54 protein-coding genes and 2 tRNA genes (2 of these 56 only partly in view) are annotated in these 57,671 nt (G+C 45.6%); 42 read left to right on the plus strand and 14 right to left on the minus strand.

The window, feature by feature from the left end; genetic code table 11:
- The 3 genes from H0266_RS07550 to H0266_RS07560 form a co-directional block, all read right to left on the minus strand.
- Positions 1 to 167, minus strand: the 5' portion of a protein-coding gene (locus H0266_RS07550; protein WP_181471808.1) for an SDR family oxidoreductase. It extends 700 nt beyond the left edge of the window; 167 of the gene's 867 nt are visible here — the first part of the coding sequence; the start codon lies at positions 165 to 167; its stop codon lies beyond the left edge, outside the window.
- Between the two features lie 147 nt (positions 168 to 314).
- Complete coding sequence (gene splB / locus H0266_RS07555; RefSeq protein WP_181471809.1) at positions 315 to 1,343, minus strand: spore photoproduct lyase; 1,029 nt, start codon at positions 1,341 to 1,343, stop codon at positions 315 to 317.
- Positions 1,337 to 1,600, minus strand: coding sequence for a transcriptional regulator SplA domain-containing protein (locus H0266_RS07560; protein ID WP_181471810.1), 264 nt, complete (start codon positions 1,598 to 1,600; stop codon positions 1,337 to 1,339). Before H0266_RS07560 ends, splB begins: the two co-directional genes overlap by 7 nt.
- 141 nt (positions 1,601 to 1,741) lie before the next feature.
- On the opposite strand from H0266_RS07560, the gene H0266_RS07565 reads away from it, so the two are divergent.
- Positions 1,742 to 2,032, plus strand: coding sequence for a GNAT family N-acetyltransferase (locus tag H0266_RS07565; protein WP_181471811.1), 291 nt, complete (start codon positions 1,742 to 1,744; stop codon positions 2,030 to 2,032).
- A gap of 114 nt (positions 2,033 to 2,146) precedes the next feature.
- On the plus strand, positions 2,147 to 2,488 hold the full coding sequence (locus H0266_RS07570; RefSeq protein ID WP_181471812.1) for an alpha-helical endospore appendage domain-containing protein: 342 nt from the start codon (positions 2,147 to 2,149) through the stop codon (positions 2,486 to 2,488).
- A 44-nt stretch (positions 2,489 to 2,532) separates the two neighbouring features.
- Here H0266_RS07570 and H0266_RS07575 read toward each other — a convergent pair whose 3' ends face one another.
- The gene (locus H0266_RS07575; protein WP_181471813.1) at positions 2,533 to 3,723 is read right to left on the minus strand and encodes an MFS transporter; all 1,191 of its coding nucleotides are present in this window, start codon (positions 3,721 to 3,723) and stop codon (positions 2,533 to 2,535) included.
- Positions 3,724 to 4,207: 484 nt separating this feature from the next.
- Here H0266_RS07575 and noc point away from each other — a divergent pair, with 484 nt between their 5' ends.
- The 4 genes from noc to H0266_RS07595 all read left to right on the plus strand — a co-directional run bounded on the left by noc (position 4,208) and on the right by H0266_RS07595 (position 7,546).
- Positions 4,208 to 5,080 (plus strand): nucleoid occlusion protein, encoded by an 873-nt coding sequence (gene noc, locus H0266_RS07580; protein ID WP_181471814.1) that lies wholly within the window; start codon positions 4,208 to 4,210, stop codon positions 5,078 to 5,080.
- A 102-nt stretch (positions 5,081 to 5,182) separates the two neighbouring features.
- On the plus strand, positions 5,183 to 5,956 hold the full coding sequence (locus tag H0266_RS07585) for a ParA family protein (RefSeq protein WP_181471815.1): 774 nt from the start codon (positions 5,183 to 5,185) through the stop codon (positions 5,954 to 5,956).
- Positions 5,937 to 6,773, plus strand: a complete 837-nt coding sequence (locus H0266_RS07590) for a ParB/RepB/Spo0J family partition protein (RefSeq protein ID WP_181471816.1) — start codon at positions 5,937 to 5,939, stop codon at positions 6,771 to 6,773. The genes H0266_RS07585 and H0266_RS07590 overlap by 20 nt, the downstream gene beginning before the upstream one ends.
- Positions 6,774 to 6,841: 68 nt before the next feature.
- The gene (locus H0266_RS07595; protein ID WP_181471817.1) at positions 6,842 to 7,546 is read left to right on the plus strand and encodes a DUF554 domain-containing protein; all 705 of its coding nucleotides are present in this window, start codon (positions 6,842 to 6,844) and stop codon (positions 7,544 to 7,546) included.
- A 465-nt stretch (positions 7,547 to 8,011) separates the two neighbouring features.
- Here H0266_RS07595 and yyaC read toward each other — a convergent pair whose 3' ends face one another.
- Positions 8,012 to 8,665: a spore protease YyaC gene (yyaC, locus tag H0266_RS07600; protein WP_181471818.1), complete on the minus strand. Its 654-nt coding sequence runs from the start codon at positions 8,663 to 8,665 to the stop codon at positions 8,012 to 8,014.
- A gap of 94 nt (positions 8,666 to 8,759) precedes the next feature.
- On the opposite strand from yyaC, the gene H0266_RS07605 reads away from it, so the two are divergent.
- The 7 genes from H0266_RS07605 (at position 8,760) to rpsR (ending at position 13,671) form a co-directional block, all read left to right on the plus strand.
- A complete protein-coding gene (locus H0266_RS07605) occupies positions 8,760 to 9,779 on the plus strand; it encodes a YkvI family membrane protein (RefSeq protein ID WP_181471819.1) in 1,020 nt (339 codons plus the stop codon).
- Positions 9,780 to 9,827: 48 nt separating this feature from the next.
- Positions 9,828 to 10,703, plus strand: coding sequence for a mechanosensitive ion channel domain-containing protein (locus H0266_RS07610; protein ID WP_181471820.1), 876 nt, complete (start codon positions 9,828 to 9,830; stop codon positions 10,701 to 10,703).
- Positions 10,704 to 10,718: 15 nt separating this feature from the next.
- Positions 10,719 to 10,919, plus strand: coding sequence for a DUF951 domain-containing protein (locus H0266_RS07615; protein WP_181471821.1), 201 nt, complete (start codon positions 10,719 to 10,721; stop codon positions 10,917 to 10,919).
- Positions 10,920 to 11,383: 464 nt separating this feature from the next.
- Positions 11,384 to 12,481 carry a redox-regulated ATPase YchF gene (gene ychF / locus H0266_RS07620; RefSeq protein ID WP_181471822.1) on the plus strand — a complete coding sequence of 366 codons (1,098 nt, stop codon included), beginning with the start codon at positions 11,384 to 11,386 and terminating at the stop codon, positions 12,479 to 12,481.
- 143 nt (positions 12,482 to 12,624) lie between these two features.
- Positions 12,625 to 12,918, plus strand: a complete 294-nt coding sequence (gene rpsF, locus H0266_RS07625) for a 30S ribosomal protein S6 (RefSeq protein WP_181471823.1) — start codon at positions 12,625 to 12,627, stop codon at positions 12,916 to 12,918.
- A gap of 12 nt (positions 12,919 to 12,930) precedes the next feature.
- Positions 12,931 to 13,422 (plus strand): single-stranded DNA-binding protein, encoded by a 492-nt coding sequence (gene ssb / locus H0266_RS07630; protein ID WP_181471824.1) that lies wholly within the window; start codon positions 12,931 to 12,933, stop codon positions 13,420 to 13,422.
- Positions 13,423 to 13,443: 21 nt separating this feature from the next.
- Positions 13,444 to 13,671 (plus strand): 30S ribosomal protein S18, encoded by a 228-nt coding sequence (gene rpsR / locus H0266_RS07635; RefSeq protein ID WP_181471825.1) that lies wholly within the window; start codon positions 13,444 to 13,446, stop codon positions 13,669 to 13,671.
- 346 nt (positions 13,672 to 14,017) lie between these two features.
- Here the strand turns inward: rpsR and H0266_RS07640 are convergent, their stop codons facing one another.
- Positions 14,018 to 14,659 (minus strand): YczE/YyaS/YitT family protein, encoded by a 642-nt coding sequence (locus tag H0266_RS07640; protein WP_181471826.1) that lies wholly within the window; start codon positions 14,657 to 14,659, stop codon positions 14,018 to 14,020.
- Positions 14,660 to 14,782: 123 nt separating this feature from the next.
- Positions 14,783 to 16,462 carry a peptide ABC transporter substrate-binding protein gene (locus tag H0266_RS07645; protein WP_181472795.1) on the minus strand — a complete coding sequence of 560 codons (1,680 nt, stop codon included), beginning with the start codon at positions 16,460 to 16,462 and terminating at the stop codon, positions 14,783 to 14,785.
- Between the two features lie 268 nt (positions 16,463 to 16,730).
- Here H0266_RS07645 and H0266_RS07650 point away from each other — a divergent pair, with 268 nt between their 5' ends.
- From H0266_RS07650 to H0266_RS07675, 6 genes are all read left to right on the plus strand, one after another.
- Complete coding sequence (locus H0266_RS07650; RefSeq protein WP_181471827.1) at positions 16,731 to 17,894, plus strand: aminotransferase class V-fold PLP-dependent enzyme; 1,164 nt, start codon at positions 16,731 to 16,733, stop codon at positions 17,892 to 17,894.
- Positions 17,891 to 19,477: a phosphoglycerate dehydrogenase gene (gene serA / locus H0266_RS07655; RefSeq protein ID WP_181471828.1), complete on the plus strand. Its 1,587-nt coding sequence runs from the start codon at positions 17,891 to 17,893 to the stop codon at positions 19,475 to 19,477. Before H0266_RS07650 ends, serA begins: the two co-directional genes overlap by 4 nt.
- A gap of 178 nt (positions 19,478 to 19,655) precedes the next feature.
- Positions 19,656 to 21,173, plus strand: coding sequence for an AbgT family transporter (locus H0266_RS07660; RefSeq protein WP_181471829.1), 1,518 nt, complete (start codon positions 19,656 to 19,658; stop codon positions 21,171 to 21,173).
- A gap of 576 nt (positions 21,174 to 21,749) precedes the next feature.
- Complete coding sequence (locus tag H0266_RS07665; protein ID WP_220127208.1) at positions 21,750 to 22,358, plus strand: histidine phosphatase family protein; 609 nt, start codon at positions 21,750 to 21,752, stop codon at positions 22,356 to 22,358.
- Positions 22,355 to 22,585 carry a hypothetical protein gene (locus H0266_RS07670; protein WP_181471831.1) on the plus strand — a complete coding sequence of 77 codons (231 nt, stop codon included), beginning with the start codon at positions 22,355 to 22,357 and terminating at the stop codon, positions 22,583 to 22,585. Before H0266_RS07665 ends, H0266_RS07670 begins: the two co-directional genes overlap by 4 nt.
- Before the next feature lie 12 nt (positions 22,586 to 22,597).
- Entirely contained in the window at positions 22,598 to 23,011 is a 414-nt protein-coding gene (locus tag H0266_RS07675; protein WP_181471832.1) for a DUF4181 domain-containing protein, read from the plus strand.
- A 75-nt stretch (positions 23,012 to 23,086) separates the two neighbouring features.
- On the opposite strand, the gene H0266_RS07680 is transcribed toward H0266_RS07675, so the two are convergent.
- Complete coding sequence (locus tag H0266_RS07680; protein WP_181471833.1) at positions 23,087 to 23,902, minus strand: histidinol-phosphatase HisJ family protein; 816 nt, start codon at positions 23,900 to 23,902, stop codon at positions 23,087 to 23,089.
- Between the two features lie 149 nt (positions 23,903 to 24,051).
- Here H0266_RS07680 and H0266_RS07685 point away from each other — a divergent pair, with 149 nt between their 5' ends.
- The 4 genes from H0266_RS07685 (at position 24,052) to dnaB (ending at position 29,089) form a co-directional block, all read left to right on the plus strand.
- Positions 24,052 to 24,999, plus strand: coding sequence for a YybS family protein (locus H0266_RS07685; RefSeq protein WP_181471834.1), 948 nt, complete (start codon positions 24,052 to 24,054; stop codon positions 24,997 to 24,999).
- A 32-nt stretch (positions 25,000 to 25,031) separates the two neighbouring features.
- Complete coding sequence (locus tag H0266_RS07690; RefSeq protein ID WP_181471835.1) at positions 25,032 to 27,005, plus strand: DHH family phosphoesterase; 1,974 nt, start codon at positions 25,032 to 25,034, stop codon at positions 27,003 to 27,005.
- Positions 27,002 to 27,448: a 50S ribosomal protein L9 gene (gene rplI / locus H0266_RS07695; protein ID WP_181471836.1), complete on the plus strand. Its 447-nt coding sequence runs from the start codon at positions 27,002 to 27,004 to the stop codon at positions 27,446 to 27,448. The genes H0266_RS07690 and rplI overlap by 4 nt, the downstream gene beginning before the upstream one ends.
- 279 nt (positions 27,449 to 27,727) lie before the next feature.
- On the plus strand, positions 27,728 to 29,089 hold the full coding sequence (gene dnaB / locus H0266_RS07700; protein ID WP_181471837.1) for a replicative DNA helicase: 1,362 nt from the start codon (positions 27,728 to 27,730) through the stop codon (positions 29,087 to 29,089).
- A 700-nt stretch (positions 29,090 to 29,789) separates the two neighbouring features.
- Here dnaB and H0266_RS07705 read toward each other — a convergent pair.
- A complete protein-coding gene (locus H0266_RS07705) occupies positions 29,790 to 30,689 on the minus strand; it encodes a DUF4097 family beta strand repeat-containing protein (protein WP_181471838.1) in 900 nt (299 codons plus the stop codon).
- Positions 30,690 to 30,957: 268 nt separating this feature from the next.
- Positions 30,958 to 31,740 carry a DeoR/GlpR family DNA-binding transcription regulator gene (locus H0266_RS07710; RefSeq protein WP_181471839.1) on the minus strand — a complete coding sequence of 261 codons (783 nt, stop codon included), beginning with the start codon at positions 31,738 to 31,740 and terminating at the stop codon, positions 30,958 to 30,960.
- A 235-nt stretch (positions 31,741 to 31,975) separates the two neighbouring features.
- On the opposite strand from H0266_RS07710, the gene H0266_RS07715 reads away from it, so the two are divergent.
- On the plus strand, positions 31,976 to 33,265 hold the full coding sequence (locus H0266_RS07715; protein WP_181471840.1) for an adenylosuccinate synthase: 1,290 nt from the start codon (positions 31,976 to 31,978) through the stop codon (positions 33,263 to 33,265).
- Positions 33,266 to 33,386: 121 nt separating this feature from the next.
- On the plus strand, positions 33,387 to 33,938 hold the full coding sequence (locus tag H0266_RS07720) for a TIGR00730 family Rossman fold protein (RefSeq protein ID WP_181471841.1): 552 nt from the start codon (positions 33,387 to 33,389) through the stop codon (positions 33,936 to 33,938).
- Between the two features lie 18 nt (positions 33,939 to 33,956).
- On the opposite strand, the gene H0266_RS07725 is transcribed toward H0266_RS07720, so the two are convergent.
- Positions 33,957 to 34,424: a hypothetical protein gene (locus tag H0266_RS07725; protein ID WP_181471842.1), complete on the minus strand. Its 468-nt coding sequence runs from the start codon at positions 34,422 to 34,424 to the stop codon at positions 33,957 to 33,959.
- Positions 34,425 to 34,587: 163 nt separating this feature from the next.
- Between H0266_RS07725 and H0266_RS07730 the strand changes: the two genes are divergently transcribed.
- From H0266_RS07730 to H0266_RS07780, 11 genes are all read left to right on the plus strand, one after another.
- Positions 34,588 to 34,664 (plus strand) — tRNA-Asp (locus H0266_RS07730).
- A gap of 58 nt (positions 34,665 to 34,722) precedes the next feature.
- A tRNA-Phe gene (locus H0266_RS07735) sits at positions 34,723 to 34,795 on the plus strand.
- Between the two features lie 292 nt (positions 34,796 to 35,087).
- Positions 35,088 to 36,428, plus strand: a complete 1,341-nt coding sequence (locus tag H0266_RS07740) for a peptidoglycan DD-metalloendopeptidase family protein (protein WP_181471843.1) — start codon at positions 35,088 to 35,090, stop codon at positions 36,426 to 36,428.
- 140 nt (positions 36,429 to 36,568) lie between these two features.
- Entirely contained in the window at positions 36,569 to 37,273 is a 705-nt protein-coding gene (gene yycF / locus H0266_RS07745; protein ID WP_181471844.1) for a response regulator YycF, read from the plus strand.
- 6 nt (positions 37,274 to 37,279) lie between these two features.
- Positions 37,280 to 39,100, plus strand: coding sequence for a cell wall metabolism sensor histidine kinase WalK (gene walK, locus H0266_RS07750; protein WP_181471845.1), 1,821 nt, complete (start codon positions 37,280 to 37,282; stop codon positions 39,098 to 39,100).
- The gene (locus H0266_RS07755) at positions 39,097 to 40,437 is read left to right on the plus strand and encodes a YycH family regulatory protein (protein WP_181471846.1); all 1,341 of its coding nucleotides are present in this window, start codon (positions 39,097 to 39,099) and stop codon (positions 40,435 to 40,437) included. The genes walK and H0266_RS07755 overlap by 4 nt, the downstream gene beginning before the upstream one ends.
- A gap of 14 nt (positions 40,438 to 40,451) precedes the next feature.
- Positions 40,452 to 41,366, plus strand: coding sequence for a two-component system regulatory protein YycI (gene yycI, locus H0266_RS07760; protein ID WP_181471847.1), 915 nt, complete (start codon positions 40,452 to 40,454; stop codon positions 41,364 to 41,366).
- A 25-nt stretch (positions 41,367 to 41,391) separates the two neighbouring features.
- Positions 41,392 to 42,186, plus strand: coding sequence for an MBL fold metallo-hydrolase (locus tag H0266_RS07765; RefSeq protein ID WP_181471848.1), 795 nt, complete (start codon positions 41,392 to 41,394; stop codon positions 42,184 to 42,186).
- Positions 42,187 to 42,265: 79 nt separating this feature from the next.
- Complete coding sequence (locus H0266_RS07770) at positions 42,266 to 43,492, plus strand: S1C family serine protease (RefSeq protein ID WP_181471849.1); 1,227 nt, start codon at positions 42,266 to 42,268, stop codon at positions 43,490 to 43,492.
- Between the two features lie 961 nt (positions 43,493 to 44,453).
- Positions 44,454 to 45,476, plus strand: a complete 1,023-nt coding sequence (ltaE, locus tag H0266_RS07775) for a low-specificity L-threonine aldolase (RefSeq protein WP_181471850.1) — start codon at positions 44,454 to 44,456, stop codon at positions 45,474 to 45,476.
- Positions 45,477 to 45,593: 117 nt separating this feature from the next.
- The gene (locus tag H0266_RS07780; protein WP_181471851.1) at positions 45,594 to 45,767 is read left to right on the plus strand and encodes a hypothetical protein; all 174 of its coding nucleotides are present in this window, start codon (positions 45,594 to 45,596) and stop codon (positions 45,765 to 45,767) included.
- Between the two features lie 49 nt (positions 45,768 to 45,816).
- On the opposite strand, the gene H0266_RS07785 is transcribed toward H0266_RS07780, so the two are convergent.
- The gene (locus tag H0266_RS07785) at positions 45,817 to 47,148 is read right to left on the minus strand and encodes an FAD-dependent oxidoreductase (protein WP_181471852.1); all 1,332 of its coding nucleotides are present in this window, start codon (positions 47,146 to 47,148) and stop codon (positions 45,817 to 45,819) included.
- Between the two features lie 492 nt (positions 47,149 to 47,640).
- On the opposite strand from H0266_RS07785, the gene H0266_RS07790 reads away from it, so the two are divergent.
- The 4 genes from H0266_RS07790 (at position 47,641) to H0266_RS07805 (ending at position 53,281) form a co-directional block, all read left to right on the plus strand.
- A complete protein-coding gene (locus tag H0266_RS07790; protein ID WP_181471853.1) occupies positions 47,641 to 48,099 on the plus strand; it encodes an NUDIX hydrolase in 459 nt (152 codons plus the stop codon).
- A 12-nt stretch (positions 48,100 to 48,111) separates the two neighbouring features.
- Positions 48,112 to 48,636 carry a GNAT family N-acetyltransferase gene (locus H0266_RS07795; RefSeq protein WP_181471854.1) on the plus strand — a complete coding sequence of 175 codons (525 nt, stop codon included), beginning with the start codon at positions 48,112 to 48,114 and terminating at the stop codon, positions 48,634 to 48,636.
- Positions 48,637 to 48,931: 295 nt separating this feature from the next.
- A complete protein-coding gene (locus H0266_RS07800; RefSeq protein ID WP_181471855.1) occupies positions 48,932 to 51,904 on the plus strand; it encodes a carbohydrate binding domain-containing protein in 2,973 nt (990 codons plus the stop codon).
- Positions 51,905 to 52,009: 105 nt separating this feature from the next.
- The gene (locus tag H0266_RS07805; protein ID WP_181472796.1) at positions 52,010 to 53,281 is read left to right on the plus strand and encodes a M48 family metallopeptidase; all 1,272 of its coding nucleotides are present in this window, start codon (positions 52,010 to 52,012) and stop codon (positions 53,279 to 53,281) included.
- Positions 53,282 to 53,412: 131 nt separating this feature from the next.
- Here the strand turns inward: H0266_RS07805 and H0266_RS07810 are convergent, their stop codons facing one another.
- Positions 53,413 to 54,864 carry a DASH family cryptochrome gene (locus tag H0266_RS07810; RefSeq protein WP_181471856.1) on the minus strand — a complete coding sequence of 484 codons (1,452 nt, stop codon included), beginning with the start codon at positions 54,862 to 54,864 and terminating at the stop codon, positions 53,413 to 53,415.
- Between the two features lie 220 nt (positions 54,865 to 55,084).
- Between H0266_RS07810 and H0266_RS07815 the strand changes: the two genes are divergently transcribed.
- Positions 55,085 to 55,792, plus strand: a complete 708-nt coding sequence (locus H0266_RS07815) for a MerR family transcriptional regulator (RefSeq protein WP_181471857.1) — start codon at positions 55,085 to 55,087, stop codon at positions 55,790 to 55,792.
- A gap of 249 nt (positions 55,793 to 56,041) precedes the next feature.
- Positions 56,042 to 57,214: an MFS transporter gene (locus tag H0266_RS07820; protein WP_181471858.1), complete on the plus strand. Its 1,173-nt coding sequence runs from the start codon at positions 56,042 to 56,044 to the stop codon at positions 57,212 to 57,214.
- Between the two features lie 219 nt (positions 57,215 to 57,433).
- Here H0266_RS07820 and ahpF read toward each other — a convergent pair whose 3' ends face one another.
- Positions 57,434 to 57,671 carry the 3' end of an alkyl hydroperoxide reductase subunit F gene (gene ahpF, locus H0266_RS07825; protein ID WP_181471859.1) on the minus strand. Its footprint extends 1,292 nt past the window's final position, so the window shows 238 of its 1,530 coding nt (coding positions 1,293-1,530); the start codon falls outside the window, past its right edge; it ends in the stop codon at positions 57,434 to 57,436.

Consider the following 57,671-nt stretch of genomic DNA (forward strand, 5'->3'; position numbering starts at 1 on the left):
ATACCACTATCACCGCCCGTAATGAGCGCTACTTTCCCCTCTAACTTTTGTCCGCTCTGGTAATCCGTGTCTGCATGAACGGGTTGTGGGTTCATATCCGCTTCGACACCGGGCTGACGTGGCTGCTCTTGGGGTGGTTGTCCGCCTACTTGTGGCTTTTTATTCATATATGACTCTCTCCTTTTATATGTTTTTATCCAAAGTATTCCACTAAAATGACAGACTTACACCGGTCTTTTCTCAACTTGGAAGAACCGAGAGAAGCTTTCTCAACAAACTGAAAAGATGACGAGCTTGTGCTCGCCACCTTTTTCCTACGTGAAATATTCCAAAGAAGCTTCTGGAAAGTATTGCTCGATATAACCGCCGAGCGTATCTTTCATTTCTTGCTGCTCGTCTTTTTGGTAGACGTATTTTCCGATTCCATAGCGTCCCCATTTGTATTTCCTTTTCTCTTCATCCATCTCTAGCTTGCTCATCGGGTAATTCTTCTGAATGACGCGCTTGGCCGGTTTCGTGAACCGATGTTGAATGAGTTCGAATGTTAAATCTTTTGTAGCGTAGTCCGGCAATTTGTCCTGCAGTTTTTCAAAAAGAATCCGGTACCCTTCTTTCCAATCGTCATACAAATAAATCGGGGCAATGATGAACCCTAGCGGATAGCCCGCTTTCGCTACTTTTGCGGCCGCTTCGATCCGGTCATCGAGCCTTGATGTTCCAGGTTCTAAATACTTGATGACGTAATCTGCGTTCATGCTGAAGCGGAAGCGCGTACGACCGTTGTGCTTGGCATCTAGCAAATGGTCGACATGCGCGAATTTGGTCACAAAGCGAAGGCGGCCATGTTCGGATTCACCGAAGTATTCGATGGCACGCTTCAGAGTATGGGTGAGGTGGTCGACCCCGACGATATCAGAGGTACATGATGCTTCAAAGCGAGTTTCCTCAGGGGCGCGCTCTTTCATATACTGTTCGGCTGCATCAAATATTTCTTCTACATTGACATACGTACGGATGTAAGGCTTGCTGCCCATTGTCGTCTGCAAGTAGCAGTAGTGGCAGTGACCCATGCACCCTGTCGCAAATGGAATCGCATATTCAGCTGACGGCTTCGATGTGTCAAACTTCAATGTCTTTCGTACTCCGACAACGAGCGTCGATTTCGCCATCCGGTACTTTTGGAAATCATTTTCTCCTGGAAGATTGCGTACTTGGTTATGGGAGGTTGTTTCTCTTATTTCAATCCCCATACCCTCAAACTTCTCTTTCAGTTCTCGGCCGAGTGGGTACTCGAGTGCGCGTGGTTCGATATACACGAGTTCTGGTACAAAGGGTTTTACCACAGCTCTCCCTCCGACTCTACTCCTCCCCCGAATGCGTCATGATATGCACGTTCCGCTTCTCCTTGAGAAGCATAGACAGCCATATCAGAGTCTAGTGGGAAATAGGTTTCATACAAAAATAAAGCGAGTTCTCCCGGTTCTTCAGGATTGTTCACAACCGCCGCTTCTTGAACATTGGCAACGTCGTATGTGTGGGGGTTGCGATAAATCACATAAACGACGTCTCCGGCGCGGTATTGGTTTTGTTCTAATTCCATCCTTCCACCTGCTTTCCTATTTGATTATGTCATCGTGTGCTCATTTTTCCACAAAACGAAAGAATTATTACGACGATGGAAGGAGTTTTGTTTTTAGGAAACGTAGGAATGAAAGAAGGTTATTAGAAAGGGGAATACACGATGACGCTCAGGGTTGATGCCAAACATCATAAAGGAGAGCTTGCCTATTGGGTCGGGAAGCCGTATTGGGGTCAAGGCTATGCCACAGAAGCGGCGAAATGTGCTGTAGACTATGGGTTTGATAAATTGGGGCTTCATAAAATTTATGGGGCTGCGATTACGACCAACCCGGCTTCCTCAAAGGTGATGCAAAAAGTAGGAATGAAGTATGAAGGAACGTTGAAAGAGGACATCTTCCATTGGGGAGAGTATAAAGATATAGATATGTATGGGGTGATTAACTCGAAATAATGGATTTGTTTCATGTGAAACATCAAATTCAGCCATTGCCGGGCGTCACTTGTCCATTCATTCTCTACTATCTTACATAGGATAAGACTATCAAGAGAAAAAGGAGGGAATAGAATGGCTGAGAGAAAAGAAGTGATGGCGATGGTTGATGAAGCTAGCCAAGCGGTGGATAGTATCGGTACTGAAGGCTTAGGTGGATTGTTGATTTTGGCTGCGCTTTTGACAGAGTTCAAACTGGCTGAGGTCATTGGTGCAGAGGCGAAGAAAATCAAAGCGGCAACACATTACACGACAAGTTGTCATGGCGAAAGTGCGATGAATGATCTAGAAAAAATCAACAAATCTGTAGCGGATGTACTACACGAGGTTTGTTGTATCGAACGTCAAGTCAACCGTAAGATTTGGCATGGACGTAGAATGATGAACAATGTAGACCCTTCTGAAACAGAAGAATAATGCATGAAAAAACCCAAACCGGACTTTCCGGCTTGGGTTTTTCTTTATGTTGTGACTTGCTTTGGAGTAATCGGAATCAATACCCCGACGAAAGCAATGATGGCACACCCGATAAACATCGGCGTGAAACCATTTACTGCAATCAGACCGATCGATGTAAAAACAAGCAAGTCGAAACAGGAATCGAGAATCGACAACAATGAAATGGTCGTCGCTCGTACATTCGATGGTATGATGTCATTCGACAACTGAGAATACACGGGATAACGAATCGCTGAGACAAGTTTTAATAAGAAGATAACGCTGAGAATGACCCAGAGGTACCCTTGAAATAAAGCAGCACTCACTAAACCTAAAACGGCGATTATTCCCGTTACGAATAATAGGGTGACACGATTGACCTTAGTCGTCATCCATCCAATCGAACGGGAAGCGATAAACCCGATCATCGCAGCGATCGCATAGACGATTCCGATCCAGAAGACGGGCAGTCCGGCATTGACGAGCAGTTTTTGGTCGAACTTTTCAAAAATCGCGCCGACGGGAATGAATACGAGTGTAACGTTGATAAACATCCATAGAACTTGAGGCGTTTCACGAATCGCTTGAAGCCCTGCGCGAATTTGCTCGGTCATCGGTTTTGTATAGCCACCTTGTGACGGTGGGTTTTTGACGAACAGTAACAATACGAATTGAATGCTCATGAACATTAGACTGAGGCTGATCAATAAGCGGAATTGCGGTTCTGTTAAATCCTTTGCCAGCACCGCACCTATGATCACGGCGACAATCGCGACAACGAATGTAGCGGACCCGATCTGCCCCATCGCACGGTCCATCAAATGCTCCTCATTCGATTGCTTTAAAGACTCGTAAACGAGCGCCTCATCTGCTCCGCTGAAAAAGGTTGCTGCAAACCCTGTCAGGAAACTGCTCAGGAAAAACACCCAAGGGTCAAAAGCGAAATAGAGCAAGCTGTAACCGACGATAGCCAATATAGATCCGACTAAAAAGGACTGTTTCGCTCCGAATCGATCGGCAAAAACGCCTGTCGGGATTTCACCGACGAGTACCCCTAAGCTGAAGAAGGTGAGCACGACTAAAATGAGCGGCTCATCCAGCCCGCGTGCGAAATAGAACAACGTGAGTATCGGCTGCAAAAAGCGGACACTTCCAAAAAGCTCCGCCCAAAATAATAAACGAATGTTATGTGATGCTAAAGTATTCTTTTTCAATGATAGATCCTCCTGCTATGGTGTGATTCTTAATGGTTCGAATCAGCAGGAGTGCACGGTTTAGACTGCGTTCACCCCCGCTGCTGGTGTAGAGAAGATCATTAGATTTTTTTGCATATGTAAACATCCTCCTTTGAGATATCGAAGCCAAGGCATTTTTCTGGCTCTGATGATAATTATTCTGTGCGGGAGTATATATTCCTTCAAATTTTTTGAAAAGGTGAAAAGTTATCGACGAAATATGCGGTCTTTCGTCACGTAAAAGGGTGGTCTTCTTCTGCATTTATAAGACGACGGGACAGGATTTCGACACGTGTTGCATCGATTTATTGGCTGTTCAAGATACTTTTAATCTATGAAATATGATAAAATAGAAAAAGAGTAAAAACGGCATACGTATGCGCAGCAGCCCATAAGCCTGCGGCGCTTTTTTCTATTTTGTAACAAGCGTATGCTTGATCGTATAAAGGTGGTGTGTCTGATCGTGTTACATCCTTTTGGTCGATTGTTCGGGCTTGGGGACAAACCAGAATCAGAGAATGACAACAAGGAAGAAACCCATGATGAAGGTTATAACCCAGATGAGGTCTTGCAGGTTCCTGTAGATCAAGTGCAGCCGAATCGTTATCAGCCTCGAGCGATTTTTAACAGCGAGAAGATCAGTGAGCTTGCCCAGACGATACATACGCATGGGATGATTCAACCGATCGTTCTCCGTAAACTGAACGAAACAGAGTACGAATTGATTGCTGGTGAACGAAGATGGCGTGCGGTGCAATCGCTTGGTTGGGAAACCGTCCCTGCGATTATCCGGGAGATGAATGATTCTCAGACCGCGTCTGTTGCTCTCATTGAGAACTTGCAGCGTGAAGAATTGACGGTCATCGAGGAAGCGGTCGCCTATGCGAAGTTGCTTCAAATTCATGAGCTCACGCAAGAAGCCCTTGCCCAACGATTAGGGAAAAGCCAATCGACGATTGCCAACAAATTGCGTTTGCTTAAGCTTCCGGAGTCTGTCCAACAAGCGGTGATGGATAAGAAGATCACAGAGCGTCATGCTCGTGCTTTGATTGCCGTGAAAGACCCGGAAATGCAAGAGAAGATTCTGGCTGAAATCATCGAGAAACAATGGAACGTGAAGCAAACCGAAGAGCGTATCGCTAAATTGAGTGAACCGAAAGAAAAGAAAAAGAAACCGACGCTCAAAGGCGTAAATAAAGATATGCGAATCGCCATGAACACGATTCGTCAATCCTTGGATATGGTCAGAGATACGGGTACGGATTTAGAGACGAACGAAGAAGACCATGATGATTATTATCAAATTACAATCAAGATTCCTAAGAAAAAAGGATAACCTCTCACGACCCATCTTGTTATGCAGATGGGTTTTTTCTTAAACGATTTGTCCGTTTCACTTTGTTTTTCAAAATAAAGGTAAAATGAGGAAGGTGTCAGGATGGGAAAAGTGATTTCAGTTGCCAACCAAAAAGGTGGCGTCGGCAAAACGACTACTGCCGTGAACCTTAGTGCATGTCTTGCTTACTTGAACCATAAAGTCCTTCTTGTCGATATCGATCCTCAAGGCAACGCCACAAGCGGGATTGGTGTAGAAAAAGCGGAAATGGACCAGTGTGTGTACGATATCCTCGTCGATGGTGTCGGTGCCGCACAGGTTCGCACGCAAACCTTAGTTGAAAACCTAGATGCGATTCCGGCAACGATTCAGTTGGCCGGTGCGGAAATCGAACTCGTTCCAACGATTTCTAGAGAAGTGCGGCTTAAAACGGCGATTGATCAAGTGAAGCACGAGTATGATTATGTCATCATTGATTGTCCACCGTCTTTAGGGTTATTGACGTTGAATGCTTTAACCGCTTCTGATACCGTGTTGATCCCTGTCCAATGCGAGTATTATGCGTTGGAGGGTCTGAGTCAGTTGTTGAATACGGTCCGTCTTGTGCAGAAGCATTTCAATAAACAGCTCATGGTAGAAGGGGTGCTTTTGACGATGCTTGATGCCAGGACGAACCTCGGCATTCAAGTGATCGAGGAAGTGAAGAAATATTTCCAAGATAAAGTGTATCAGTCGATCATTCCACGGAATGTGCGGTTGAGTGAAGCGCCCAGTCACGGTAAGCCCGTGATTTTGTATGATGCCAAATCCCGAGGGGCTGAAGTATATTTAGATTTAGCAAAGGAAGTGATTGTGAATGGCGAGAGGGTTAGGTAAAGGCTTTGAAGCTATTTTTCCTGAAGAGAAAGTGAGAGACGAAGACCAAGTTCATGACATCCCTGTCAATCAATGTCGCCCGAATCCTTATCAACCGCGAGTTGACTTCGATGATGACGCCATTCAAGAGTTGAAGGTATCCATCCAGGAACACGGAGTTCTTCAGCCGATCATTGTAAGAAAAAGCATCAAAGGGTATGAAATCGTCGTCGGTGAGCGACGATTCCGCGCTTCGAAACTAGCAGGTCACAAGACGGTCCCCGCACTTGTGCGTGAGTGGACGGATGAACAAATGATGGAGCTTGCGTTACTTGAGAATTTACAGCGCGAGGACTTGACGCCGATCGAAGAAGCGAAGGCCTATCAAAGTTTGCAGAATGAGTTAGGCGTAACCCAGGATAAACTTTCCAAGCGTCTAGGAAAAAGCCGGTCTCATATCGCGAATTTGATCCGTCTATTGTCACTTCCAAGCGAAGTCATCCAACAAATCAATACAGGTAAACTATCGATGGGCCACGGGCGTGCTCTTCTCGGCTTAAAGAAACCGGAGGCCGTTTTGGAGATGGCGAACCGGATCGAACGGGAACAGTTGAATGTCCGTCAGGTGGAACGTCTCATACAAGAAATGAACCAAAAGAAGGCTAAAAAGAAAGACAACCCGAGAGACTTATTTCTCGAAGAACGGGAAAATTCTTTGAAAGAACAACTAGGCACGAGCGTGAAGATTCATAAAGGAAAGCGTAAAGGAAAAATTGAAATAGAATTTATGAATGACGAAGACTTAGAGCGCATTTTAGACCTTTTTGATAAGGAATAAACGGACCTGGTGCCCTAAAAGCGCCGGGTTCTTTTTTCTTGGAATTCTACATATAGGAGCGAAAGAACATGGTATTATTGGGGACACTCGTAAATGGCTTATGTATTGTGATCGGTACGCTGCTTGGTCTATTCTTCACCAAAATCCCCGAGCGCTATAAAGAAACGGTCATGAGTGGTGTGGGGCTTGCGGTTATGCTGATCGGTTTACAAATGGCGTTTGAGACGGACAATATCGTCATTGTCTTGTTGAGCTTGCTCACAGGCGCGATCATCGGGGAAGCGGCCCATGTAGAGGAAAGACTCGAGTATATCGGCCGCTGGATCGAGCGGAAATTCACCAAACCTGATCAAACGTCCACATTGGCACAAGGGTTCATTACAGCTTCACTGATCTTCGTGATCGGGGCCTTGGCGGTCATCGGGGCCCTCGACAGTGGCCTCCGGAATGATCATGAAATCTTGATCACAAAAGCGATCATCGATGGGTTCATCTCGCTCGTCCTCACCTCGACGCTCGGAATCGGCGTCATTTTCTCTGTCATCCCAGTTGTGCTCTATGAAGGATCGATTGCTCTCCTAGCCACGCAAATCAATCGCTGGATTCCGCAAGAGATGCTTGATTTGTTCATTGTGGAGATGACCGCAACAGGAGGCTTGTTGATCGTCGCGATTGGTCTTAATTTATTGAAGTTGACGCAGATTCGTGTCGCGAACTTGCTTCCTGCGTTATTGATGGTCGGTGTTGTTTTGGCGATTGCTCAACAGTTTTAACAGAAAAAGAAGCTCACACGTGTTCAGTCATCACGTGTGAGCTTCTTTTGATTTAGCGTGTTCGCGAGTAGGGCCTGTTGCGTCTGGTTGGTGCTATGGGGGAATGGAGAACGAGTCGCTTTCCGTGGGGCGGGCGGTGAGCCTCCTCGGTTCCCTGCGTGGTCTCACCTGTCCCACTAGTCCCACAGGAGTCTCCCCGTTCTCCATCCCCCTTGCTTGATATTAGCGAACAGCCCTACCATGAAATAATGGTTCACTTATTAAATAGAGCTGCATATGTCCTCTTTCCGTTATTCCTAATATGGCAAAGGTGGGCCGGAAAACCGCGAGACTCCCGTGGGAAGAAGAGACTAGGTGAGACCCCGGAAGGCGGCTTTGCCGGCTGAGGAGGCTCACCATCTCCCCACAGGAAAGCGAGTGGTTTTCCGGCCCGCCTTACACTACATGACGGCAACGCGGGTATATCTAAAGGCTGTCTTTCATTCGGAGTTCGGCAGGGTTGAGCATGGTATCTTTTTTGGCTGCTGCTGTAAAAGCTTTGACCGGGGAAGCTTCCAATTTCGCTCTTCTTCGTTCCGTATCGGCGAGCTGGATCGCTGCTGCAACTTTAGCGGCCATTTGCATCACGACATGCAGACGCGTGTTTTGCAAAACGACATGTTCCATGAATCCGCTCACGTTGACCATGCCGCTTATATGAAGATTTCCGATCGGTGGCAAGTCTTTTTTTAAAGCGGAGCCTGGGGAGAGGGTTCCTTTACCGAGCACGACCGACCCGACGGACGTTGCTTTTCCTAGGCAGGCATCAATCGCTAAAATATACGGGTTGGTGTGCTCTTTGTTCATCGTTTCTACACGTTCTTTCAAATTCAATGCATGCAAGGGATCTTCAAGTGTTCCGTAAACGTGGAAGGTTTGAAGATTTTGATCATTGAGCATTGATCCGACAAGAGGTCCAAAGGAATCTCCCGTAGATCGATCGGTTCCGATACAAGCAATGACGACCTCCTTGTTCGGAGGAAGCCATTCATTCAAATAGACACTCAAGGTATCACTCATCGTCGCTTCATCAATATTGACCCTTCGTTCTTCGTTAGAAAACTTGTCCTTTAGATTCATAGCTTCTCCTCCAAATACATAATAGTAACAGTATATAGGGATGTCCGTCATTCTATACGTGTACGCGGCAAATACATAGAGGTGGAGGAAGGTCATGCTTAAATCAGGATTGAAATGGATGTTTCTTATCATCGGTACGATCATCGGTGCAGGCTATGCATCGGGTCGAGAGTTGTGGCAGTTTTTCGGACAAGACTCAAGTTTAGCGATTCTTTTGTTTGCCCTCATGTTCACCTCTTGTTGTTACACCATTATGTCCATCAGTTTTAAAAAGCAATCTGGGCATTATCTACCCGTTCTCCGTGCGATTGTCGGAAAGCATTTAACCGGTATTTATGACTGGATGATCATCATCTATTTGTTTACAACGACTGTTGTCATGCTGGCTGGCAGCGGGGCGACGTGGCAGGCGTTCCATTTTTCTTATCGTTTAGGTGTACTGGCTATTGTCATTCCACTCATCCTTCTGTTTGTCTGGGATGTAAAAGGGATTGTGATCGTCAACAGCTTCATTCTCCCATTGTTAATTGCGGGGCTCTTGTTCGTTCTCATCTTATTCGTAACCGATCAGCAACTGTCTTTATTCGGGCATGTGCATGAGACGAGCAATTGGATGTCTGCTTTCCCGTTTACAGCCCTGAACATCCTTCCGTTGATTGCTGTGTTAGGGGCGATCGGAAATCAGATGAAGCACAAAGGTGAAATATGGATTGCAAGTATTGGTAGTGGTGTTGTGCTCGGCGCAATTTCTTATTTGTACAATAATAGTCTGATTCAAATATCAGAAGAGATTATACTATATGAAATCCCCTTATTTGCGATTTTAAAACACTATCCGTACGAGATGATGCTCTTTATGTCGGTTATGTTATGGATTGCCATCTTCACAACAGCTGCTTCCGGGACGTTAGGACTTGTGACGAGATTCAGAGAATATGTGAAGCAACCGCTTTGGATTTTAGCGATGGCCGTGATCGCCATCATGCTTCCCTTCACTTCATTCGGCTTTTCGACGTTAATCCAATATTTGTATCCTCTATATGGCCTATTAAATTTGTACGTATTAGCCTCTCTCGTGCTACATCCGCTTATATCCCGATTCAAAATCCGGTAGAAACCTGTTAAAATAGACTTTATTCAAAGTCGTACAGGAGGGAAGCTGGTGGGAGATGCACAAGAAAAATTGGATGGAGCAGTTGATTATGTGACAGGACCAGATCTCTGGATCACACTCGGTCTAGGAGCACTGCAAATCGTGCTCATCCTTCTCATTTCATTGGTTGTCATCAAGTTAGGACGCCGTGTCATATCCAAATTTTTTGCCAATCGAACGAGAGGTCCTTTTAAGATCTCTCAGAGGCGTGAAGCCACATTGAATAAGCTTGTGGCAAATTCCTTGTCCTATATCGTCTATTTCATCGCCTTTGTGATGATTTTAGAAACGTTCACACTCGATATTAAAGCGTTGCTTGCCGGTGCAGGTGTAGCTGGTTTGGCGATTGGTTTCGGAGCGCAAAACTTGGTTCGTGACGTGATTTCCGGATTTTTCATCATTTTTGAGGACCAGTTTTCTGTAGGGGATTATATCCAGACATCCGGTGTAGAAGGGTTCGTAGAAGAAGTCGGACTGAGGACTTGCAAGGTGAAAGCATGGACGGGCGAAGTCCATATCCTACCTAACGGAAACGTAACGCAAGTAACAAATTATTCGGTACACAATAGTATAGCGGTCGTAGATGTCAGCGTTGCGTATGAAGAAGATATTGAAAAAGCAGAACAAGCCATCTCTGAGCTTCTTAAAGAGCTACCCGATCGATACGAACAAATGCTCACTGAACCCCAGCTTCTCGGCGTACAGAGCCTGGGTGCATCCGATGTGGTCATGCGTATCATATCCGAAGTTCAGCCGATGGAGCACTGGGTGATTGCACGAGCCATCCGCAAAGAAGTGAAGAATCGACTGGACGAGGAAGGTATCGAAATCCCATTCCCTCGCATGGTGATGTATTCAAGGCAAGACGAACAGGCAGAAGCATAAAGGAGGTCAATTCGAATGGCAGAGCAAACGTATCACTTAAACGATGTTGTACAGATGAAGAAGGCTCACCCGTGTGGGGAGAATCGTTGGAAAATCATCCGCATGGGTGCAGATATTCGTATTAAATGTGAAGGCTGCGGCCACAGCGTTCTGATTCCGAGGCGTAAGTTTGAAACGAAGATGAAGAAAGTATTAGAGACCGCGGAACAGGAATAAATGGGGAACCATTCTAGTAACCTAGAGTGGTTCTTTTTCATTTGTGGAACGAGTCGCTTTCCGCAGGGTACCGTGAGCCTCCTCTGGCTACCTGCGGGGTCTCACGATGCACCTTTATCATGCAGAGTCTCCCCCTCCCCCAACCTCTTCATTCTAGTGGAAAGATAGGAACCTCTCTTATATGAAAATAGAACCTGCCTAATTTAATGGAGGAAAAGTTCCTGAACACGATCCTAGAAGAGTTTGTGGAAAACGACATCGTCACACTTTATAATCAGCGAAATTCAATATTTAGTAGATCCATTGCTTTTAAAAGTACGTTTTATTGGGCAGAAAAATAGAGGAATGCACGTCCGAATGCCTTGTTTTTTCATTTTTGATTGGTTGTTATTTTGTAGAACAGTATCTATAATTGAAGAGACTAACATGCATGTATGTAAATCCTTAAGGAGTGAAAGTCTTATATGGCACTAACAGCAGGAATCGTAGGTTTGCCGAACGTAGGGAAATCTACGCTATTTAACGCAATTACACAAGCAGGTGCTTTATCTGCCAACTATCCATTTGCGACCATCGATCCGAACGTAGGTATCGTGGAAGTTCCGGATAGCCGGTTGGAGAAGTTGACCGAACTTGTCAATCCGAAGAAAACCGTCCCGACAGCCTTTGAATTCACCGATATTGCCGGTATCGTGGAGGGTGCTAGTAAAGGTGAAGGACTTGGAAACAAGTTCCTATCCCATATCCGCCAGGTAGACGCGATTTGTCATGTCGTTCGTGCATTCGAAGACGAAAACATCACGCACGTGTCTGGTCAGGTCGATCCAATCTCAGATATCGAGACGATCAACTTGGAGCTGATTCTAGCGGACCTTGAAACCGTAACGAAGCGTCTTGAGCGTGTAGCGAAATTGGCTCGTCAGAAAGACAAAGATGCGCTTGCTGAGCATGCGGTTCTAGAGAAGCTGAAAGAAGCTTTGGAATCCGAAACACCGGCTCGCGCTGTTGAATTCAGCAGCGATCAACAAAAAGTGGTGAAAGGCCTTCATCTACTAACTTCAAAGCCAATCCTCTATGTAGCGAATGTCAGTGAAGATGAAATCGGCGAAGGCGACAACGACAAAGTGAAGCAAATTCGCGAGTTTGCTGAGCAGGAAAATGCACAAGTCATCGTCGTTTGTGCCAAAATCGAGTCTGAAATCGCTGAACTTGATGGCGAAGAAAAAGAAGAATTCCTAGAAGACTTAGGAATCGAAGAATCTGGTTTGGACCAGTTGATTAAAGCGACGTACGATCTATTAGGCTTAGCGACGTACTTTACAGCTGGAGAACAAGAAGTACGGGCTTGGACCTTCAAAGAAGGTATGACGGCACCACAAGCTGCCGGAATCATCCACACAGACTTCGAGCGTGGTTTCATCCGTGCTGAGACGGTCTCTTATGGTGACCTAGTCGACGCTGGATCCATGGGTGTCGCACGTGATCGCGGTCGTGTCCGTTTGGAAGGTAAAGAGTACTTGGTTCGGGATGGCGATGTCATCCATTTCCGTTTCAACGTATAAGCGTTTGTCAGGGTTCTTCCGTTTAAGTATTGTAAATCTTGGACAACTTTGTTATAATACTTCATTGTGAGTAATTAAGATGTAATTACTCCTTGCTCCTTTACAAAAAAGGGGCCGCTAAGTCCATAAGGAGGTGAAAACGGATGAGTAGAAAATACGAAATCATGTATATCATCCGCCCAGACATCGAGGAAGAAGCTAAGACATCTGTCAAAGATCGTTTCAGCAAAATCCTTACAGATAACGGTGCGGAGATCGAAGAAGTTAAAGAAGTTGGCAAGCGTCGTCTTGCTTACGAAATTAACGACTACCGTGATGGTATCTACGTAACCATCGACTTCACAGGTACACGTGAAGCGATTAACGAATTCGACCGTCAAGCGAAGTTCACGGATGATATTATCCGCCACATCGCTGTACGCGAAGATGACAAATAAGGAGTGGTTCTGATGTTGAATCGTGTCGTTTTAGTCGGCAGATTAACGAAGGATCCTGATTTACGCTATACGCCAAATGGAGTAGCCGTCGCTAACTTCACTATTGCCGTGAACCGCCCTTTCTCGAACAAACAAGGCGAGCAGGATGCGGATTTCATCAACTGTGTTGTGTGGAGACGAGCAGCTGAAAACTTAGCGAACTTTATGAATAAAGGGAGCCAAGTGGGCGTAGACGGACGTTTACAGACCCGCAGCTTTGAAAACCAAGAAGGCAAGCGTATATTTGTGACGGAAGTCGTTGCAGATAGCGTACAATTCCTAGAATCTAAAGGTTCTTCCCAAGGTGGAGGAAACCGCGGAGGCTCAGGATACCAACCGAATCAGAATCAACAACCATCAGGAAACAACTTCGGTTCTAACAATAATAATCAACAACGCAACGATGATCCCTTTGCTGATCAAGGGGAACCCATCGATATATCAGATGACGATCTACCATTCTAAAATGAAAGGAGTGAATGCTACATGGCACGTCGTGGACGCGGAAAACGTAAAAAGGTGTGTTTCTTCACAGCTAACGGAATCACACACATCGACTATAAAGATGTAGATTTGCTTAAACGTTTCGTTTCTGACCGTGGGAAGATTCTTCCTCGCCGAGTGACAGGAACGTCTGCAAAATACCAACGTAAATTGACTAAAGCGATCAAACGCTCTCGTCAAATGGCTCTACTTCCTTATTCTGCTGAATAAGAATAGCGCATGAAAAACCGTGAAGCCTACTTAGGCTTCACGGTTTTTTTTATACTATAATTTATTGTATTTCGTGTAAAAGCATTCTCGTTCGCTTCCTCTTTCATATTCTTACTTCACTGAAATCCCCCATGAGGTCTCTCGACTCATCCAGATTGGTCACCTTCTATGGTGTATAGGGTCCATGACCTCTAAGAAAGGCTTCAGGGCCATCCTGTACGACGTGTCCTATTATACATTCCGGAGTAATCACACACTAATTCGCAGCACAATCCTTTCAAGTAAACTAAAACGAGAAGGAAGAAACCGTGCAGTTAAGAAAAGATAAAAAGCCGTGACCTTTTTATTAGTCACGACTTATCGCATACGCTGTATGAGGAAGAAGGAAACGGCGGTCCAGTTTATCCACGTACGTCATGAAAAAGTGGATGATCGGGCCGCTTAATAATGTGATCAGAATGGTTCCAATGCCGATTGCCCCTCCAAAGAAGGCTGCGATGATCACAAGGAAAATACTGATGACCACTCTCGAGATCGAAATCGACCAGCCTGTCAGCTGTTTAATCACGAGCATCATGCGGTCGAATGGATTCGGTGCGAAATCAGCCTGCAAGTTGATCGCTATCCCTAAGGCGGAAATGACCATGCCGAAGAAAAAGCAGATTGACTGAGCCGCGACCGACTCCGGAACAACTGTATCGCTGATCATGAACATCCAGAAATCGATACCAGCTCCGGTGAATAGCGAGGTGGCAATCGCGAACATTTCTGGACGTTTTTTACTGGCGATCGAATTGAAGATAATCATAGAAAAGCCGACAACAATCTCCCAACTCCCGATCGATAGGCCGAATGTGCGATATAGACCAACAAGGAGGGCGTCAAATGGAGATGTCCCTAAGCGTGATTGGATCGTTAAAGCGATTCCTAGTGAAAGCAGAATGATTCCTGATAGATAATAGATAAATCGCTGATAGGATCGTTTCATAGAATCCTCCTTCCAAAAACCAGTTTTTCCCTCTGTTATGGACTATACTCGTTATCATAAGGAGTTTCAACCTTAAAAAAGCAGCCGTGACATGAGGTCACGGCTGCTTTTCTATTAGTCTTCTTATTCTACATGAGCCCACTTGAATTCAAATTCTGGACCTGTAGCTGTTGTGAATACGCCTTTGATAGAAGGACGGAACAATTGAGCTTTTGCATCTTGATAGATCGGAGCTACGGCAGCATCCTCTGTAAGAAGCATTTGCTCGGCTTCTAGGAATGTTTCGTAACGCTTCACAGGATCTTGAGCAAACTCGCCATTCGCTTTTTCAATCAGGGCATCGTATTCAGGGTTAGAGTAATTCATGTTGTTGTTCTGACCACCCGTTAGGTACATGTTCAAGTATGTGTTCGGGTCTACGTAGTCAGGACCCCAAGTCGCGGCTTCGATTTCGAATTCAGAAGCACTGTCACGACGGACACGCTCTTTGAATGGTACTTCAACAAGGTTGATCGTCAGGCCATCCAATTTCGTTTCAAGTTGATCTTTATAGTAGGCAAGTACGTTCTTCGATGTACCTGTGTCATCACCCATCAGTTCGATTGTTACTTCTTCAGTACCTAGAGCTTCTTTCGCTTTTGCCCAATGTTCTTTCGCTTTTTCTTCATTCGATTCAACAAGTGGACCTTGAGCGTCGCGGAAGTCTTCGTTGCTCTCAGGCATAGAGACGAAGTTTGATGGTACATATCCTTCTGCCGGTACAGAACCGTCGTTCAGGATAACATCTACAAGAGATTGACGATCAATCGCCATGGAGATGGCTTTACGTGCATCTACGTTCGCAAGAGCTTCGTTCGCATCTTGGTTGAACTTCAAGAAGTAAAGGTAAGGTTTCTCTGCAACGTTGAATGCTTCGTTCGTGCGGTATTGGTCAACGAATTCTGCGTTCAATTCCGTTTGGTCGATTTGACCAGATTCGTACAAGTTTACACCTGTTGCGATCTCTTTAATGACTTTCGCGTTGATTTTCTCTAATTGAACAGTATCTGCATCCCAGTAATCATCGTTCTTTTCAACAACCCATCCTTCGCCGTGGTTCCATTCCGTCATTTTGAATGGTCCGTTGGAAAGTGTGTATTCAGCCTCTGTTGCGAAGTCTTCTCCGTGTTCTTCAACAAATGACTGGTTCAGTGGCATGAATGTAACGAATACAGTCATGGATTTGAAATATGGAACTGGTTTTTCAAGTTGTACTTCTAGTGTCTTGTCGTCGACCGCTGTTACACCAAGGTCTTCGACAGCTGCTTCGCCATTACTGACAGCAGTTGCGTTTTTAATGACGCCTCCAAGGAAGTAAGGGCCATACTCAGATCCGACATCAGGATCGACCGCTCTTCTCCAAGAGTAAACGAAGTCGTTCGCTGTTACGGGGTCACCGTTCGACCACACAGCGTCTTCACGAATGGTAAATGTATGTGTAAGTCCATCTTCACTTACAGACGAATCAACGGCCATACCCTCTGTTAATTGGCTGTTTTCGTCAAGACGATAGAGTCCTTCAATTGTTTCTCCTGCCCATTGGAAACCGACGGAATCGGTAATCAATGATGGGTCCATACTAGGAATCTCACTTTTAGCTGTAACGGTAATCTCTTGTTCAGCACTTGAGTCTGAACCTTCTTCAGAATTGTTCTCTTCTGTTGTTGTTTCTTCACCGGTTTCATCCTCGTTCGATTCTGAACTTGTTTCAGAACCCCCTCCACTACAAGCTGCTAATAGAAGCACAGCAAATAGCGTGAACATGAGCCATAGGCTTTGATGTTTTCTCAATGTTATTCCCCCTAGTCAAGTTTAAAAATTTCTAAAAATTACTACTTTTCGAATTATACAGTTAAGTGCATAATATTTCAGCCTTGTTTTTAGAGAAAAAAAAGAAAAAAAGTCATTAAACTGAAAATTCGAATTAGATTGACAACGTTCGTTCTTTTGATAGGATAAAGGAATATCATTTCTATTCCTATCAGCAGGAATCCAATCAGTAGGAAGAGATTCAGAGGAGGGTGTTTGAAAAGTGAAGCGAGAATGGGATTTATTACACACGCCAGGCCCAACACCGATTCCACCAAGTGTAGAGCGGGCGATGAACCAACCGATGATTGGTCATCGCGGGCAGAAGTGCAAGGACTTATTGAAGTCGATCGCTCCCAGGTTAAAGCCTGTTTTCGGAACATCCGGTGAAGTACTTGTTTTGACCGGAAGTGGAACATCTGCTTTAGAGGCTGCGGTTGTGAATACGACACAACCTGGAGACGAAGTCATCGTCGTTGTCGCCGGTGCCTTCGGAGAGCGCTTCGCCAAGATTTGTGAAACGTATGAATTGCATGTTCATCGCATAGATGTGGAATGGGGGCGTGCAGTCGAAGTCGCTCAGGTTGAACAAACGCTCAAATCATCCAACCAGGTGAAAGCTGTATTTTTGACTCATTCGGAAACGTCCACCGGAGTGATGCACCCGATTGAGTCCATCGCTGAACGAATAAATGAACTGAGCGACGCCTTAGTGGTCGTCGACGGGGTTTCCTCCGTAGGCGGTTCCTTACTGGATATGGATCGTTTTGGAATCGATCTCTTAGTTTCCGGTTCGCAGAAGGCGATGATGCTTCCTCCGGGTCTCGCTTTTGTAGCGATGAGTGAACGGGCATGGCAGACCATCCAAAATAATGACCGTCCCCGTTTTTACCTTGATTTGCGTAGTTATTATGACCGTTTAGGTGAAGGGCAGACACCGTTCACCCCTGCTCTTTCTTTATTGTTCGGTTTAGAGGAAGTGCTTCAATTAATGGAAGAAGAGGGCGTTCAGCAAGTTTCAGAACGTCACCTACTTATGCAAAAGATGACCCGAGATGCGTGCCGGGCATTAAACCTTCCTTTGCTTGTAAGTGAACAAGAAGCATCGACAACCGTGACCTCTATCAGGCCGCAAACCTTTGAAGCAGAGCAGTTGCGTAAATTGGCGAATGAAGAGTTCGGGCTGATCCTTGCCGGTGGGCAGAAACATATGAAAGGCGAAATCTTCCGAATTGGTCACATGGGGTATTGCCGTCCGGCCAATGTATTTCAATACATCAGTGTCCTTGAAGTTCTGTTGAAGCGACTAGGTCATGATTTCGATGCGGGGGCTGGCTCCGCGGCTGCGCAGGAAGCGTATTTACAAGGAACAAGGGAGGAAACATGATGAAGCGAGTATTGATCAGTGATCCATTGAGTGAAGACGGGATCCGGCCATTATTAGATGCGGAAGATGTGGAAACGGTCCTTAATCCGTCCATGACTCATGAAGAATTATTAGAAGCTGTCAGTAAAGCGGAAGCGTTGATTGTGCGCAGTCAAACCCAAGTGACACGTGAAGTGATTGAACATGCTCCTCATTTGAAAGTGATTGGTCGAGCTGGCGTAGGAGTCGACAATATTGATTTGAATGCCGCAACCGAACACGGAATCATCGTCGTCAATGCGCCGGATGGGAATACGATTTCTACAGCTGAGCATACGATGGCGATGTTAATGTCTCTCGCTCGAAATATTCCACAAGCATATCATCAGCTGAAACAGAAGCGTTGGGAACGGAAAAAGTTCGTAGGCGTTGAACTCAAAGATAAGACAATCGGGATTGTAGGATTCGGACGTATTGGGCGCGAAGTAGCTCACCGAGCGAAGGGCCACCGTATGAACGTCATTGCCTTCGACCCGTTTCTTAATGAGGAGAAAGCGCAAAAAGCGGGAGTCAAACATGGCACACTGGAAGATGTACTGAAAGAGGCCGACTTTCTGACGGTACATACGCCTTTGATTGAAAAAACGAAGCACTTGATCAATCGTGAAGCCATTGCTCTGATGAAGCCCGGCGCACGGATCTTGAACTGTGCTCGTGGTGGTATCATTGAGGAAGACGCATTGTTTGAAGCAGTGCAAAGTGGAAGGATCGCCGGAGCTGCCCTCGATGTATTTGAAGAAGAGCCGGCAACAGAGCATCCACTACTCGACCTTCCAGAAGTGATTGCCACCCCCCACCTTGGTGCGAGCACCATCGAAGCTCAGGAAAACGTGGCAACGGATGTCAGTTTTGACGTTATTGAACTGTTGAGAGGTGGTACAGTGAAGAACCCTGTCAACCTACCATCCGTTTCTTCAGAAATGATGGAGAAACTTTCTCCTTACTTCCAATTATCAGAGCGTTTGGGTGGGTTCCTTTCTAAGGTCGTGGAAGGAACACTGGAACGAATCAATGTGTACTACTCAGGAGAACTGCTCGATGTCGATACGATGCCGCTTACGCGAATTGCTGTGAAGGGTATTCTGAAGCGACATATCGGGAGTCGCGTGAATGATGTGAATGCCTTTAAGACCGCTTCTGATAAAGGGATCGTCATCAATGAGCAAAAATCGACGTCGACTAAAGGTTTTACGAACTTAGTCACGGTTGAAATCGAAACGGACCTAGAGAAGCGAAGTATCGCAGGAACATTATTGAATGGGCTTGGAGCACGGATTGTGCAACTCGATCATTATTCCATCGATGTCGTTCCAGAAGGGCACTTGATTGTCATTCAGCATACGGACCAACCAGGGGCGATCGGGCGAGTCGGTAGCTTGCTTGCCGAACACCAAATGAATATCGCGACGATGCAAGTGGGACGAACCAACTTGGGTGGCGATGCGGTCATGGTTCTGTCGGTAGATAAAGAGGTTGAGAAGCACTGCCAAGAAGAATTGGCAGGGATCGCGGATATTAAACATGTCACATGCCTGAATTTATAAAGGAGAAAGAAGCGGACTATGTTTCGCTTCTTTTTTTGACAAGAATCGATAATTCTCGAAAGAAAACGCATACATAATGGAAGATTCTCGTCATAAATCAAAAGTTTTGACAAATTTCGAGTCCCTTGATAAGTTTAATCCCGACTAAATGAATCGAGATTAAAAGGAGGGCATGGAGATGTCTGAAAACAAGGAACGTATTTCTCCTGCGCGTCGGATATTATTCCGTATGTTGGATGGAATTGAGTGGTTAGGAAACAAACTCCCTTCCCCGCTTTTGTTATTTGCTATCTTAGCTTTTATTGTTGTTCTTATTTCCGGGATCTTTTCAGGAGTTTCCGTTACCAATCCGACGACAGGTGAAGTGGTCGAGGTCAAGAACCTCCTCAGCCTCAGTGGGCTAGACTACATTTTTAATAGTGCGGTCGATAACTTTATCGGATTCCCGCCGCTTGGAGCGGTTCTTGTCACGATGCTTGGTATTGGACTTGCTGAACAGACAGGTTTGATCAATGCATCCTTGAAAGGTATTGTATTCAGCTTCCCGAAACGGCTATTAACAGCTGCGCTTGTATTCGCTGGTGTCATGTCTAGTGTTGCAGTCAATGCAGGATATGTTGTCCTTCCGCCATTAGGCGCTGTTTTATTCTTAGGCCTAGGTCGTCACCCTCTTGCCGGACTCGCAGCAGCCTTCGCCGGGGTGTCTGGAGGTTTTGGTGCCAACTTAGCGCTGACATCAACAGACGCCGTTTTGCAGGAGTTGACAGTAGAAGCGACCCGTACGCTCGACCCTGCATATGCAGATACGATTGCGGTAACGATGAACTATTTCTTCGCAGCGGCTTCGGTCATTCTGATCACCGTTGTAGGTACGTTTGTTACTGATAAAATCGTGGAACCACGGCTTGGTAAATACGAGGGCGATGAATCCGGTGATATTGATAAACTAAGTGATCTAGAGAAAAAAGGAATGCGCTTAGCTGGGATCGGATTCTTGATCACCTTCGCTTTGATGGCGTATTTATCCTTCGGTCCGCTTCGTGGTGATGGGGCTTATATCGAATCTCCATTCTTCAATGCACTGGTATTCGTCATCTTTCTACTATTCCTCGTTCCAGGCCTGATTTACGGGATCGTTGTGAACGAGATCAATAATGATAAAGACGTCACGAAACTATTAGGAAAAACGATGGCTAGTATGAGTGGATATATCGCGCTTGCCTTTACGGCTGGTCAATTCATCGCGTACTTCCGTGAAACGAATCTTGGGACGGTCATTGCATTTAACGGAGCCGAATTTTTGAAAAACACAGGGTTTGATGGAATCGGTCTTATTCTGACATTCCTTGGACTGACGATGCTTGTGAACTTCTTCATCGGTAGTTCATCGGCTAAATGGACCATCTTAGCCCCAGTTTTTGTTCCGATTATGATGAACTTGGATTATTCACCAGAGTTTACGACGCTGCTATACCGTATTGCCGACTCTGTCACGAATATGATTACGCCGCTTCTATTGTACTTCCCTGTCATTATCGCGTTCGCTCAGCGTTATGATAAGAAGCTTGGAATCGGGACATTGATCGCGATGATGATCCCGTATTCCATCGCGTTCCTTCTATCGTGGCTCGTGTTGCTTCTTGTATGGGTTCTACTTGGTATTCCGGTAGGTCCAGGAGCACCAATCACGTACTAACTAACAAGCCCACAGGAGAAAACTCTCTTGTGGCTTCAGTTTGTCAGCAGAAGTCTGAGGACAGGTATTGCTAGGACGTATAGAGTACCGTGGGAGGGAAAACGACTCGCTTTCCACGGGGAAACGCCAAGCCTCCTCGCGCCTTTCAGTCGCTGTGGGGTCTTGCCTTGTTTCTTTTCCCGTAGGAGTCTCCCCGTTTTCCCTCCCACCATGCTACAAATAGTGGAAGCAGAACCTTTTGAAACATAGTGCTTCTTCGATGGCGTTCTTACTTGTGGTTGAATCTTTAGAGGTTCAGCCTGCCTTTGTTGAGGTGGCGTGGAAACGGCGACACTCCTGCAGGATGCTGAGGCTTTGGTGAGATCCCGCAGATCGCGAAGCGAGCGAGGAAGCTCACCGCCTCCTGCGGAAAGGGAGTCGTTTCCACGCCACCGGACCTTCTCATTTTGGAAGAACCGATAGTTGCTTTCTCATCACTCCTTAAGCTCTGAGAGAATAATCTCTCAGGGCTTTTTTTCTATGGACTGAAACATTCTATCGACTTTTTTCGTATACTGAGAGAGAGGTGATGGGATGATGATTTATTTAACAAGACATGGACAAACAGAATGGAATTTAGCAGGACGAATGCAGGGTAGGAAAAATTCTTCTCTCACATCGCTTGGTGAACAGCAAGCCGAGTGGCTAGGAGAAAGACTTGTAGACGTTCCTTTTTCTAAGATCATTTCGAGTTCGAGTGGACGGACGAAGCAGACGGCTGAAAAAATCCGTGGAAATCGTAAACTAGACATCATAGAAAAAGATGAGTGGAGAGAAATTCATATGGGAGACTGGGAAGGACAGTTGAAAGAAGAAATTCTTGAACAGGATGGCGACGCTTTCCGACGATTTTGGGAAGAACCTCATACGTACATAACAGAACGAGGCGAAAGTTTTGAGGATCTGATTGAACGGGTCGGCAACGAAATAGAGAAGCTGGCATCTACCAAATCGCCAGTCTTAGTTGTAACGCATGCCGTTGTATTAAAAGGGCTCTTGGCTTATTTCCGTAAGAAGTCAATTGAAGATTTCTGGACCGGGGCGTTTATGCACGCTACGGCGTTAACGATTGTTGAAAAGCAAGGAGACGAGTGGAACGTCGTCCTGGAAGGCGATACATCGCACCATAAGGAGGTTTCTAGTTGAATAAATTCGAAGTCTTCTTCGCGGTCGGTTTATTGATGCTGTCGGCTTATGCTCTGATTATTGATTCAATGCAGCTTTTGCCGTTTGTATTATTAGGGCTCAGCGCTCTGTCGTTATTATCTGGGGTAAGAGAGTTGAAACAATCGAAGAAAAGTTTCAAAGGATACTTGAATATCGTTACGTTTTTCGTCGCCCTCATTTGGGGAGTCTCTCTGTTCATTGCATAAGGAGGTGATGAAATGTATATAGGATCTCAGGAGTTTCTAATCACTCTTTTCTTAGGAATCATTGGTTTGATAGCCTTCATGGAAGGGGTTGAAGAGCTCTTCCGTCGATCTATGAATGCAGATAAGAAGAAGTGGTTCTCGTACAATCATTTGAATGATTCACATGAGAAGTGGGACTGGACAATTCGTATAGGATCGCTAGTATTATATCTTTTAGTCTATTTACTGACAGGTTTCAGTTTATTCATCGTTGTATTAGCGCCGATCCTGATTGTAGTATCTACAGAAGGCGTCCGCGCTTATATGGAGAAAAAGTACGCCTCTAACCCGAACAATTACAAGATTCCCCTCGTTCGTATCGGCCTGATCCTATTCGTATCGCTTCTATTCATCGCCTATGCTTATCAAACCTCGATGTTTAGTTAAGAATAATAAGGAAGGGACAGACCCCGTGCAAGTAAGTACGGAGTTCTGTCCCTTCGGTATGGAAATGGGGATTATCTATCCAATCGGGTGTTTCGTGGATTGACGTTTTGTAAACGTGTGTAGTTCTGTGTAACCAGCGTCCTTTGCTAAGGCGATCGCTTCCTCGTATCGGTACCCGATATGGCCCGGTTTATGGGCATCCGAACATAAGACGATCCCAACGCCATGCTCCTTACATATTTCAAGTAGTTCAGGATCCGGGTATAGTTTGCCGACAGGCTTTCGTAATCCGGCTGTGCTGATTTCAATGCATGTGTTCGTAGCGGCGAGCGCTTTGGCAGCTCGTTCATATTGTCCCCTTAGAAAATCACGGTCCTCCGGCTCATATCCGAATACTTTGATGACATCAATATGACCGACGAAATCGAAAAGCCCGGAATGAGCGAGCGTTACGACACGGTCAAAATACTGTCGATACACCTCGTGGAGGTCGCGTTTCTCGTATTCATTACGGAAAATGGCGAGGTCGATGCCCCAATCGTCAATCCAATGGACAGAACCGATGACGTAATCAAATGGATGAGCATCAATGAACGTTTTCATCTCTTCTTCTTTTCCTGGCATGTAATCCATTTCGATGCCCATTTTAATCGGAAGATCTTGTTCGTTCGCCTGATCGAATAAATGCTGATACGTCGAGAATTCGAGTGTCCGCCTGTTCTCCACCCAAGGATTAGAAAGAATCGCTTTGGTTTCATCAAAGAAATAGGCGTGCTCAGAAATACCAAGCTCCTCAATTCCCTCCGCTTTCGCTTTCTCTATGTACGTCTTCAAATACTCGACGTCTAAATCTCCTGTCTCTGCCATATGAACGTGGTAGTCCGTACGCATGAACACCCTCCTTGAATTTTCACTTTTCTTAATAGTACCAAAAATGAATGCGAGGGACCAAGGAAAGGTGAGAGAAGAACGAAACCAGTCAAATATGTTAAAATAAATAGGTTAGCATACGCCGAAAGAAACAGAGGTGTTCATTGGAAATGAATGAAACGAGAAGAATTACGGAAGGGGCTTTAATGACAGGCATTTATCTGCTATTGTTATTGGTAATTATTTTCACTCCCAGTATCATTGGTGGACTGTTATTATTGACGCTCCCTGTTCCGTTTGTGTTTTATAGTTATCGACATGGATGGAAAGCTGGCGGAATGATGTTGATCGCAACGCTCATTTTCACCGTCATCTTTGCAACAGCCATTTCACTGCCCGCAACGTTATTTGCAGGTATCGGTGGAGTCTTCTTAGGGGGAGCCCTTTATAATAAGCGAACAGCCTACGAAACGTTGGCCGTCGGGTCTCTCGGGTTCAGTCTGGGGTTCTTGGGTATTTATTTAACGACCCAAGCGTTCTTCGGATTGAATTGGACAGAAGAAATACGCAATAGCCTGGACCGAGCTTTTACTTTGTCCCAGAATATGTTTGGCAGCCTTCTGACGGGTGACGCCAATCAGGAGCAGATCGACGCGATTCGTGAACAAATCAATACGCTCCCTGACTTGATTCCGAGTGTGCTCGTGCTGAGTGGCATCATGATTGCGTTCATTGCTCAGTGGTTAGCGTATCGACTGATCAACCGGGTGGAGCGGAAAAAGCACCGATTCCCTCCTTTTCAACAGTTTAAATTGCCCACATCGATTCTTTGGTATTACTTTTTTGCTATGATCTTCACGTATCTTGTCGGAGATCAGGACGGTACTTTATATTTGGCAACGATCAATGTGTACACATTGACAGGGGTTTTCCTGGTTCTACAAGGGTTCTCTTTCATTTTTTATTATGCTCAGCAGAAAAAGTGGTCGAAAGCGATACCAGCCGTCATCATTATTGTATCCTTACTTCTTCCGCAACTCTTGCTGTATCTTGTAAGAATCTTAGGTATAATTGACATAGGATTTCCTTTAAGAGAACGTGTTCAAGAGAAGAAATAAAGCTCGCATAAACAGTAGGAGCTGAGTGAGAGATGCCTAACTTTTTTAAAAAGCCAACGATGAGCGGACATTTATGGATCATTTATTTGATCTCCTTAGTGTTGCTCGGATTTATTTGGTATTACCAATGGATGCTAGGGTTGATGATGACGCTGTTCTTAGCGGGTTCCATCTTCTATAGTGTCCGAACAGAACAGCACATGATCAATGAAACAGAAGAATATATATCCACGCTATCTTATCGAGTGAAAAAGGTCGGTGAAGAGGCGTTATTAGAAATGCCGATTGGAATCATTTTATATAGTGAGAACTATATGGTTGAGTGGGCAAACCCTTATATGAACCGCTTTACTGACGAAGATTCAGTGGTTGGGCGTTCTTTGAAGGACTTGTCGGATCAACTGATTCCTCAAATTAAAGAAGATCAACAAGAGTGCTGGATCACGATCGACGGCTATAAGCTGCAGACCATCGTTAAACGTGATGAACGTCTGCTTTACTTATTTGACCGGACGAAACAGACTGAAATTCATGACCTGTATAAAAATGAACAGACCGTCCTTTCGATTATTTTCCTGGATAACTACGAGGAGATCACCCAAGGGATGGACGATACAGCGAAGAGCCATATCAACTCGCAAGTGACGTCGATTCTAAACAAGTGGGCGGGCGATTATGGCATCTACTTAAAGCGAACCTCACAAGAACGCTTTATGGCCGTGATGAACCAGGAAATCTTAAAGACGTTGGAGAAATCAAAGTTCGAGATTTTGGATGACGTCCGCGAATTAATCACGGATCAGAATGTCCCACTTACGTTGAGTTTCGGAATCGGGGTCGGCCCGGTCAGTTTACCAGACTTAGGAGAACTCTCCCAATCAAGCCTGGACCTTGCTTTAGGGCGAGGCGGTGACCAAGTGGCAATCAAAGATGACTCAGGAAAAGTTCGTTTCTATGGAGGAAAAACAAATCCGATGGAGAAGCGGACGCGTGTAAGAGCCCGAGTCATTTCCCACGCGATGAAAGAACTCGTACAAGAGAGCGAAAAGGTCATCATCATGGGGCACAAATCTCCGGATATGGATTCGATCGGCGCTTCCATCGGGATTTTGAAGATTGCACAGGCAAACGAAAAGAAAGCAGCCATCGTACTGGATCCGGATGATATCGACACGGGTGTCCAGCGAATGATTGAAGAAATCCAGAAGGACGAAGATCTATGGCGCTACTTCATCACGCCTGAAGATGCTCTGGAGATGGTCTCGAATGATTCGTTACTCGTCGTTGTGGATACACACAAACCGAAACTCGTGATGGAAGAGAAGCTTCTATCGAAAACGGAACATGTCGTCGTGATTGACCACCACCGTCGTGCAGAAGAATTCATTGCCGACCCGACGCTTGTGTATATGGAGCCTTATGCTTCCTCGACTGCCGAGCTCGTCACAGAGCTTTTGGAGTATCAACCGAAGAAGCTGAAGTTATCGATGCTCGAATCGACGGCCTTGCTGGCAGGGATTATCGTCGATACGAAAAGCTTCACGCTTAGAACCGGATCGCGTACCTTTGATGCCGCTTCTTATTTAAGGTCCAAAGGGGCGGACACGGTTCAAGTGCAGAAGTTCATGAAAGAAGATCTTGATGTGTATATTCGCCGGAGCCGGTTGATTGAGCGAGCGGACATTTACCGGGATGGTGTTGCCATTTCCGTTGGCGATCACGGGGAGTCTTACGGACCTGTCATCATTGCACAAGCAGCCGATACGCTGCTGACCATGAGCGGGATTTTCGCTTCATTCGTCATCTCAGAACGAAGTGATGGCCGAATCGGGATCAGTGCAAGGTCCCTCGGAGACATCAATGTGCAAGTGATTATGGAACGAATGAACGGTGGTGGCCACTTAACGAATGCGGCGACCCAGTTAGAAGACACAACGATTGAAGATGCTCGCGCATTATTGCAAGATATAATTGACGAATATTTTGAAGGGGGAGACACAGAATGAAAGTAATTTTCACTTCGGATGTAAAAGGAAAAGGGAAAAAAGGCGAAATCAAAAATGTGAACGACGGCTACGCGCGTAACTACCTTCTGAAGCATAATTTAGCGGTCGAAGCGACCAAAGGTAATATTCAAGCCCAGCAAGCAAAAGACCAGAAAAAAGAACAGCTTGCCCAACAAGAAGTAGAGGAAGCGGAGAAATTGAAAGAAACGCTTGCCGGTATTGAAGTGAAACTTGCAGCTAAGTCCGGCGACAATGGCCGTTTGTTCGGATCAATTACGAGTAAACAAATTGCTGAACAACTGAAGAAAAACCACGATATCAAAATCGATAAGCGTAAAATCGAATTGGACGAGCCGATTCGTTCGCTTGGATACACGAATGTACCTGTGAAACTTCATAATGAAGTGACAGGCACAATCCGCGTCCATATCGACGAAAAATAGAGTAGGAATTCAATCAGTAGCAGGTTGATGCTCTTAAAGATTGTCATGTGACCTGTATGTTTCAGAAGCACTTGTTTACCCCTTGCGTATGGGAGGTTGATGCGCAAGGGCCATTCATGTGCTTTTTGCTTTTTAGAGAAGAAATGACGTAGTATCCCTAGATTTGAGGGGCTTGGCAACGTAAGCAAAATCAGGGTGTCGGCGGGTTGTCGACATTTTGCTTTTGCTTATGTCACAAGCAGCCCCTCTCTGCATTCATCCTTAGAGGAGGAACAGCAAGTGAGTGAATTATGGAACGACCGTACCCCGCCTCATAATATAGAAGCCGAACAAGCGGTGCTTGGTGCCGTTTTTTTAGAACCAGAAGCGATGTCGACAGCTGCTGAGTACCTGCTTCCAGAAGACTTTTACAGGGCAAGCCACCAGCGGATTTTTGAAGTGATGCTCTCCCTGTCCGATCGAGGAGAGCCCATTGACCTTGTTACGGTAACCACCGCTTTGTCGAACAATAAAGTGTTAGAAGAAGTTGGCGGCGTATCGTATTTGAGCGATATCGCAAACTCGGTCCCGACAGCGGCAAACATTGTGTACTATACAAAAATTGTCAGTGAGAAATCGACGTTACGAAGCTTGATTCGAACGGCGACCAATATTGTCACGTCAGGTTATGAGGAAGAAGATGACTTAGAAGAGGTCCTGAACTCAGCCGAGAAAGAGATTCTAGAGGTATCTCAGAGTAAAAATTCGAGTGCGTTCAAAAGCATTAAAGATGTGTTGATCGATGTTTATGACAACATTGAACAACTCCACCATAATGATGGAAATACAACGGGGATTCCGACGGGATATCGCGATTTGGATAAGATCACGTCCGGATTCCAGCGGAACGACTTGATCATTATTGCGGCCCGACCTTCGATGGGTAAGACCGCCTTTGCCTTGAACATCGCTCAGAACGTAGCGGTTCACACCGATGAGAATGTCGCGATCTTCAGCCTCGAGATGGGTGCCGATCAGCTTGTATCCCGTATGCTTTGTGCAGAAGGGAATATCGATGCACAGCGTCTTCGTACAGGAAGCATGGAAGCGGAAGACTGGAATAAACTGACGATGGCGATGGGAAGTTTGTCGAATGCAGGCATCTACATCGACGATACACCGGGTATCCGTGTCAGTGAAATCCGCTCCAAGTGCCGCCGTCTGAAGCAAGAACACGGACTTGGTATGATCTTGATCGACTATTTGCAGTTGATCCAAGGTAGTGCGAACTCCAAAGAAAACCGTCAACAAGAGGTTTCCGAAATCTCTCGTTCCCTAAAAGGGTTGGCGCGTGAATTGAACGTGCCGTTGATCGCCCTGTCCCAGCTTTCCCGTGGTGTTGAGTCAAGACAAGATAAGCGCCCGATGATGTCCGACTTGCGTGAATCTGGCTCGATTGAGCAGGACGCCGACATTGTTGGCTTCCTATATCGTGACGATTACTATGATAAGGAATCGGAGAACCAAAACATTATCGAGATCATTATATCGAAGCAGCGTAATGGTCCAGTTGGTAATGTCGAGCTTGCTTTTGTGAAGGAATACAATAAGTTCGTCGACTTGGATCATCGCTACTCGGATGCGGATGTTCCGCCGGCGTAATACAAAGAAGCCACCTCATGATGAGGTGGCTTTTCAGGTTGCCTGCAGAAGTTAGTGGAACGGTTCTGTTAGATCATATAAGAATACCGTGGGCTGGAAAACGACTCGCTTTCCTGCGGGGGAGCCGGCAAGCCTCCTCGGTCGTTAACACTCCCTGTGGGGTCTCGCCTAGGCCCTTCTCCCGCGGGAGTCTCCCCGTTTTCCAGCCCACTATGCTACAAATAGTGGGAACAGAACCTTGCCAAGCATGGAGCTCTCATCAGTAGAACTTCACAGTGTAGCTGAATCTGTAGAGGTTCGTACTTCCTAATTTAAGGTGGTGTGGAAACGGCCGCACTCCTGAAGGATTCTGAGGCTTGGGTGAGATCCCGCAGGTCGCGTATCTACCCGAGGAAGCTCACCGCCTCCTGCGGAAAGGGAGTCGTTTCCACGACACCGGTACCTTCTCACCTTGGAAGAACCGACAGTAGCTTACAAAACACTCTGAGAAGCCACCTCATGTTGAGGTGGCTTTTGTTATTCTATAATGAAAGCGTGAGCGTAGGCAGTGAAACGAGGAGGGTAATCACACTTAGGCAGCCCAGTCCACAACCTGTCGCTCCTTCAGAGGCAGTATGAATCTTGTAAAGCCTTCGATCCTCATGGTCTCGGTTCGAGATTCGTTCCTTCTTTGGCCTATAAGACATGTATCAATGCTCCTCTATCGTAGATTGAAATCACCGGAACTTGATGTTACATCAATGTGGGCTTCTCCGTCCCCGACACTTCCCTTGACGCGGTGATCGGATATTTCTTCGTACGTGAAAGCTTCTTGTGAGATCGAGGCTTCACCAGAGCTTGAAGAAAACGAGACTTCAGTAGATAGAGGATCATCTAGTAAGGAAATGTCCGTATCCCCACTTGAGGTGCGAACCGTGATGCTCGTATCTGGCTCATGGTCTAACCATTCGACATCGCCTGAGGAGCTATTGGACTCACTGCGTTCGGCACTGACTTTTTTATTCTCAATGTCTCCACTACTTGTTTTCACCGTAAGCTGTTCTGCTGAAACAGTGTGTGTCTGAATGCGTCCACTGGAAGAATGGAAGGTCGCGGTGCCGGTCAATTCCATGTCTTTGATGAATTGGTCTCCTGAACTAGAAGACACATCAAGGTTGTTCAAGTTCAGTTGAGATACGTTAATGTCACCAGAAGAGGAATGAGCCGTTAGAGTTTCATAGGTTTTCTCGGGTACCAAAACGTTCAGCTTCGTTCTGTTTTGTACAGAACCAAAAGAAAAAGAAGGCTTGAAGTCTCGTTTAGGAAACTCGATCAACAGCTGATCGCCTCTCGTCTCCACGTAAAGCTCTCCTACTTGTTTTGGGTGGCTGAGTTCCCCTGACAACTCTATTCTGATTTGGTCCCCTGCCCCTTCGAAAATCGTGATATCAGAAGAAGAGGTCGATACATTAATTTTTTCGATTCCCTTACTTGAAAGAGATCGTTGATCGTCGATGGTGGTTAGATCACTAGAAAATACATTGGTTGTCGATTTTAAAGTAAGATAGCCAATACCGATCACTACTAATACGATTACTATACTCACGCTAAGTATCTTCATTCAAACACTCCTTATATATTATAGTGGCTGATTTCTATGTGAACTTATCTAAGGTCATAGAGAAAAGAGTGACCTGATGCCTTCTTTCTTGTAGTACGAAGCAATATGGAAAAAGGTTCCGATTTTTTATAACAAACTTCATTCATAGGTTTACCACTTTCTACCCCAAAAAAAGAAGCTTCCAAAGGGAAGCTTCTCTCATCTATCATCAACACAGCCCATCACGCCTTCTGAAAAGTCACGCTGGAACTTGTGGATGAAACAATATTCAACTCCAATAGTCTATCGGGTCTTCATCTGTAACGAGAAGATCAACTTGATGCTTTTCTAGCAATTGTTGAAAATCCTGGTCAGGTGGATGGTCCGTAATAACTAAGTCCACATCTTTTAATTCAGCAAATTGAAAGAACTCGGTAACGCCTATCTTCGTGTGGTCGGCGAGTACGATGACCTGTTCTGCTTGTTGCATCATCGTTCGCTTGACCATCCCATCTTCTTCGTGGGCTATGGTCAATCCATTCGCCGATAGACCGACAACGCCAATGAACACCTTATCTACATGGAAGTTTCTCAAACGATCGATCACGGAAGTCCCATATAAAAAGCCATGTTCCTTCTGTAATCGACCGCCTAGCAATTGAATGTCTATGTGTGGTTTTTCAGAAAGGATTTCTGCTTGATGAATGGAGTTCGTAATGACCTTCAAGTGTAGTCCATCCATTGCTTTGGCGCAAGCCTGGACCGTTGTCGAGGTGTCCAAGATGAGCGTATCGCCTTCTTGGATTAATGAAGCAGCCCTTGTCCCGATTTGCTTCTTCTCTTTGGAAACGGTCTGCAGTCTGTTTGTGTAATCCAACACTTCACTATGGCTGCTAGGAAGGATGGCGCCTCCTCTTGTCCGCACAATCGCGTTTCGATCCTCTAGTTTGACTAAATCTCTCCGGGCAGTATCCCTGGAAATATTGAAGCGTTCACACAGTTCGTCGACCGAGATGCGACGATGAGCTTCTAAGTAATGAACAATATCAATCAATCGTTCTTCCTGATACATTCTCAAGCACCCTTCCATTTATATCCTTCGTAAGCTATTATAAGTTATTAAGAGTATTGTTTCAATAAAATTAAGTAATCATAAGTATTTTAATTAATAGGGATGAATTCATTATTATCGAACATTAACAATATATAAACCTCTTAACGTTCGGAAATGGCGTTGACTTTGGCAAGTAACATTGGTAAACTGACGTTGTATGACTAATTAAACAAAATTTTGGCGGAGGTGCCTTATGTCTTCAGTAGTTGTCGTCGGAACCCAATGGGGGGACGAAGGGAAAGGCAAGATAACCGATTTTCTATCACAGAATGCCGAAGTTGTGGCTCGTTATCAAGGCGGGAACAACGCAGGTCACACAATTAAATTTGATGGTGTCACATATAAATTGCACTTAATTCCATCCGGAATCTTTTTTGATGATAAAACATGCGTGCTGGGCAATGGAATGGTGATTGATCCAAAAGCCTTGCTTGAAGAATTGAAATACTTACATGATAAAAATGTATCGACGGATAATTTGCGTATCAGTAATCGTGCGCACATCATTCTGCCTTATCACTTGAAGTTGGATCAACTTCAAGAAGATGAAAAAGGGGCGAACAAAATCGGTACAACGAAGAAAGGGATCGGACCGGCTTACATGGACAAAGCGGCTCGTACTGGCATTCGTATTGCGGATCTACTTGATAAGGAAAGCTTTAAAGAGAAGCTTGAGCAGAATCTAGCTGAAAAGAATCGCTTACTAGAGAAAGTGTACGAAACAAAACCGTTCACGGTGGAAGAGATTTTAGAAGAGTACTACGAATATGGACAACAGATTAAGAAATACGTTTGTGATACGTCCAAAGTCCTGAATGATAACTTAGATGAAGGCCGTCGTGTTTTATTTGAAGGCGCGCAAGGCGTCATGCTGGATATCGACCAAGGTACTTATCCGTTCGTTACTTCATCCAACCCGATTGCGGGAGGCGTAACGATTGGCTCAGGTGTCGGACCTTCTAAAATCAAACATGTCGTCGGTGTATCCAAAGCTTACACTACGAGAGTTGGAGATGGTCCATTCCCGACAGAATTAGACAATGAAATCGGCGATCAAATCCGTGAAGTGGGCCGTGAATATGGAACGACAACAGGTAGACCACGTCGTGTAGGTTGGTTTGATAGTGTCGTCGTTCGCCACGCTCGTCGTGTCAGCGGCATCACAGACCTTTCTCTAAACTCGATTGATGTTTTGACGGGGATCGAGACATTGAAAATTTGTACGGCGTACCGTTATAAGGGAGAATTGATTGAAGAGTTCCCAGCAAGCCTGAAAGAGTTGGCTGAATGTGAGCCGGTTTATGAAGAGATGCCTGGTTGGGAGGAAGACATTACAGGAGCGAAAAGCTTAGGTGATCTTCCCGAAAATGCTCGTCACTATATCGAACGTGTTTCACAACTGACGGGTATTCCGCTGTCTGTATTCTCTGTGGGACCTGACCGTAATCAAACAAACGTTGTACGCAGCGTCTATAGCGAATAGTATGAAATACGCCTAACTGCACACGTTAGGCGTATTTTTCTATGAGATGGATCCGTATGGTGTTGGTCGACAATAGCGTATGGATTAGCCTATGATAGAAGGAAAAAGGAGTGTGTTTCATGTGAAACAAATTTGTGTATTTGCTGGGTCTAGCAAAGGAAATAACCCCGCTTTTGTGGAACAAGCAAAAGCACTTGGAAAAGCATTCGTCGATCAGGACATCGCCTTGATCTATGGTGGTGCTCAAAGCGGATTAATGGGAGCGTTAGCGGATACGATCTTAGAATCCGGAGGCAAGGTCACGGGTGTCATGCCTACCCACTTATTTGAGAAAGAAGTCGCCCATACCGGACTTACAGAATTGATCGAAGTGTCAAGCATGCATGAACGAAAAGCGAAAATGAGTGAATTAGCGGACGGGTACATAGCGCTGCCTGGAGGTTTTGGCACGTTCGAGGAGCTGTTTGAAGTGATTAGCTGGGCTCAAATCGGCTTACACCGTAAACCACTGGCCTTATACAATGTGGAAGGCTACTATACTCCTCTCATCAAATTGATTGACCATGCAATCACGGAAGGATTCGTTCCAGAATCCAACAAAGAGATGATTTTACAATCAAATAGACCCTCCGATTTGCTACAAGTAATGGAACAATTCCGCGAGAAACACTAAGGTGTTTCTCGACGGTAGCTACAATTGGATGGTTTCTTCGAAAGTTAATCCTAAGTACGTGTAAGAAACGTCGATCCGTTCAATCGGAACATCTTCTGAAATGCTCAGTCCATAAATCGGTTGTTGATAGGGAGGCTTCTCAGAGGGACTAGGTGAACTATTGGGAAGAAGTTTAAAGGAATGGTAGTCTTCTAGTTTTACATGGTCGTTAGCAGCCGTGACTAGATCAGACATCACAAACCCTGTGTTCGAATCGCTGACTTGAACTTTGATTTTCGTCGGTGCCTCCATACCGTTGATCCAGACTTCTGTGAAGTGGATACTCCCGACTACATGCTTGTTACCGACAGCGACAACCACTGCGTGTTTGTCACTGGTTGTTCCAATAGAACCATAGGCAAGTGGGGGATTCATTTTCAAGAACCCGATCAAGATGATGGCTAGTGACAGCAGAAAAAAAGAAGAGTGGCGAAGTGTTTTTTTCATAATTGTTCCTCCCTGAGGGGTGTCCTAATCCATATATATGAGTGTTGGGTGAAGGGATATGAAAATAGAAAAGTAGATTTTAGTCCATAAAATCAAAAAATCTATTGCGCACCCATTATGTATGTGGTACGATAGTTATCGTTGCAGTGAAAGAGAGCAATGTGGTCCGGTAGTTCAGTTGGTTAGAATGCCTGCCTGTCACGCAGGAGGTCGCGGGTTCGAGTCCCGTCCGGACCGCCACTTTTATTGTATCACAGTATATGTGATCAAGAAGAAAATTCAAAATATATTTACTCATGGCTCGGTAGCTCAGTCGGTAGAGCAACGGACTGAAAATCCGTGTGTCGGCGGTTCGATTCCGTCCCGAGCCACTCTTTGAACGTTTACGTTTTACGTAGGCGTTTTTTATTTGGATTTTTTAGGAAAATAGACAGGTGTATTGTCATGAGAATGTAATGATTTATGTAACCATTTACACGAAAAGAGCGCTTTTCTGTGGATAATTTCGATAATTTGCCAGTAATATTATATCTTCGTTACATCGTCTGAAAACCTATTTGAACGCAAATTCTCTTATGATAAGTTAAGAAAGTATGAAAATCAAGTTTATCTTTTATAAAAAGAGATCCATATAGATGAAACATCACACAGGAGGAAAAGGGAATGAGTCGATCGCAAGGAGTGGGGAAAAAGGCTGCGCTTGTAGCTTTCTTCGGATTGATAGTCGGTGTCGGGACGGTTTATGCAGAAAGCAATATAGAGACTACATACCACGTGTATGTGAATGATAAACACTTAGGGACAGTAGAAGATAAAAAAATCGTGGAAACGCACATTGAAGAAAAAATAGAAAAAGCGGAAAAAACATATGGCGATTGGAACCTGCAGACAAAAGAGAAGGTATCGTTTGAATCGGAAAATGTTTTTTCTCCGAAATATACAGAAGAAAAGGTGCTTTCCTCTATTGATCGACAGCTTGATGTAGTTGTAGAAGCGGTCGGTTTGCAAGTGGATGGTGAAACGGTCGCGTATCTTCCGAATAAAGAAAAAGCGGATCAAGTCATTGACCAGTTTACAACACGTTACGTGAAACCCGCGACGCTTGCCGCTGTTGAAGAGAGAAAGTTAGACAACAAGGCAGTGGAACTTGAGAGTGACGAGTCGAAAGTCGTGGATGTCCAACTTTCAGCGGATGTTTCACATGAAACAAAAGCCGTGGATCCAGAACAAGTATCGACGGTGGACCTTGCCCTGCAATCTTTGCTGACAGGAAAAGAGACGCTCCATTTATCCAAGGACCACTTGATGAGTGCCAAACCTTCTGATCAATCTGAGGATGACGGAACAACTTCTGAAAAGACGGTCAAAGTCTCACCGCTCATGGACGTGATCGTAAAAGAGAAGGGGATTCGCACAGAGGTGATTCCCGCTGAAAAAGAAGTCGTGAAAACAGATGAACTTTACGAAGGGGAATCTGAGATCAAGCAAAAGGGGCGTGATGGTGAAAAAGAGATTCATTTCACAGCGACCTTTGCAAATGGCGAAGTAGATCAAGAGGAAATCACGAAAGAGACGATAACGAAAGAGCCGGTGAAAGAAATCGTACGACAAGGTACGAAAGACCCTTCTGTCGGAACAGGTACGTTCCTTTGGCCAGCTTATGGTGGTACAATTACGAGCCACTTAGGCGAGCGCTGGGGGAGAATGCACAAAGGGATTGATATTGCCGGTGTGACGAACCGGACGATTCGCGCGGCTGATTACGGTACCGTCGTAACAGCCGAATACCAAAATGGTTTTGGTAATAAAGTCGTGATTGATCATAATAATGGCTACCGTACCATTTATGCTCACCTGTCTTCGATTGATGTACAAGTTGGTCAGACCGTCAAAAAAGGAGATGGACTAGGCATCATGGGGACGACAGGCAACTCGACGGGCATCCATCTTCACTTTGAAATCTATAAAAATGGTGCCTTGAAAAACCCAATGGACTACCTTTAAGTACAACCCCGCTATGATGATTTATCATAGCGGTTTTTTTCTAATAATAGGAAAAGCTTTCGGGTGAAGTAAGACATTTTGTTAGAAATGAGTTAAAATGAGGGAAAGAATCGAAGTTGACGAAAGGGATGTGACATTCGATGGCACAAAAAATCTTAGTCGTAGATGATGAAAAACCAATTGCTGATATATTGAAATTTAACTTAGAAAAAGAAGGATATGAGGTCGTGTGTGCCTATGATGGTGACGAGGCGATCAAGAAGGCGGATGAAGAAAGCCCGGAATTGATCCTCCTTGATATCATGCTGCCTTACAAAGATGGCAATGAAGTGTGCAGGGAAGTACGCAAGAAGCACAACATGCCCATCATCATGTTGACCGCGAAAGATGCAGAAATCGATAAAGTACTCGGACTAGAAATGGGAGCGGATGATTACGTCACGAAACCTTTCAGTAACAGAGAGCTGATTGCACGTGTGAAGGCGAATTTGCGTCGTCAGCAGCAAGAGCCGGAAGACAGTTCTGACCAACCGAAAGATATCACGATTGGTCGTCTGGCGATTCACCCTGATGCCTATACCGTGACGCGAGACGGGAACTATATCGAATTAACGCACCGTGAATTTGAATTGCTTCACTACTTAGCGCGTCATATTGGACAAGTCATGACAAGAGAACACTTGTTGGAAACCGTCTGGGGATATGATTATTACGGAGATGTGCGTACCGTCGATGTAACCGTAAGGCGTCTGCGTGAAAAAATTGAAGAGAATCCGAGTAACCCTATTTGGATTGTTACACGACGTGGGGTTGGCTACTATTTAAGAAATCCAGAGCAGGAGTAGGATTTCATGAAAAAGGTTGGTTTCTTTCAGTCGGTGCGGCTGAAACTGATTGTTGTGTACATTTTACTTTTATTACTAGGCATCCAAGTGATTGGTGCCTATTTTGTTGGGGAGCTCGAACAGCAGCTGGAGAGCCAGTTTAAAAGTTCGGTCGATGATCGGATCAATTCGTTGACGTTCAGTTTGCAAAACGCTTTTGAGATGGAGCGCGATGAAGATGACCCGACCTTGCAAGCAGATGTCGAGAGGTTGATTACCGACTTTACGGAGCGGAATGCAAGATCGGATGATATTAACAGTCTGATCGTGATGGATGATAGTCCTACTGTCATTGCAACGGCAGGTATGACCAACGTCGATGTCGGTGAGAAAGTATCGGATCAGCGGATTACAAAAGTATTCTTCCTAGGTAGTACAGATCCATCAACTAACTCACAAGAGTATTCCGGAGCAAAGGCGATCATCAGTGATGAAGAAGAAACGGTCGGGGCGTTATACTTTACGGCTCCGATGAACAGTGTGTATCAACAACTGCAATCGATCAACGGTATTTTCACGAAAGGTACATTGCTTTCGATCACCGTGACGGCACTCTTAGGGATTCTAGTGGCGAGAACCATTACGAGACCACTTACGGAGATGAAGAAGCAGGCTCAAGTCATGGCGACGGGAGACTTTTCTCAGAAAGTCGATGTGAAAGGGAATGACGAAATCGGTCAGCTCGGTATTACCTTCAATGACTTGAACGATAAATTAAAGTTAGCTCAGGCCACGACTGAGGGAGAGCGTCGGAAACTAAGTTCGGTTCTTTCCAATATGTCAGATGGCGTGATTGCGACAGATCGTATCGGTGCCATCACATTGATGAATGCGCCAGCTTCAAAGCTGATCCGTCAAACCTTTGAAGACGTCCAAGGCCAATCCTTGCTTGATGTGCTTGATTTGAACGACCAAATCGAAGACATCTCTGAAGTCGAAGAGGCGGGCTCGATGATTATTGATTTAAGTAGCGATGACCAGCACTTACTATTGAAGGCGAATTTCTCTGCTGTAGAAGATGAAAACAATGAGATGAGCGGTTTTATATCCGTGATCAGTGATGTAACCGAACAAGAGCGTGTAGCACAAGAGAGACGAGAATTCGTTTCTAACGTATCGCACGAGCTAAGAACGCCACTGACAACGATGCGTAGTTACATCGAAGCCTTGAACGATGGAGCTTGGCAAGATCCAGAAATCGCCCCGCGTTTCCTTGATGTGACACAAAACGAAACGGATCGTATGATCCGCCTCGTGAATGACTTGTTACAACTGACGAAAATGGACCACAAAGAGACGGGCTTAATGAAGAAACGGGTGAACTTCAATGACTTCTTCAACCGGATCATCGATCGCTTTGAAATGAACAAAAATGATAAAATCAGCTTTGAACGTAGTTTTCCTAAGCGATCGATTTATGTTTGGATCGATGAAGATAAGATGACCCAAGTGCTGGATAACATCATCTCTAATGCGATCAAATATTCACCCGAAGGGGGAACCGTCCGCTTCAGTGCTCATTCAACGAGAAAGCAGTTAAAAGTGAGTATCTCCGACGAAGGGATCGGAATGCCACCCGATACCGTCGACAAGATCTTCGATCGTTTCTATCGAGTGGACAAATCCCGTACAAGAGATATGGGAGGAACCGGACTTGGTCTGGCTATTGCCCGGGAAATGATTGATGCTCACCACGGTAAGATTTGGGCAGAAAGTAAAGAAGGAGAAGGCACAACCGTGTTATTCACACTTCCTCTAATGAACCAAAACCGGGGGGATCACTCATGAAAATAGAAACGATGAAGTCCGTGATTTTGTTGATTTTGATTGCCTTCAGTTTGTTGTTATCTGTCGCTCTTTGGAATTACCAGCCTAGCTTTGAAGTGGATGAAACGAAGGGCTCTGTCGGGGAGACGAGCCTTGATATGGGAAAGGAAATGACGATGAGAGAGCTTCTCGAGCCCTCTCAGTTCGTCTTCCATGAAGACGGTCTTCACTATTCGTATCGTGATGAAGGGCAACAGGCCATCATGTATCAGAACATGCGCGATTGGCAGTTAGTCCCGACGGATTACAACCCTTCGTCCACCCCTGATTTAGAGGGACGTGACTACGTGGAAATCATTTTCCCGACGAGTTTGCCTGTTCAGACGCTCTCTGAAGTGATGAATACGGGTGATAACCAATTGCCGAGTAACCAGTCCTTCGATCGGTTGATGCTTGGACGCACGACGAATTCAGATGGAACGACGGTTTATAATGTATGGGTCGTAAATTCGCAAACCGATGTCAATCCGATCTTATTTAGAGCGACGATCGATTCATCTTCCGGAAGCTTGTTGTTCAACGACTTGGCAACGAAAGAAAACCTTACCGAGCAAATTCATTTTGAGGCTTCTTCCCAAGCAGAATGGAATTCTTTTGGCGGCATCTATATCGCCAAAGAAAGCAAAGAATATCCGGAAGTCGTCTTGCAGACACAGAACGTGCCTCTCAGTCCACTGCAAAATTACTTGTTTCCCCAACCGGAGTCTGTGAGCCGCTCTCAAACAAGTTCAGGGGATTATCGATATCGAAGTCCTGAACGTTTACTAGAAGTGTTGGAAGACGAGAAAATCATGAATTTTCAATTGCTGATGCCGAATACATCGAACCAAGTTAGAATAGATGAGTATGAACTTCTTACGGAAAGCATAGATGATGTGAACAGCCACAATGGCTGGACGAATGATTTTAGAATCAGCCACCTCACATCAGTGCCTGATGAAGTCGAGTTTAAAATGTATTATGATGACGTCGAAATTATGAATCATCCGCTCGCGAATATACGACTTCAGTATGAACAGAGAGAGATTCAAGAATACATTCGACCATTAGTAAAGTTCGTCTTTTTAGAACCGCGATCGACCGTCCAACTCGAGTCTGGCGAAGAAGTGATCAGTCAATTATCCGATATGAATATCAACCTCGGAAACATTGAAGCGGTGAAGATTGGGTATGACCTTGGCGAGCAGAATAGCTTAGCCTATAGTTTGCAACCGAAATGGTTTTATAAATCATCTGGCTTCTGGACACCGGTATTTCAGCAAAGCCTCTCACAAAATCAAAATGAAGCCTCTCAATAAAGGAGAAAACGTGTATGCAATGGGGACAAATAAAGACGTTGTTCATCATCAGCTTTCTCGTACTCGACCTTTTTTTATTGCAGCAATTCTTAGAAAAGCAAAATCAGTCTCAACTCAGTCAATTAGCGATTGAAAATGAGGAGACTGCTGATGAATTAAAGGACCGGGGTATTGAGTTTTCTGATGATATTTTGAATATGGATGTGCCGAATGTAAACGGGATCAATTCTGAAGGGATCGAGTTCTCAGAAGAAGTTCTCTCTCAGATTGAAACGTTGGATGAGGAAGAAGGACAAACCGTCCAACTGCTCGAGAATGAGACGGTCTTAAGAGTAGCGTTAACCGATCCCGTGGAAGTGTCTGAAGACTCCATTCGAGAAGATATTGTCGATCTCGTCCCCTTTGCTGATCAATATTCTTATTGGGGATTTAATGAAGAGGAAAACATTGCGCTATTCTTCCAAAAAGTCAATGATCGAACGGTGTATTTTAACCAAGGTGGCGTGCTGATGGTTCGGGTGGAAGAGGGCGAGATTACAGAGTATGTATCAACGCTTCTTTCTTTCTCAAACGAAGAAACCGATCAATCACAAGAATCGAACCAGTTGATCTCGCCACTGAATATCATTCTTCAATTGGAAGAGAACGGTGAAATTGAGTCTGGTGATGAGGTGACAGCGATGCAAGTGGGGTATTACAGTTTCTTCAACCTTGTCCCTAGTCAAGATAATGGGCCACAACGGTTTGGTCCCACATGGAAAGTCGTGGTCAATGGTGACGAGTTCCATTTCTTATTTGCGACCAATGGGAGAATCCTTGAATTAGATGAAAGTAGCTTCATCAACCGGACGATCGATGCCTTTGATTTTTATGAGAATGAGAAGATAGAGGAAGACGATGGCGATACGAATATTGGACAAGGGGAATAAGCATGTTAACAGGAGTGTCTAATGAATGACTTTACGTTTTAGTGTACTAGCTTCAGGTAGTACGGGGAATGCTTTTTATATAGAGTCTGGAGAAGAGAAGATCTTAGTCGATGCGGGCTTGAGCGGTAAGAAAATAGAGAATTTGATGCAACAGGTCAATATTGATCCTCATGACTTATCGAGAATTCTTGTCACACACGAACATAGTGACCATATCAAAGGGCTTGGCATTATGGCGCGTCGCTATAACCTTCCTATTTATGCGAATGAGAAAACGTGGCAGGCGATGGATGGGCAACTCGGGAAATTGTCAGTCGATCAGAAATTCCATTTCAATAGTGAAGAAACGAAAACGTTCGGCGGGATTGACGTGGAATCGTTCTCCGTCTCTCATGATGCAGCGGACCCGATGTTTTACACTTTTCATCAGGATGGCAAGAAGGTCGCTCTTGTGACGGACTTAGGTTATGTGTCAGAGCGGATCAAGAAAACAGTCGAAGGCGCAGATGCCTATATTTTCGAGTCGAATCATGACGTGAGTATGCTCCGTATGGGTCGTTACCCATGGAATGTGAAGCGAAGGATCTTGGGTGATTCTGGTCACGTTTCAAACGAAGACTGTGCACTCGCTTTGACAGATATTTTAACCGATGAGACGAAGCGGATTTACTTGGCGCACTTGAGTTTAGATAACAATATGAAAGACCTCGCTCGCATGTCGGTTGAAAACATTCTCACGGAGCGTGGTTTTGAGGTCGGTTCACGTATCGAGTTACATGATACCGATCCGAATGAAGCGACGTCTATTTTTGAAGTCTGATACGTTTTATTTACCTGTAGAAAAGGAAAGAATAATTAAATAGATCGATGACGGTCGAAAGAAAGGATAGGTGAAAAGCTTGGGGTACTACGATGACCATTCACCAGCTACGCAGCAGCAGAAGCAGAAGCGCAGATGGATCATGCCAACTATTGTCGGGGCGATTCTTGGTGCGGTTCTGATCTTGCTTGCTTTGCCGGCACTGGTGCAAACAGAACTGCTTCCTTATAATATTTCTATTCCTGAAGACGAAAGTGGTCTGGTTGATGACGACCAAGGTCTGACAGGCAACACGACAAAGAATGTCCAAGTCGATGTGAATACGCAAATTACAGAAATCGTGAAAGAGGTCACGCCGTCTGTTGTAGGCGTAGTGAACCTTCAGTCTCAGCAAGAATTCTGGAATCAAGATGGGTCCTCCGCACAACAAGCGGGTGTTGGATCAGGTGTCATTTATAAAAAAGAAAATGGGACCGCTTTTGTTGTTACGAATCAGCACGTCATTGAAGGGGCGAACGAAATCGAAGTCGTCCTATCTGATGAAACGCGTGTGAAAGCTCAATTGGTGGGAGGCGATTTGTTCACGGATTTAGCTGTACTGAAGATGCCGGCTGATCAAATCGAAGAAACGATTGAACTAGGAAGCTCGGACAATCTGCAAATTGGCGAGCCAGCCATTGCAATCGGGAACCCGTTAGGTCTTCGTTTTTCTGGATCCGTAACAAAAGGGATCATCAGTGGAAAGCAGCGAGCCATTCCACAAGATTTCAATGGTGATGGCCTCGAGGATTGGCAAGCAGAAGTCATTCAGACTGATGCAGCAATCAATCCAGGAAACAGTGGAGGAGCGCTCATTAACATTGAGGGACAGCTCGTTGGTATCAACTCCATGAAAATTGCGCGCTCAGCCGTCGAAGGAATTGGATTTGCAATCCCGATTGATGCAGCGAAACCCATTATTGATGAGCTGGAGCAATTCGGGCAAGTCAATCGTCCATATATCGGAATCGAAGCCTATGGTTTGAATGAAGTGCCAACATCCGAGTGGAACAACACGTTGAATCTACCGGAAGAGGTGGAGGGCGGCTTATACATCCGCAGTATCCGTCAGATGTCTCCAGCTGCTAAGGCAGGACTTCAACCGTTAGATGTCATTACAGAGTTGGATGGCCAACCGGTTCAGGATATCATTGATTTGCGCAAGTATCTCTATGAAGAGAAAGATGCCGGTGATGATATGGAAATGACGTTCTACCGTGATGGTGAGAAGAGTACGGTAACGGTCACATTAGGATCTCAACAATAAAGAAAAGGTATCCGAATGCTGTTCGGATACCTTTTTTATGTTGTCTGCAGAAGTTCTTTTAGGTCATAAAAGAAAACCGTGGGAGGGAAAACAACTCGCTTTCCACGGGGAAACGCCAAGCCTCCTCACGCCTTCCAGTCGCTGAGGGGTCTAGCCTAGTTTCTTTTCCCGTAGGAGTCTCGCCGTTTTCCCTCCCACTATGCTTAAATGGTGCGAGCAGAACCTCACCCAATATGGTGCTGTCATGCACAGAGGTCCTCATTGTATTAAGATTCTAAGAGGTTCAGCGTTGCTATTGTGAGGTGGCGTGGAAACGGCGACACTCCTGCAGGATCCTGAGGCTTGGGTTGAGATCCCGCAGGTCGCGAAGCGATCGAGGAAGCTCACCGCCTCCTGCGGAAAGGGAGTCGTTTCCACGCCACCGGACTCTTCTCAACTCGGAAGAACCGAAAGTAGTTTTTCAATGTGTTGCCTGTTTTCCATATAAACATATACACAGGGTGTGGATATACCTCTGGATAAAAACCATATATGGTGGCGAACAGGGATTCTACTACCATATAGATGCACCTAGTTGTGTATATGTGGATAATATCTGTGTATAAACTGTTTATAGTGTGGGGAGTGCTGTGTATATTAGAAAATTAACAATAGTTGTGCATAAACCTGTGGACAATTGTGGGTAACTGATTGCGTTAGTTGTTTTTTCCACATGTGCACAACTTTTAACCCTGTTTTCTTAAATAGATTGTAAGATTACTGAAGCTTTTGTAAATCATCGTAAAGGTATTCTTCTGAAAAGTAACGAAAATCGAAAGTGAGATTTCACTTTCTTCCTGAAAGCTCATGAAACGGCAGATCATTACATTTCAGAGTATCTTTAAATTACTCATGCATTCTATTGAAGGTGGTTTATGAATGGGGCAATATTTCGTACAATTATAAATAGGAGGAGATACATATGATCGATTTACGGAGTGACACAGTAACGAAACCGACAGAAGCGATGAGACAGGCCGCCTTTGATGCGCCCGTCGGGGATGATGTGTACGAGGAAGATCCGACTGTTAAAAAACTCGAATCGGCTACGGCTGAGATGCTTGGGAAGGAAGCGGCGTTATTTGTGACAAGTGGTACACAAGGAAATCAAATCGCCGTGCTCACGCATTGCCGGCCTGGTCAAGAGGTGATTCTCGAGTCGAATGCGCATCTCTTCGTCTATGAAGGAGCATCGATGTCCGCTTTTGCCGGTGTCCAGCCCCGAACGATTGCTGGTAATCATGGTGCGATGGATCCGGATGATGTCAGAGCGGCGATACGCCCTGAAGATATTCATTTTCCGGAAACCGGCTTGATTTGTTTGGAGAATACGCACAATAAAGCAGGGGGTAAAGTGGTGCCACTTGAGAATATGCAGAAAATCTATGAAGTGGCTCGCCAACACCGTATTCCTGTCCACTTAGACGGGGCACGTTTGTTCAATGCATCGGTCGCAAGCGGGGTATCGCTTAAGCGCTATGCAGAACAAACGGACACCGTTCAAGTGTGCTTATCTAAAGGGTTAGGGGCTCCGATGGGATCGATGATTGCTGGATCGGCGGAGTTTATTCAGAGGGCTCGTAAATGGAGAAAGCGTCTCGGAGGAGGTCTTCGTCAAGTCGGAATGGTTGCTGCGCCAGGAATGGTTGCGTTAACGGAAATGGTGGATCGCTTAGCTGAAGATCATATTCATGCTAGAACGTTGGCGGATGGTCTCGGAAGGGTCAAAGGACTGGCGATTGAGGAGGACGTGGAGACCAACATTATTCTCGTGAACGTCGAACAAACCGGCCACGATGCGACTTCCTTTTTATCCGAGTTAGAAAAAGAAGGGATAAAAGCTGTAAAATTCGGTCCTCATACCGTTCGGTTCGTCACCCATTATGGGGTCAGTGGAACGGACATCCGAACCGTCATCGAGAAGATGGAAGCACGTTTCGGCTAAAAACCATTCATAAACACATTGAGTGGCACATATCTTAAGAAAAAGCATACTATATCGTTTTTGGAAGGATGTTCCGTGGTATTGAATATCTATCACATGGAATGGAGGGAAGTTCCCATGCCGGAGCTTGAAGCTAGTCAACGAGACCCTATGCCGCTTGACAGTGACCGTACCTTCGATGAAATGTTTGAACGAGACCGTTTTGTAGATGGAATACCATTGGATGAACTTCAGAAACACTTGCGACGTACGAAGACGATGAAGGAGTATTATTTGAGAAAACAGCGATAGGTGAACATAGAAAAAGCTGCCTGAATATCAGGCAGCCTTTTTTATGCGTTTACTGAGCCGCTTGCAATCCGGCTTTGTTGATGAAGTTCCATGGCTGGTTGAAGTGTGGCTGGAAGAAGAAGTCGACGAATCCGAGCTCATCGACCGTCATCCCCGTTTGGATACACACGCTCATCGTATTGATGGACTGCGTGACGTCCGCTTTTGAAATGACTTGTGCCCCGAGTATACGGCGGGTCTCTGGATCATAACTGACCTTCAACTGAACGCGCTCAGCGGTCGGCATGAAATCAGGACGGTGCGTATCTTCAATGGTGACCGATTCCACCTCGACTCCCATCATCGCCGCTGACGTCCCGGTGAGTCCGGTAGACGCCATATTCAAATCATAAATATGCAACCCTGATGTTCCTTGCGTTCCGACGTTTTTCATGGTCGGTTCCACTAAGTTGCGTGCCACGAGCGTGCCCATGCGGACAGCATTTGTAGCGAGTGGAATATACGCGTGCTTGCCTGTCGGGTTGTATTTGACGGCACAGCAGTCACCGGCAGCATAGATTGCTGGATCACTCGTTTGCATATATTCATCCACTTTAATCGCGCCGTTGTCGAGCATATCGACTTTCCCTTTCAGTAGGTCGGTGTTCGGACGGAATCCAACGCACATGATGACGAGATCCGCTTCATAACGGCCTTCATTCGTTACCACGTGTTTCAATTGTCCATTCTCGCCTTCGAAGCGTTCGACCGTTTCGTTCATCGCGAGTGTGATTCCTCGTTCTCGGAAATCTGCTTCCACCATATCGGTAAATTCAGGGTCCAAATATTTATTTAAAATCCGGTCGGCGCCATCGATCAGTGTCACGTCTTTTCCCGCTTTTTCAAAGGCTTCGACAAGCTCAACGCCAATATACCCGCCTCCGACGACGGTCACTTTCTCGGCATCTTTTGAACGCTCGATGATCGTATTCGCTTGGTGGTAGTTCTTCGCCAGTAGTACTTGATCAAGCTCGATGCCTTCAATTGGAGGCGTGACCGGCCATGATCCTGTCGTGATGACGAGTTTGTCATACGCATCGTGTACCTTTTCCCCTGTGACTAAGTTCGTCGCCTCAATCGTTTGCGCCACCGTATCGATATTCTCCACATCATGCTGCATCTTCATGTTTATGCCAAGCTCTTGTAATTTCTCTGGTGAAGAGTAGAACAACCCTTGAGGATCTTCCACTACACCACCGACATAGAGTGCCAATCCACAAGATAAAAAGGATACATTATCATTTCGTTCATAAACCGTAATGTCTGCTTCTGGATACATTTTCGCCATATTGGTTACAGCCGCCGTTCCTGCATGTGTACTTCCGATTACAGCAATTTTCATGAATAGTTCCTCCTTGATGTTGTTTATGTGAAGTGTTTCACATAAACGTCTATACCTTTTATTTCGAATTCATTTGGTTTCCTACACTAACTTGCTCACTATTTCACATTCAGTTGTTTAGAAGAATCCAACCGCGTGGTGTTGGATGTATTAGTCTATGTGAAATCATTCACATGTTTGACTATGACTACAGTATATACCCGTTATGGAGAAATGACAATAGGTTTGCTCACTTTTTCACAAATAATTTTTTATGGTGATGTACTGAACTCCCTGGTGTTATTGGAGGGGATTTTGGGAGCGGGATTCTTTCGGTTTCTGCGTGACTTTAGGGATTTGTGCGAGGCTTTCGAGGTTTTCACACGACTTCCAAGATATACGCGCGACATCTCACATTCTGCCCGCTGCCCCTGGCATGGCATAACCGTATTTTGAACCAGACACCACCTCATCGTCCGTTTCATTTATAATAGGATAAAAGGGGGAGTAGAGATGGACATACGGTTTCAGTTAGGGAAGACACGGTTCAACTATCGATCAGCAGGGATCCTGATTCAGAACGATCATGTGCTGCTTCATCGACACAAAGATGATTCGTATTGGGCTCTTCCAGGTGGTGGAGTCGAAATCGGCGAATCGACAAAAGAGAGTGTCGTGAGAGAGTGGAAAGAGGAGTTGGCGGTGGAGATCAAGGTGAAGTCGACGGCTTTCATCGTTGAACAATTCTTTACTTATCGTGACCGCCCGATGCATGAATTGGGATTCTACTATAATATGACGACGCCTACATCGCTTTTTCAAAAGGGACGGTTCCATGGCATGGAGGGAGATCACCTCATCTATCAATGGCTGCCGCTGGATGAAATCGAGGAATATGATATTAGACCGGCTTTTTTGCGTGATCGTTTACGGAAGCTTCCAGAGGAGACGGAACATCTGATTTTTACATAGGAGGAAAAATACATGAACCTTCAATTTATTCGCATGCTAGATCCACAACCGGAGCACGTCGATGCGTTCAATCGTTGGGAGAATGATGCAGAGTTGATTCCGCTGACGCGTCCCCATCAAGATCAAGTGGCATTTGATCGACGTGTGACGGTAACAAAAGAAGAACTGCTTGAGCGGTTGGAGAATCATAGACACTATTTGATTTATTTGGACGATCAATTGATTGGAGAAATGAACTATATGATCGACCCACCGCATCTCTATAGCAAGGAGGCAGGGACGGCGTGGATTGGTATCACGATCGGGGAATCAACCGGTCGTGGGAAAGGAATCGGCTATCAAGCGATAACCTACTTGGAAGAACAGATTAAGGAAGAAGGACTGAATCGAATTGAACTCGGGGTTTTTGAATTCAATGAGAAGGCAGAGAAGCTTTACCGGAAGATGGGCTACCGCGAAATCGCTCGGTTAGAGGGGTTCACGTACTGGAAAGGGCAGATGTGGTCCGATATCCGTATGGAAAAAAGGTTAGAATAGACTAGGAAAAAACAAGCATAATCGACGGTGTGCTTGTTTTTTATTGTCTCTTTTTATGGTTCTAAAGATCTATGATAAGCGATTGACAGAGTGAGATGTCGGAAAATTCTGCTTGAAAGCTTGGCATACTATGGTAATATGGTAAACAATTAAACGTTGTCTATTTTTTTGGGTATTTAGGAAAGCGCTTTCTATAGATGTGGCAAGTACATAAAATCTAGGGGAAGTCATTTTTTTACCTTTTAACGAAACCGGTTTCCTGAACAAGGAACATTACACTGAGGAGGATGTATGGATGAAGAAGTGGCTGTTGATTTGCTTGGTAATCGTTGTTTCTCTGGTGGGAACGACACCTGCGCTAGCTGAGAATAAGAAGGAAAGTTCGCTTGAGTGGCTGGATGAGAAGGATGTACACCCTGAAAATTCGAAAGCTGCCGTGTCACGAATCGCTTTTGCTGATGTCATGAACCAACTTGTAGATGGAACAAACGGTGAAGGAAGTGGAATCCTGGAGACGGCTGAAACGCTAGGCTTTTGGAAAGAGTCGGACAGGAATGAACGCGCAGTAATTAAACAAGAAGAAGCGGTCGAAATCCTAGCATATGTATTTCCGATGATGGAGTGGTCCGACGTAACGGATAAGGGAAACAAGCCGGTCAAGTGGGAGCACGTTGCCAAGTACACGAGCGCTATTGCCGATCAAGTGTATGAAACGGGAACCTATCAAAATGAAACCGTTGAAGGAAATGCACTCATTCATGAACCACAAGTGATCCTTGAGAATGTAACGATCGAAGGTGATTTGATTATTACAAAAGGGGCTGGAGCGGACCAGACATTGCTTGACTCCGTGACGGTAGAAGGAACGGTTTATGTCGATGCAGCGGTACAAAACAATGTAAAATTAGTCGGTTCAGATGTTAACAATGTGCAAGTTTATACATTGGGCACAAACTCCTCCGACTGGTCGCTCATCTGGAGTGATGAGTTCATGACCGAGTCGATCGATACGACGAAGTGGAAGCATGATATCGGGAACTGGCTCGTCGATGAGAACGGAGAAGGCATTTCGCCTGGTTGGGGAAACAATGAGCTAGAATACTATACCGATTCGCCTGAGAATTCGTATATCGAAGACGGAAAATTAGTGATTGAAGCGAAAGAAGAGAAGTCAGAAGACAAATTCGGAACCTATGACTATACTTCAGCGAAACTGAAAACAGAAGGTCTTTTCAGCAAGAAATACGGTAAATTCGAAGCGAAAATGAAGCTTCCTGAGGGACAAGGGTACTGGCCTGCGTTCTGGATGATGCCGGAAGACAGTGTGTATGGAGAATGGCCGACATCAGGTGAGATCGACATTATGGAAGCGGCCGGAAAAGATACGTCTACGATTGGTGGAACGATCCATTACGGTGAAGAATATCCGAACAATACGTACCGCGGTACAGAGTATCACTTCCCTGAAGGCAGTGATTATACTGGATTCCACACGTACTCCATCGAGTGGGAACCAGGGGAGATCCGTTGGTATGTAGACGGAGAACTCTATCAAACGTTGAACAACTGGTTCAGTAAAGGAACGGGTGAAGCAGCGAACTACACGTACCCGGCGCCTTTCGATCAGGAGTTTTACATCATCTTGAATCTAGCAGTTGGTGGCTGGTACGGCGGGAACCCGGACGAGACGACAGAGTTCCCTGGTAAGATGGAAGTCGACTACGTACGAGTCTATGAATTGACAGGACGAGACTACAAGGAACCGGTTGAACCGACTAAGGAGCTTGAAACGCTCCCAGAAGACGCAAAACAGCCGCTTGAAGACGGAAATTTAGTGTATGACCAAAATTATGAACAAGGTTTCAACATCGTCGATGAAAATGATGATTCGTTTGATGATACGTATTGGAACTTCCTCACACTTCCGGACTTTGCCGGTGAAGGAAGCATTTCAACAGAAGAGGTGGATGGAACGACATTCGCCAAAACGTCCATCACGAATCCTGGTAATGCCTTATGGTCCTTGCAGTTGATCCAGAATGTCGCGATTGTCGAAGGTCATACGTATGAAGTGACATTTGATGCGAAATCCGATGCGAACCGCACACTCATGACCAAAGTGTCAGGAGGAGCCGAACGTGGCTATGCCAATTACTCAGGCGAGAAGACAGTCGATCTTTCGAGTGACGTCGAGTCTTACACGTACACGTTCACACACAATCAAGAGACCGATGTGGCCGCCCGCCTAGAGTTTAATATGGGATCCGTGTCACAGAACCCGGTTTGGATCGGCAATGTGAGAGTCGAAGATGTAACAGGAGAGCAGCAAGAATCGAATCAAAAAACACCGCTTGACGATGGCAACCATATTTATAACGGTACCTTCGACCAAGGCGACTTCAGCCGCATGGTATATTGGGATGTCGTGACCCAGAACGGGGCAGCGGTTGACGCAAGCGTCGATGCGGACGAAAGATTTTTACACATGGATGTAACCGATGGTGGAACGTCGAAAGAAGATGTTCAATTGAAGCAGACAGGCATTCAATTCCTTAAAGGAAACACGTATGAGCTCACGTTCCGCGCCCGCGCCGGTGAGGCGAAGGATATATCGGTCGGGTTCGTCAACGAAGATGGATCGGTTCAATATGAAGAAGCGAAACCGGTTTCCTTAAACGGAGAGTGGAACACGTACACGGTTCCGTTTGAAATGACGACCGAAACGACGGATCGTGATGGGCAAGTCATCTTCAACATGGGTGGTTCTTCCGCAGATGTATTCATCGATGATGTCAGCCTGATGCAGACGTCCACTTATGTAGATTACGATAATATCGATTTATCTCCATTAAAGAACGGTGATTTCACAAACGGCATGGAGGGCTGGTCATCGTACATCCACTTTGATGCGAATGCTGTGATTTCTGAGCAAAACGAAGCTCTGAACATCGACATCACCAATGGAGGAAACGAAGCGTGGAGCGTCTTAGCCGAGTATCCGTCGTTAACGCTCGCGAAAGACGTGACGTATCAACTCACATTCGATGCCAAGTCTACCATGGACCGAGAGATTGAAGTGACGCTGGAAGATGCGAACTACAGCCGTTACTTAAGTGAAAAGGTATCCGTAACGTCTGTAGCCAACACCTTCACATTTGAATTCCAAATGCCGAAGACCGAGACCGTCTCATTGAAATATTTGATGGGTAAGGTCGCGGAACAACACCAGATCACGATTGATAACGTATCACTTGAAGTACAAAAATAGAACGCACAGAAGAAAGCGCAAGTCCTTCACGAGGGCTTGCGCTTTTACGTTCTATTTTTTTGGACAAACTTGTACAATGATAGTAAATGGTACGGAGGTGGGAGCATGAAGAAACGATTTATCAAAGGGACACTTATCATTTATCCCTTATATGTACTGCTTGTCTGGTTGTACCTATTCCAGTGGGCAGACGTCGGGATCCCGGCAGCGTATGAAGGAACGGCCGCCGACCCCGCGACATTTATGACAGACCGCGAACTCGAGCTCAGTCAGGAATATTCCCGTTACCGGAACTTCCTCTCATTCGCGACCATTCCGCTCGAGTGGATCATTTACATAGGCGTACTCGTCTTTGGTTTGTCTCATGGTTTTAAAAAATTCGGCGAGCGGATCTCCCGCTTTCGTATCGTCTCCATACCGGTGTACGTGCTCCTACTGTCCGCTCTCACGTGGTTTCTGACGTTTCCCGTTGATTATGCGTATCGCTATTTGTCGGTGCACTACGGCATCTCCACCCAAAGTTTCTCCTCCTGGATGAGGGATGAAATGCTCGGATTCTGGATCGGGTTCATCATCATGGCCCTTCTGATCACCGTTTTGTACATGCTCATCCGGCGCTTTGAAAAACGCTGGTGGCTCTATGCGTGGGTCGGGCTTATTCCGTTCATCGTGCTGATGATGTATATCCAACCCGTAATCATCGATCCTCTCTATAACGATTTTTACGAATTGCAAAATAAAGAACTGGAAGAGAAGATCCTAACCCTCGCTGAACGCGCCGACGTCCCGGCTGACCGGGTGTATGAAGTGAACATGTCGGAAGAGACGAACAGCATGAACGCCTACGTCAACGGCATCGGTTCGAGCTTGCGCATCGTGTTGTGGGATACGACGCTCAACCGTCTTCAGGAAGACGAAGTGCTGTTCATCATGGCGCATGAAATCGGCCACTACGTCATGAACCACTTGTACTGGAACCTGTTCGGACTGCTCGTGGGCAGCTTCATCGGGTTGTATGCCGGGTACCGGATTCTACGCTTTGCGTTCCGGAAGTGGGGAGACGCTTGGAATGTGAAAGATATGTCCGATATCGCGGGCTTACCGGTTCTGTACATCGTCTTATCGCTGCTCACCTTCGTCGCGACGCCTGTCGAACTCGCCATATCGCGCAACGCCGAAGCCGATGCGGACCGATATGCGATCGAAATGACCGAAGACGTCGACGCCGCCATCGGATCGTTCCAGGAGCTCACCGTCAATGGTCTGAGCGACGTGAACCCGCCCGCTCTCGTGAAGTATATGCGCTATGGTCATCCGACGATGATGGAACGGATTCATATGCTTGAGAGTTATAATGATGAAAAAAGCTCGCCGTGATTGGCGGGCTTTTTTTGATGGGCTATCTGGAAAAGGGTGGGCGCTCGCATAAGAGGCAGAGCGCTCGCAAAAGCGACTAAGCGCGCACAAATTCCGTGAGTCGCGCACAACCCACAAACCCTCAGCCCAATCTACTCCTCGCCCATCGCATCCAAAAACACGGACTTACGCTTTTGCATCGACTCCAGCAAGTCGACAATCGGAAGCGGGTAATCCTCACCAAGGACAACGTCATACTGTTCCTGTTCGACCATCCCCATCTCACGCGGCTTGAAAATCCAAGGGACTGGCACATCACGTAATTCCGGCAGCCAGTGGCGCAAGAACTCTCCGTTCGGATCATAATCCTGAGCTTGTTTTTCTACATTAAACGCACGGAACTGAAACGCATCGTTTCCAACGCCAGCGATATACAGCCAGTTGCCATAGTTGCTTGCGACATCGTGATCGACGAGTTGGGATTCGAACCAGGCTGCTCCTTCACGCCAATCTAAGCCCAGGTTTTTGGTGTAAAAGCTCGCGACATTTTGACGGGCTCGATTCGACATGAACCCCGTCTCCTTCAACTCACGCATCGCCGCATCCACGAGTGGGTATCCCGTCTGGCCTTCCCGCCACGCCTCAGCCAAATCCTCGTCGTACGCCCATGGTACATCGGCGTCGCGTAGTCCTGATGGGTAAAAGATCCGATCGCCGTGCTTGCGATGAACCAAGTGAAAATAATCTCTCCATAACAGTTCGAAGTAGAGCATGTAGGTGGATTTGTTTTTCACGTATTGTTGCTCATAGTTTTGAATTTGTTCATAGACTACTTTCGGTGACAGGCAGCCATTAGCAAGCCATGGGGAAAACTTCGAAGAATCGTCCTCATGCAGCATGCCGTTCCGTGTTTCTTTATAGATCTTCAACCGGTCTTTTGTGAAAATATAGTCAAGAACGCGCTCCTTTGCCTGTGACGAACCGCCTTTATACCGAGGTTCCCGGTCCAATGCTTCAAGACCGAGTGCTGACAATGAAGGAATCTCTCCTAAATAGAAGGCATCTTCAACGCCATTCACATTCTGAGGAGGCGTCAAAGACGGTCTCACTACCGTGCCGGCTTTTTCGATCCGCTTTCGGAATTGAGAAAAGGTATCCGGTAAGTCGTGGATATCAAACGGCAAATCGTCAGGGTGATAGAGGTTCCGCCCATGATCAACAACGAACGATGTATCGGGTAATATCGCCCGCACGCGCTCCTCCACGTCTTGTTCCTCACTACCTATTTCTTCATGCAAAAACACGGTCTCAATGTGGTATTGCTCTTGAATAGAAGCAAACGTGTCCTCAGGTTTTTCGTGTCGGACGAGAAGCGGCACGCCAAGCTCTTTCAAGTTGCTCCCTAAATCTTCGATACTCTCCCGAATAAACTGAGCCCGGTGACGATCTGTTTTTGGAAATCCATAAACAGTGTCAGCATATTCATCAGGGTCGAATACATAGACAGCCAAAACGGGATGTCCACTTTTTGCTGCGCGAATCAAGGGTTGGTGATCGTGTACGCGTAAATCTTTTCGAAACCAAACTAGGACGCATGATTCCACTTGTCTTCCTCCTTATGTTTCATTCTAAGGATAAGAATTCCCTAAAGGAGGGGAGGGGAACCATGGCAATGCTTTTTTAGCTTATGTGTATCGGATGAATCGCCACGCGATACGGAAAATGACCTATCATTTACACTAAAAAAATATTTGTATCGCCCGACGATATGCTCTTGAAAAAACGGTGAAAAACCTTCATATTTAAGAGAGGAGGAGATCCGATATGCGACACGATATAAAGCCGAATGAACGAGCTTATTCCACGAAAGAAGTGGCTGAAGAATTAGATATTGCAACGCCAACGGTAAGAAAGTACGGACAGATTCTGGAGCGAAGCGGATATGAGTTTTTCAAAAATGGTTCACGACGGGTGTTTGTTCAGTCGGATGTCGAAGCGCTACAAGCGATACGCGATACGGACAAGCCTCTAGAAGAGATATCACAAGAGCTCGTTGAACAACAACAAGAACGCTTAGCGACGTCAGAAACAACTGAAATAGCTGGAAGCGATACATACGATACATCACTGAATGATCCCCAGCAGATGCGGGAGTTGTTGATGTTCATATCGAAAGAGTTAGCCGCATCACGCGAAATGAACACACAGCTCGCAAACGATATGGCCGAAATGAAGACGACCATGTCACGCCTCAGGCAAGATCACCACGTCATCAGCTCCGGCATCGGCAACTCCACTCAAAAAATGACGACGAAAATGGAGAAGCTGATTGATCAGCAAAAATCGCACTATGAGGAAATGCTGGAAGAGGAACGGGAGAAAAGTGAGCATCTCCGAAAAGAAATGGAACAAATGCGAGATGAGCACCGCAAGGAATGGCGTTTGCAAAGTGACTTCAATCAACGCCTCGAGCAAACGGTGAACAAACCGAAGAGCGGTTTTGAGAAGTTTCTCGATTTGTTTAGAAAATAAAATATGGACTTAGTTTATAGGAGTGGGTGAGCCCTACTCCTTTTTATTTATGATTTTAGGGTCTTCGACGTATGCAAAATCTAACATGAGAACCGTCCCCATGCAGAGAATTTATACAGAAAATTGCGAATTTTGATTGTAAAACGTTTACAATCAAAAATATCGTTTTACTAAAATAATTCCTGGGAAATAACTCGAACATGGTCAGGTAGAGACCGTTCACATTATACTCCAGGAGGATTTATCATTATGTCAAAAGGAAAGAGTATTCATGCTTTAATCATATTAATGTTTACGCAATTTATATCAGGAGGAGTGACGAACACGAAAGGAATTGTGCTCGACCAAGTGGAAAACGATCTTGGGTTAGATATGAGTCAATTCGGTCTGGTCGTCCTCATCTTCCAATTAGGCTTTACCTTAGCCAGTGTGGTCATCGGTTATTATACCGATAAAAAAGGACTGCGGACGATGACGATCATTGGTTCTGTCATTATGGGGCTCGGCTTCTTCGGTACCGGTATTGCACCGAATATTATGTTTTTCCTCGGTTTCTATATGATTGTCGGCTTTGGGTTGGGGGCTATGGGAGTCGCCTCGAACGCAATCGTCCCTATCGCTTACCCGAATAAGCAAAATCAGATGTTCAACTTTGCCATGGGTGTATATGGCCTCGGGATGGTCGTCTTCCCTCAATTTCTGAACTACTTATTCCAGTTTGCTTCATGGCGTTATTTTTACGTCGGAATCGCGGTCTCACTCGTTGCTGTGATCCTCTATATTACGTCGGTCAAGTTCCCTTCTGGTAAGGTAGAAAAAATCAATTTGAAAGCTTTTATTCCAATGCTGAAAGATGCCCAGTTCCTGTTCTTATTGTTCTTCCTGATGTTTGAAGTATCGGCAGAAGTATCGTTCACGAACTTCTTTCCGACTTACTTGAAGTCGCTTGACTTAGGGGGAATCTCAACAGAGGCAAAAGAGGATATGGTCGCAACGATTCTATCGCTCTTCTCGATATTCTTCATGATCGGCCGATTAGGAATCGCTTATCTCACCAACTACATTAATGAGCGCATCATTTTGATTGTATTCTCTGCTGGTGCCCTCATCATGGTAGGGGTCAGTTTCTTATTCGCCAACGACTTCCCTTATCTATTCGCAGGAGCGGGCTTATTCTTCTCGACCTTATTCCCGACAGCCACCGCATTCGGGACACAAATCTCGAAGACGGGTGGTTCCGCACTAGGTCTCATCTATATCGCAGCTGGAATCGGTGGAGGTATTGCAGGGTATATCGTCGGACTCGCTTCTGAAGTGTTCGGACAAGCTGGTGGTTTTAGTATCGTCCTTATCTTCTTAGCGCTTATGCTGCTTGTTTCGTTCTTTATGAACAGCAAAAAGTCGAACTTGCAACAACAATAATGAATGAAATACGTTGAATACATGGAACAGCGTTCATGAACCAAACCGGCTGGAGTTTACCTCTCCAACCGGTTTGGTTATTTTTTATATTAACTTTGCGAGACCAAACGCGAGAACCGTCCCCATGCAGAATCCAAAACCAAACGCGGGAACCGTCCCCACAGCAACCCACCAAAAAGCCTCATCTCTGCCGGGTAGCAGAAATGAGGCTTTAGGACTTTAACTACGGATCAAGTGGTCGAATGCGCCAAGGGCGGCATTCGCACCGTCACCCATAGAAATGATGATCTGATTGTTCGGGCTGTCTGTACAGTCTCCTGCTGCATACACGCCAGGAACACTTGTCGCGCCGTGTTTGTCGACGACAATTTCACCTGTGCGGGTACGCTCAACGAAGTCACCTAACCATTCGGTGTTCGGTACAAGACCGATTTGAACGAAGACACCTTCGAGTTCG

Origin of the sequence: Halobacillus locisalis (assembly GCF_013694105.1) — a bacterium.
Lineage (GTDB): Bacteria > Bacillota > Bacilli > Bacillales > Halobacillaceae > Halobacillus > Halobacillus locisalis.

What these genes read in the sequence shown, in the direction of transcription:
- H0266_RS07560 (WP_181471810.1), bottom strand. Translation starts at nt 1,600, where the DNA reads ATGGAATTAGAACAAAACCAATACCGCGCCGGAGACGTCGTTTATGTG.
- H0266_RS07780 (WP_181471851.1), top strand. Translation starts at nt 45,594, where the DNA reads ATGCCGGAGCTTGAAGCTAGTCAACGAGACCCTATGCCGCTTGACAGT.
- H0266_RS07595 (WP_181471817.1), top strand. Translation starts at nt 6,842, where the DNA reads ATGGTATTATTGGGGACACTCGTAAATGGCTTATGTATTGTGATCGGT.
- yycF (WP_181471844.1), top strand. Translation starts at nt 36,569, where the DNA reads ATGGCACAAAAAATCTTAGTCGTAGATGATGAAAAACCAATTGCTGAT.
- H0266_RS07665 (WP_220127208.1), top strand. Translation starts at nt 21,750, where the DNA reads ATGATTTATTTAACAAGACATGGACAAACAGAATGGAATTTAGCAGGA.
- H0266_RS07790 (WP_181471853.1), top strand. Translation starts at nt 47,641, where the DNA reads ATGGACATACGGTTTCAGTTAGGGAAGACACGGTTCAACTATCGATCA.
- H0266_RS07680 (WP_181471833.1), bottom strand. Translation starts at nt 23,902, where the DNA reads ATGCGTACGGACTACCACGTTCATATGGCAGAGACAGGAGATTTAGAC.
- rpsR (WP_181471825.1), top strand. Translation starts at nt 13,444, where the DNA reads ATGGCACGTCGTGGACGCGGAAAACGTAAAAAGGTGTGTTTCTTCACA.
- H0266_RS07795 (WP_181471854.1), top strand. Translation starts at nt 48,112, where the DNA reads ATGAACCTTCAATTTATTCGCATGCTAGATCCACAACCGGAGCACGTC.
- H0266_RS07615 (WP_181471821.1), top strand. Translation starts at nt 10,719, where the DNA reads ATGGCAGAGCAAACGTATCACTTAAACGATGTTGTACAGATGAAGAAG.
- H0266_RS07820 (WP_181471858.1), top strand. Translation starts at nt 56,042, where the DNA reads ATGTCAAAAGGAAAGAGTATTCATGCTTTAATCATATTAATGTTTACG.
- H0266_RS07805 (WP_181472796.1), top strand. Translation starts at nt 52,010, where the DNA reads ATGAAGAAACGATTTATCAAAGGGACACTTATCATTTATCCCTTATAT.
- H0266_RS07785 (WP_181471852.1), bottom strand. Translation starts at nt 47,148, where the DNA reads ATGAAAATTGCTGTAATCGGAAGTACACATGCAGGAACGGCGGCTGTA.
- yycI (WP_181471847.1), top strand. Translation starts at nt 40,452, where the DNA reads ATGCAATGGGGACAAATAAAGACGTTGTTCATCATCAGCTTTCTCGTA.
- ssb (WP_181471824.1), top strand. Translation starts at nt 12,931, where the DNA reads ATGTTGAATCGTGTCGTTTTAGTCGGCAGATTAACGAAGGATCCTGAT.
- H0266_RS07725 (WP_181471842.1), bottom strand. Translation starts at nt 34,424, where the DNA reads ATGAAAAAAACACTTCGCCACTCTTCTTTTTTTCTGCTGTCACTAGCC.
- H0266_RS07660 (WP_181471829.1), top strand. Translation starts at nt 19,656, where the DNA reads ATGTCTGAAAACAAGGAACGTATTTCTCCTGCGCGTCGGATATTATTC.
- serA (WP_181471828.1), top strand. Translation starts at nt 17,891, where the DNA reads ATGATGAAGCGAGTATTGATCAGTGATCCATTGAGTGAAGACGGGATC.
- H0266_RS07690 (WP_181471835.1), top strand. Translation starts at nt 25,032, where the DNA reads ATGCCTAACTTTTTTAAAAAGCCAACGATGAGCGGACATTTATGGATC.
- H0266_RS07565 (WP_181471811.1), top strand. Translation starts at nt 1,742, where the DNA reads ATGACGCTCAGGGTTGATGCCAAACATCATAAAGGAGAGCTTGCCTAT.
- H0266_RS07645 (WP_181472795.1), bottom strand. Translation starts at nt 16,462, where the DNA reads ATGTTCACGCTATTTGCTGTGCTTCTATTAGCAGCTTGTAGTGGAGGG.
- yyaC (WP_181471818.1), bottom strand. Translation starts at nt 8,665, where the DNA reads ATGAATCTAAAGGACAAGTTTTCTAACGAAGAACGAAGGGTCAATATT.
- H0266_RS07715 (WP_181471840.1), top strand. Translation starts at nt 31,976, where the DNA reads ATGTCTTCAGTAGTTGTCGTCGGAACCCAATGGGGGGACGAAGGGAAA.
- H0266_RS07585 (WP_181471815.1), top strand. Translation starts at nt 5,183, where the DNA reads ATGGGAAAAGTGATTTCAGTTGCCAACCAAAAAGGTGGCGTCGGCAAA.
- ychF (WP_181471822.1), top strand. Translation starts at nt 11,384, where the DNA reads ATGGCACTAACAGCAGGAATCGTAGGTTTGCCGAACGTAGGGAAATCT.
- H0266_RS07740 (WP_181471843.1), top strand. Translation starts at nt 35,088, where the DNA reads ATGAGTCGATCGCAAGGAGTGGGGAAAAAGGCTGCGCTTGTAGCTTTC.
- H0266_RS07605 (WP_181471819.1), top strand. Translation starts at nt 8,760, where the DNA reads ATGCTTAAATCAGGATTGAAATGGATGTTTCTTATCATCGGTACGATC.
- H0266_RS07590 (WP_181471816.1), top strand. Translation starts at nt 5,937, where the DNA reads ATGGCGAGAGGGTTAGGTAAAGGCTTTGAAGCTATTTTTCCTGAAGAG.
- rpsF (WP_181471823.1), top strand. Translation starts at nt 12,625, where the DNA reads ATGAGTAGAAAATACGAAATCATGTATATCATCCGCCCAGACATCGAG.
- H0266_RS07710 (WP_181471839.1), bottom strand. Translation starts at nt 31,740, where the DNA reads ATGTATCAGGAAGAACGATTGATTGATATTGTTCATTACTTAGAAGCT.
- rplI (WP_181471836.1), top strand. Translation starts at nt 27,002, where the DNA reads ATGAAAGTAATTTTCACTTCGGATGTAAAAGGAAAAGGGAAAAAAGGC.
- walK (WP_181471845.1), top strand. Translation starts at nt 37,280, where the DNA reads ATGAAAAAGGTTGGTTTCTTTCAGTCGGTGCGGCTGAAACTGATTGTT.
- H0266_RS07705 (WP_181471838.1), bottom strand. Translation starts at nt 30,689, where the DNA reads ATGAAGATACTTAGCGTGAGTATAGTAATCGTATTAGTAGTGATCGGT.
- H0266_RS07675 (WP_181471832.1), top strand. Translation starts at nt 22,598, where the DNA reads ATGTATATAGGATCTCAGGAGTTTCTAATCACTCTTTTCTTAGGAATC.
- H0266_RS07800 (WP_181471855.1), top strand. Translation starts at nt 48,932, where the DNA reads ATGAAGAAGTGGCTGTTGATTTGCTTGGTAATCGTTGTTTCTCTGGTG.
- H0266_RS07640 (WP_181471826.1), bottom strand. Translation starts at nt 14,659, where the DNA reads ATGAAACGATCCTATCAGCGATTTATCTATTATCTATCAGGAATCATT.
- H0266_RS07755 (WP_181471846.1), top strand. Translation starts at nt 39,097, where the DNA reads ATGAAAATAGAAACGATGAAGTCCGTGATTTTGTTGATTTTGATTGCC.
- H0266_RS07570 (WP_181471812.1), top strand. Translation starts at nt 2,147, where the DNA reads ATGGCTGAGAGAAAAGAAGTGATGGCGATGGTTGATGAAGCTAGCCAA.
- H0266_RS07815 (WP_181471857.1), top strand. Translation starts at nt 55,085, where the DNA reads ATGCGACACGATATAAAGCCGAATGAACGAGCTTATTCCACGAAAGAA.
- H0266_RS07765 (WP_181471848.1), top strand. Translation starts at nt 41,392, where the DNA reads ATGACTTTACGTTTTAGTGTACTAGCTTCAGGTAGTACGGGGAATGCT.
- ltaE (WP_181471850.1), top strand. Translation starts at nt 44,454, where the DNA reads ATGATCGATTTACGGAGTGACACAGTAACGAAACCGACAGAAGCGATG.
- H0266_RS07685 (WP_181471834.1), top strand. Translation starts at nt 24,052, where the DNA reads ATGAATGAAACGAGAAGAATTACGGAAGGGGCTTTAATGACAGGCATT.